Origin of the sequence: Rhodococcus sp. ARC_M5 (genome assembly GCF_022810405.1) — a bacterium.
GTDB classification, from domain to species: Bacteria; Actinomycetota; Actinomycetes; order Mycobacteriales; family Mycobacteriaceae; genus Rhodococcoides; species Rhodococcoides navarretei.
Window position 1 is genome coordinate 1 of sequence record NZ_JALGQE010000026.1, and the last position, 43,789, is coordinate 43,789.

Here is a 43,789-nt window from a genome sequence, read left to right on the forward strand (position 1 = left end):
GTGACCAGAACGCCATCCGAACCTGATGAGAGAAACCCGGGTGAACCATCGCAAACATCCCTAATGATCAGGCACGTTGCAACCACCGCTCGAATCCGCCCGTAGCCCACTACGAAGTTCCGCTCACATGCGGCGAAGCCGCTCTACAGCCCCAGATCCCGGCCGATGAGTTCCTTCATGATTTCGTTCGATCCGGCCCAGATCTTGGTCACGCGAGCGTCTTTCCAGGCGCGGGCGGCGCGGTATTCGTTCATGAATCCGTAGCCGCCGTGCAGCTGGACGCAGTGGTCGAGGATCTCGTTCTGTACCTGCGAGCTCCACCACTTCGCCTTGGCTGCGTCGATGGCCGTCAGTTCACCGATGCCGTGGGCGGCGATGCAATTGTCGATGTATGCCTGTGCCACATCGAGTTTCGTGACGAGCTCGGCGAGCAGGAACTTGTTCCACTGCAGCGAGCCGATCTGCTGCCCGAATGCCTTGCGGTCCTTGGCGTACTGCAGCGTCTCCTCGAGAATGGGGCGGACGTGTCCGAGGTTGGCCACCGAGCAGCTGATGCGTTCCTGGGGGAGCAGCTGCATCATGTGGATGAAGCCGCCGTCGAATTCGCCGATCATGTTCGAGCTCGGAACGCGTACGTTCTCGAAGAACAGCTCGGCCGTGTCGGATTCGGGCTGGCCGACCTTGTCCAGCTTGCGGCCACGGGAGAATCCTTCGGTGCCGTTCTCGACGGCGAAGAGCGTGATGCCCTTGGCCTTCTTCTCCGGCGTCGTGCGAGTGGCGACGATGACGAGGTCGGCGGAGTTGCCATTGGTGATGAAGGTTTTGGAGCCGTTGATGATGAAGTCGTCGCCGTCCTTGACTGCGGTGGTCTTCAGGGCGGCCAGGTCCGAGCCGCCGGACGGCTCGGTCATCGCGATCGCGGTGAGGATCTCGCCGCTGCAGAACCCGGGCAGCCAGCGCTTCTTCTGCTCCTCGGTGGTGAGCTTGACGAGGTAGGGCGCGACGATATCGACGTGAATACCGAAGCACGACGCCACCGCTGCACTCGAGCGGGCGAGTTCCTCGGCGAGGACGGCGTTGAATCGGTAGTCCTCGGCTCCGCTGCCGCCGTATTCCTCGGGTACTTCGAGGCCGAGGAACCCGTTGCGTCCGGCTTCGAGCCAGATGTCGCGGTCGATGTATCGCTGTTCGACGAGCTTCTCCTCGACCGGCGTGATGGTGCGGGTGACGAACTCGCGTACCGATGCGCGGAAGTCCTCGTGGTCGGACTCGAACAGGCTGCGCTTCATCTAGGTGTTCCTCTCGGTAACGTTCACTTTCCTGCGCACAATACTCGGTGGTAACAAGGTCCTCGGACGGGTGTGGCACTATGCGAACCATGGCTGACGCACCCACTTCGCTCGTTCGATCGACCACTGCGGCAGGCGCGGAGGTCGCCGTGCTCACCTTCGATCACGGTCCGCTCAATCTCTTCGATCAGGCCATGTTCGACGCGGTGGCCGCGAACGTTGCCGATCTCGTCGCGCGACCGCCTCGTGCGGTGCTGCTCCGCGCCGAGGGCAAGGTGAACTCGGCAGGCGTCGACGTGCATGTCTTCGAGGGCCTGTCCGCCGCGCAAGGTGCCGATCTGTGGCGTGGACTGTTCGCGCAGATTGCCCATCCACTCGAGGCGTTGCCCTGCCCGGTGATCTACGCCGCACACGGGTTGACGCTCACCGCGGCGTTCGAGATCTCGTTGGCCTGCGACATCATTCTCGCCGGTCCCAAGGCCAAGTTCGGTCTGGTCGAGACCGTCGTCGGTCTGACGCCGTCGATGGGTGGGCCGCAGCGTCTGGCCGAGCGGGCCGGTTCGGGTCGGGCTCGCGAGCTCGTCATGACCGGAGATCTGTACGACGCACAGACGTTGAAGGAGTGGGGCGTGGTCAACCAGATCCACGACGATGTCGACGCCGCGGCGCTCGCGCTGACGCATCGACTGGCCGACGGCCCCACCGTCGCGCATTCGGCAACGAAACAGATTGTGGCAGCGTGGCGTTCGGGTGGCGTTACGCACGCCGACGAGATCACCTCGGAGGTCTCCGGCGCGTTGTTCGAGACCGAGGATCTGCGGGGTGCGGTGAAGAGCTTCCTCGAGGTCGGTCCGGGGAAAGCGACGTACACGGGCAAGTAGAATCGAGCGAGTGAGTACTGATCAGCTGGCCGAACTGCACCTGCACATCGAAGGGTCGCTAGAGCCTCCGCTGATTTTCGAGCTCGCCGAGCGTAACGCATTGTCGTTGCCGTACAACGATATCGACGAACTGCGCGCGAAGTACGAGTTCACCGACCTGCAATCCTTCCTCGATCTGTACTACGCCAACATGGCCGTGTTGCAGACCGCCGAGGATTTCGCAGATCTGGCTCGGGCCTACTTCCGCCGCACCGCTCAGGCCGGTGTCACGCACGCGGAGATCTTCTTCGACCCGCAGGCGCACACCGAGCGCGGTGTCTCCCTCGATGCCGTCGTCGAGGGACTGGCCGACGCGTGCGCGACCAGTGAGCGCGAATTCGGTGTCACCAGTGGCTTGATCGCATCGATCCTGCGTGACAAGCCGGTGCTGCACGCCAATCAACTGCTCGACGACCTGTTGGCGATGCAGGCTCCGATCATCGGGCTCGGTCTCGATTCCGCCGAGGTCGGGTACCCGCCGTCGTTGTTCGTCGATGTGTTCGCCAAGGCGCGCGCCGAGGGTCTGCACGTCGTCGCCCACGCCGGTGAGGAAGGCCCGCCCGACTACATCTGGCAGGCACTGGACCTGCTGAAGGTCGAGCGCATCGATCACGGGGTGCGGTGCCTGGAAGACGAAGCGCTGGTGAATCGACTTGTCGAGGAACAGATTCCGCTCACCGTCTGTCCACTGTCCAACGTTCGCCTCAAGGTGATCGACAGCGTCGAGCAGCTGCCGTTGCGGCAGATGCTCGAGCGCGGCCTGTCGGTGTCGATCAATTCCGACGATCCGGCCTACTTCGGCGGCTACGTCGACGACAACTTTTCTGCCCTCGAAGCGGGAATGGGCCTCACCGCGGACGAGCGGCAGCAGTTGGCCGAGAACTCGATACGCGCGAGCTTCGGCACCGTCTAGATCAGCGCTACTGCCTGGATCAGTTCGCCGTCACCGAGATTTTCGGGTAGCCGGTGGCTCCGTCGGGAACGGTGTCGGCGGTCTTGTTGGTCTGCAGTTCTCCGGCGGAATTGGTGGCCCGCGCACGGATCGAATGCTGGCCCGCAGGCAGGTCGAGCTCGACTGTCCACTGCCGCCAGGTGTCCTTGGAGTACTCCTCCGAGAGTGTGGCCGGCATCCAATTGCCCTCGTCCACTTGCACTTCCACGCCGTCGATGCCGGTGTGCTGGTCCCAGGCGACGCCGGCGATCACCGTCCGACCGGCCGGCGTGGAGCTGCCCGAACGCGGGGTGTCGATCCGCGAGGCCGTCTTGATCGGTCCGAGAGCGCCCCAGCCACGATCGGTCCAGTACGCCGTCGCGCGGTCGAATCGGGTGATCTCGATGTCGGTGACCCATTTGGTCGCCGAGACGTATCCGTACAGACCGGGGACGACGAGCCGCGCCGGGTAGCCGTGCTCGACGGGGAGCGGCGCGCCGTTCATGCCGACCGCGAGCAGGGCGTCGCGGCCGTCGAGCAGTACCTCGAGGGGAGTGCCCGCGGTGAAGGCGTCGCTGCTCGACGACAGCGCCATGTCGGCGTCCGGTGAAATGCCTGCTTCTTCGAGAATGTCCTTGAGCGGGTAGCCGATCCACGTTGCGTTGCCCACGAGGTCCCCGCCGACGATGTTGGACACGCAGGTCAGGGTGACCGTTTTCTCGACTGCCTGGCGCTCGGCGAGGTCGGCGAACGTCAGCTCGATCTCGCGGTCCACCATGCCGTGGATCCGCAACGACCACGTATCCGACGCCACCCGCGGCACGACCAGCGCGGTGTCGATGCGGTAGAAATCCTCGTTCGGGGTGATGTACGACGCGAGGCCGTCGATCTGCAGGTCTGCCCCGGTCGGTATCGGTGGTTGCGGAGTGGGCGTCGGAAGCATGAAGCCGAGTCGATCCGCGGTGACTGCGCGCGCCGAGGTCAGCATTCGTCCGGCTGTTCCGGCCACGACGCCGAGTACCGCGGCACCGGCTGCGAGGGTCAGGAAGCTGCGTCGGTTGATGCCCTCGGTCGCAGGTGCCGCGGCACCGATGAGGGCGTGCAGCACGACGATGCCCACGATGACACCGCCGATGGTGGGGACTGCGTACAGGGCCGTCGCGTCCGGTCGGGTCACTGCGGCGAGTACGCCCACAGCGCCCAGGGCGGCGAACACGACTGCACCGATCGGCTTGCGGGCGATTCCTGCTGCCGCGGCGATGGCTCCGATCACCACGGCCATGCCGACGAACAGGGCGAGCTTGTCGGACGTGCCGAACGTATCGATGGCCCATTCGCGGATCGGGGCCGGACTGTAGTCGACGGCCGAGGATCCGACGGCCGTCAGCGGTGACGAGTTGGATCCGATGGGGACGGCGATCAATTGACCGACACCGAGGACGACTCCGGCGGCGACGATGCCGGACAGCGCGCGTTTTCCTGTGCTCACTCGCTCCAATGTAAGCGAATGGGTCGTGCGCGGTATTTCGTAGCAGTCTGCGAACTACCGCTCACGACAGCAGACGCTCGAGGTACTCGCTGCCAAACAACTTTCCCGGGTCCATCGAATCGCGGATGCGCAGGAAGTTGTCGAAGTGTTCGTAAGTATCGCGCAGCTCGTCGCCGCCGAGGGAATGCAGTTTGCCCCAGTGTGGCCGGCCGCCGACGCTGCGACAGATGGCTTCGACGGCGTCGAAGTACTCGCGGTGATCGCGGCGGTGGTACTGGTGGACAGCGATGTAGGCCGTCGGGCGTCCGTACGCGGTGGACAGCCAGATGTCGTCGGCCGCGGCGAACCGGACCTCCACGGGGAACGCGATCGAGATGGCAGATCGCTCGAGCCAGCGATCGACCTCGCCCAGCACCCAGCCGATGTCGGCGACCGGTACCGCGTATTCCATCTCGACGAACCGGACGGTGCGGGAGGACGCGAACACCCGGTACGAGCGGTCGGTGTACTCGCGGGCCGACAGTGCCTGGGCAGAGACCGCGTTGAGGCGAGGAATCAGGGCCGGCACCCGCGTCACCAGGCGGTTGAGCCCCTCGAAGACCGTGTTGGACAGTAGTTCATCGTCGAGGTACGAGCGCACCTTTCCCAGCGGGCGCAGCACGGCGTCGCCCGGCAGGCGGGTGTTGCGTTTGGTCAGCACTCGGTCGGTATGTGGAAACCAATAGAACTCGAAGTGGTCGACGGCAGCGACGGTGACATCGAGCTCGGCGAGCGTTGCCGTCAGCGTCGACGGTTTCTCGACGGCCCGTAGAGCGAACGCCGGAACGCACTCGAGCGTGACTCGGGTGATGACGCCGAGCGCACCGATACTGACACGGGCCGCGTCGAATAGTTCCGCATTCTCATCGCGAGAGCATCGAACGAACCGGCCGTCCGCGGTCATCAGCTCCAGCGCGTTCACCTGAGTCGCGATGCCGCCGAAGCGGGCCCCGGTTCCGTGGGTACCCGTGGAGATGGCTCCGGCGACGGATTGTTCGTCGATGTCGCCGAGGTTGGTCATGGCCAGGCCGAGTTCCCACAGCTGGGCGGTCAGCTCCCGCAGCCGGGTGCCGGCGAGCACCGTCACCTGGGCGGAACCGTCGTCGTTACGGACGACCGATTCGATCCCACGCAACGAATCCAGGCTGATCTGCACGCCGTCGGTGACGGCGATCGGGGTAAAGGAATGACCGGCCCCGACGCATCGCACCGTACGAGATCGCTCGACGGCACCCGCCAGCACGACGCGCAGTTCGTCGGCCGACGTCGGCTCGGCGCGGTCCGACGGGAACGCGTGTTGATTGCCCGCCCAGTTCTGCCACGACCGCTCGATCATCGAATCACTATCCCGCAGCGCGCTCCCCTGGGGCAATCCAAGGCACAGAACTCGCCCGCACCCTAGTATCGGGTCATGCAATCGAGGCTGCCCGCGGATGTGCGACGCGCACAACTGGTGCAGTCGGCCATCGACGTTGCCGAGCGGGTGGGCATCGAGTCCCTGACCGTGCGTGCACTCTCGGAGCACGGCGACGTCACCAAGGGCATCGTGCAGTACTACTTCGAGACCAAGCAGGATCTGGTGATCGCGATGGGGGAGCACCTCATCGTCGACGTCACCGAGATTCTGCATGCCGCGTTGAACAGTGCCGTGGGCACGCGAGAACTCCCGGGTGTCCGTGGTCTGCGAGAGCTGGTGCACGGCGGTCTGAGCGCGGTGTGGTTGCTGATCGAGAAGTCACCGGACCGACAGTTGCTCGCCTACGAGATCAAGACCTACCTGCTGCGCCATCGGGCGCTCGGATCGGCCACGGCCGCCGAGATCGCCAGTGGACAGTATCGAATTCGCGACTCCGAGGCGCGGTTGTTCTTCGAGCAATGTTCTGCCCATACGGGAACGCGATGGCTCGAGCCGGTGGCGTCGATCGCGCGATTCGGCATGGCGACCCTCGACGGTCTGGTGCTGCGGTGGTTGGTCGACGGCGACGATCTCGAAGTGCTGGCGCAGATCGACGACCTGTCGGGCTTGATCGCGAGCAAGGCCGTCGATCGCTGAAAGACCGGCCTCGCCGATGCTCACCGGGACTTCTCGGCCGCAGAGTGTTTGACTGTGTAGGCCCGGCAACGACGACGAAGGAATGTTCCCTATGAGCTCGATCGCCGGTGTCGCGACCACCGACACGACACCACTGTCCCGTATCGCAGCTGCCACCGAGGGGCTCGAATCACCCTTGGCTGCAGTCGATTCGGCCGCTCTCGATGCCAATGCCGCGGCGTTGCGGGCGCGAGCGGACGGAGTGCCGATCAGGATCGCGAGCAAGTCCGTTCGGTGCCGGGCAGTGCTGGATCGGGTGCTCGCGGCCGACGGGGTGAACGGCGTCATGGCCTACTCCCTGCGTGAGGCGATCTGGTTGGCGCGCCACGGCGTGGAGGACATCCTGATGGGGTACCCGACGGTGGATCGCACCGCCCTCGCCGAGGTCGTCAACGATCGGGTGCTGTCGGGTCGCATCACGCTGATGGTCGACGACGTCGCACAGTTGGACATCGTGCGCGACGCCACCGCGAGCGATCTTCTCAAGCCACGTATCTGTATCGATGTCGATGCCTCGCTGCGGATCGGTCCGCTGCACATCGGCGTCAGGCGCTCTCCGTTGCGCGAACCCGAGCAGGTCGCTGCCTTCGCGCGGGTGGCGCAGGCGCGAGGGTTCCGGGTGGTCGGGCTGATGTTCTACGAGGCACAGATCGCCGGTGTGCCCGATTCCAACGTCGCGGTGGAATGGATGAAGTCCCTGTCATCCCGCGAGATCTCCACGCGCAGAACAGCAGTGGTCGAGGCCGTGACCGCGGCGGTCGGGCGGATCGAAATCGTCAACAGTGGCGGCACCGGGTCGATCGATTTCTCGGCGGCCGATCCGGTCGTCACCGAGGTCACCGCGGGATCGGGCTTGTTCGCGCCGACGCTCTTCGATCGGTATCGCGCATTCTCGGCCGAGCCCTCGCTGTTCTTCGCGCTGCCCGCGGTGCGCAAGCCGACACCGCAGATCGCGACGCTGTTCGGCGGTGGCTACATCGCGTCGGGTCCGGCGTCGACGTCGCGATCCCCGCGGCCGATCGCGTGGTCGAGGAAGGCCAGGGGAGTGGTGACGTCCGGTCTGAAGTTGCTGCGCAACGAGGGTGCGGGCGAGGTCCAGACTCCGGTGAGCGGAGCAGACGAGGTGCGGATCGGCGATCGAGTCTGGTTTCGTCATGCCAAGGCGGGCGAGTTGTGCGAGCGATTCGAGACCCTGCATCTGGTGCACGCCGACGGGTCCGTCGAGGCGGTCCCCACCTACCGCGGCGAGGGCATGGCGTTCGGCTGAACCGCGTTCTCGCACAGACTCATGAAGGTGCCGAGGGTGACCAGTCCGGCCGGAGTCGACGGTAGGTACTGCGTCAGTGCTCGTGACCGGATCAGTATCGCCGCCCATTGACCACGCGAGACCGCGACATTGAGTCTGTTGCGGGACAACAGAAATCCCATGCCGCGTGGAACGTCCTCGATCGCGGACGCCGCCATCGAGATCAGCACCACCGGGGCCTGTCGACCCTGGAACTTGTCGACGGTTCCCACCGCAACTTCGTCGAGTCCGGCCGCTGCGAGGCGCTCGACGATGACGGCCACCTGCGCGTTGTAGGCCGCGACGACCAGGAAGTCGCCCTGATGCATCGGCCGCGTTCCCTCGAACGATTGCGGGTTGCTCCAGAGCCGGCCGAGGAGACCCTGGACTCGCGCGACGATCTCGTCGGCCTCTTCCACCGAGTCCGTGGAGTTGCCGTGATGGTCCAGGTAGGCGACGTGCAGGCCGGGCTCCAGCCCCGACAGGGAACGTGCCTGTGTCACAGCACTGTTGGACTCGAGTTTGCCCTCGTACGACAGCGCGGAGACCGGCGCACACAGATCGGGATGCATCCGCCACGTCGTCGCCAGAAAGTACCCGCGATCGGCGGGCAGCGTCGGGTGCCCGTTCATGATCGCGCCCAGAGCCGACTCGTCGACGGGTTCGGGGTGGGTGCCCTGGCTGACCTGCGGCAGCTGTGCCGGGTCGCCGAGCAGGAGCAGATTGCGCGCGGACACCGAGACGGCGATGGTGTTGGCCAGCGAGAACTGCCCGGCCTCGTCGACGACCAGGAGATCGAGCGATCGGGGTGGGATTCGGCCCGGGTTGGAGAAGTCCCATGCGGTGCCGCCGACCACGCATCCCTCGTCGGCGTCGGTGACGAAGCGGGAATAGTCCGTCGGATCCAGAACGGTGTGCGCAGTCGGTGCTTTCTTGCCTACCCGGCTCGGATCCACCCCGGCCGCCACGACGGTGTCCAGCAGATTGTTCACCACGTGATGCGACTGGCCCACCACACCGATCCGCCAGCGATGTACATCGACCAATTCGGCGATCACCCGCGCTGCGGTGTACGTCTTTCCGGTCCCGGGCGGACCTTGCACGGCGAGATAGGAGTCGTTCAGATCGAGCAGGGCGGCCGTGACGGCTGTCGCGTAGTCACCGGCGCGCACCTCGGGAAGTCCGGTGCCGGAACGGGTTCGGGGCGGCGACAACGTCAGCAGATCGGCGACGGCTGTGCTCGGAAGGTGTGGCAGGGCGGCGCTGACCTCGGTGGCGACGGCGACGATGGCCTGCTCGAGGTGCTTGGTTGCAGGAGGCGCTTCGGGCGCGGTGGCCACCGGGAAGTCGAGGTACTCGTCCACGCTCTTGCGGAGGTTCTCCTGCACCACGACCATGTCGAGGGTGCCCTCGTAGCCGGTCTCCACGATCTCGACCGTCGTGGTCGCGCGATGGGTCGGCTGCTGCTTCGGCAACCCCTCCGGGGCCGGGTCGTCGTAGAGCAGTTTGACCTTCGCGCCGGACAGGGCCCCGCCCGTCAGGTGCCCCAGAAGCTTGATCTGCCGTCGTAGAACCCGTTGCTGTGGTGCAGTTTTCATCCAGTCGTGCACCAGCTCGGCCCGCTCGACCTTCAACACGTCCGCGGCGTCCGCCCACTCGTCCATCGGATGAGTCAGTCGATCGAAGTGGGCCCACCAGAACGGCTTTCGCTCGCGCCGGTGGTACCCGATGGAGCCGGAGAACAATGCGACGGCCTGCTGCGTCGAGGTGCGCTGCCACGGTAGGCCCGCGTAGTCGGCGAGTTCGAGTTCCAGCGGGCTTGCGGTGTCGACGGCACTGTCGTCGAGTTCCAGTTGCTGCGTCGCCCGTGGCTGGACACCGGCATCCGACGCGCGCCCGAGCAACCAATCCCTCAGTCGCAGAGTCGATTCGCAATCGGTGCGGTTGTACTCGGCGATGTCGGCGAGGAGAGCTGCGGCCTCGGCGTCCTTGCCCTGATCTCGCAGATCGCACCAGTTCGCGTATTCGACGATCGACGCGGCAGCGTCGGTGACATCTCCGTCGCGGGTGGCGGGCATGTACAGCGGTTCGAGTTTCTTGATGCTGTAGGACCTGGCTCCGATGCGCACCGCAGACCGTACGACGGGATAGAGATCGACCAGCACGTCGTGCCGCAGCAGGTCGTCGACGGCGTCCTCACCGACCCCGTACCGGCCGGCGAGGCGCAGCAGTGCGGTCTTCTCGTACGGCGCGTAGTGGTAGACGTGCATGTTCGGGTGGACGGCGCGACGGGCCGAGACATAGTCGAGGAAGTCGATCAGGGCACGGCGTTCCTGCGCGCGATCGTGCGCCCAGAACGGGAGGAAGTCACCGTCGGCGGTGTAGACCCCGAAGAGGTACTCGAGTCCCCATTCGGCACTGCCGGCCTCGGCCCACAGTGGGTCGCCCTCGAAGTCGAAGAAGATGTCTCCCGGATCGGGCTCGGGAATCACCCCGAGCGCCTCGGCGTCGAAGATCTCGAACTCGGCGTCGCCGGTGCGTTCCTGGCGAACCTGCAGCGCGGCCTGAGCGCGCAGATTCGTCACCGTGCGCGACGACATGCCGTCCACGCCGCCGGTCGATGCAGCGAGTTCGTCGACCGTCGAGATGCCGGCGTCGAGCAGTCTGTCCCTGGTGCTCGCGCGCATGCCTGCCACGAGCACCAGATCGCGGTGCTGTTCCACCTCGACCGTGCAGGCCTCGCACTGTCCGCAGCCGGAGTAGCGCGAGTCGAACCAATCGACGACGGTTCCCTCGGCGTGGTGCTCGTCGAGTATGTGTTGCAGATGATCTCGGGACTGCCGATAGACCGGAAGAATCTCGGTGAGCGAGTGAGCGGAGTCGCTGCCGTCGCCGAGCATCAGGTGCACCTCGTCGCTCGGTTGGATTCCTCCCGTCCGCAGCGCGTCGGCGTAGGCCGCCAACTGCAGCAGGGCCGGTACCTTCGCGTGCCGCGAGAGCTTGGTGTCGTACACGGCGTACCGAGCGCGCTCGGCCACCAGGAAGTCGCAGAACCCCAGAAATCGTCCGTCGAAGAAGGTCGCCTGATAGACCACGGGCGTGCGGGAGGTGAGGGCGGTGAACGTGGCCCAGGCCGCGTCGGCCAGCTCCTGCGCCGTCCGTCCTGGTCGGTCCATCGTCAGAACTCCGCCGGGAAAGCGCTGTCGGAAGGCCTCGAGCTGACGGCGTTCGTGCTCGAATCCGAGTGCGGACGTGCGGTCGAGCATCGGATCGGGGTCGGCCACCGTGCGCGGGATCAGACCGGTCAGCCCGTCGAGTCGGCGCAGCAGTCCGAATTCGCAGGACGCCGCCGCAGCGAGGTCGCTGGCGCTGTAGATGACACGATCGCCGAGGAGGAACACGCGCCCACCCTAGCCATCACCGCGAGCGGTACCGGTCACGTTGCGCGCGGATGCAGTCGCGAGGAGGCAAAATGATCGAATGCCTTTTTTCGACGGAGCCACCGGTGCTGTCCACTATCGAAACTGGACCGTTCCCGATGCTCGTTTCGGTCTCGTCTTTCTGCACGGTCTCGGCCAGAACAGTGGCCACTACCACCGCTTCGCTCGGGTCCTCAACGGGCGCGGAGTCGATGTGTGGGCGGTCGATCACGTGGGTCACGGGCTCACCGAGGGCGAGCTCACCGACGCCGCTCAGATTCCCGGTCTTGCCCAGAATGCCCTGCAGTTGCTCGATATCGCCGAGGCCGAGCACCCCGAGTTGTCGTTCGCGCTGATGGGCCATTCGCTCGGCGCAGCCACGGCCATCGCAGCTCTGGGCGCGCATCCGGACGCGGTGCGGTGCGCCGTCCTGTGCGGAACGCCGAAGTCCGTGACCGGCTCGGCCACGGATCTGGCCGACAACGTGATTCCGATTCTCGCCGTGCACGGCGTCGACGATCGCCTGGCTCCGATCGATGCGGTACGCGAGTGGATCGGCGGTGTGCCCGACGCGTCCCTGAGCGAGTTCGAGGACGGCGGCCACGACCTCCTGCACGAGAAGATCCACCTGCAGGTGACGTCGGCGGTGGCGGAGTTTCTCGACGACCACATGTCCTGACACGAGAAAAGGGCCCGGCGCGAAGATCGCGTCGGGCCCCTTTTCTCGTGCGGTCGATCTACGAGTAGATGGCCTCGATGTCGTTGCCACGCTCGGCGTGAATGATGTTGCGCTTGAGCTTCATCGTCGGGGTCAGCTCACCGGTCTCGACGGTGAAGTCGTTCTCGAGGATCGTGTACTTCTTGATCTGCTCGGGGCTGGAGACCTTCTTGTTGGCCTCGGCGACGGCCTTGTCGAGCTCGGCGACCAGATCGGCGTTCTTCGACAGTTCCGAGAACGGGATGTCCGCGGACAGGTTGTGCCGCTCGAGCCAACCCGGCAGAGCCTCCGGATCGAGGGTGATGAGCGCACCGATGAACGGCTTGGCGTCGCCCACGACGAGGCACTGGCTGATGATCGCGTTGGCGCGCAGGGCGTCCTCGAGCACCGCGGGGGCGACGTTCTTACCGCCGGCGGTGACGATGATTTCCTTCTTGCGGCCGGTGATCGAGACGTAGCCTTCCTGGTCGATCGCGCCGAGGTCTCCGGTGTGGAACCAGCCGTCGACGATGGCCTCGGCCGTGGCCTTCTCGTTGTGCCAGTAGCCACTGAACACCACGGGTCCCTTGAGCAGCAGTTCCCCGTCCTCGGCAACCTTCACCGAGTGGCCGTCGATGGGCTTGCCGACGGTGCCGACGCGCTGGTCCTTGGTGGTGTTGACGGTGATGGCCGCGCTGGTCTCGGTCAGTCCGTAGCCCTCGTAGACCGGGACGCCCGCACCGCGGAAGAAGTGGCCGAGGCGGGCACCGAGAGGTCCGCCGCCGGACACCGCGCGGGTGCAGTTGCCACCGAGCGCTGCGCGAAGCTTGGAGTAGACCAGCTTGTCGAACACGGTGTGCTTGAGGTTCAGAACCAGCCCGGCTCCGCCCTTCTCCTGGGCCTCGCTCCACTCGATGGCCGTCGCGGCGGCCTTGTCGAAGATGGAACCCTTGCCGCCGTCGTGGGCCTTCTGCTTGGCGGAGTTGTAGACCTTCTCGAACACGCGCGGCACCGAGAGGATGAAGTCCGGCTTGAACACGGCGAACTGATCCACCAGCGTCGTCACGTCCGAGGTGTGGCCGACGGTGACCTTGGACTCGAACGAGCCGAACGACACGGCGCGGGCGAACACGTGCGCCATCGGGAGGAACATCAGCGTGCGATTGCCCTCCTTCATCGAGTCGTGCAGCGCGATCTGGGTGGCCTGAACCTCGGCGTAGAAGTTCGCGTGCGTCAGCTGGACGCCCTTGGGTCGGCCGGTGGTGCCCGAGGTGTAGATCAGGGTCGCGGGTGATGCTGCGGTGACCTGGTGGCGTCGGGCATGCAGATCCTCGTCGCTGACCCCGGCACCGCGGGTGGTCAGTTCTTCGATCGCTCCGCCGTCGATCTGCAGAACCTCACGCAGATCCTTGGCACCTTCGGTGACCTCTTTGAGGTTCGAGGCGTGCGCTGCGGTCTCGACGACGAGCAGCTTGGTAGCGGAGTCCTCGAGGATCCACTGCGCCTGGTCGGCGGAGGAGGTCTCGTAGATCGCGACGGTGCAGCCGCCTGCGGACCAGATGGCGTAATCGAGGACGACCCACTCGTAGCGCGTCGCGCTGAGGATGGCGACACGGTCGCCGAGTTCGATACCGGAGGCGATCAGTCCTTTGGCCGCTGCCGCTACCTCTTTCGCGAACCGATCGGCGGTGACATCGGTCCAGTTGCCGTTCACCAGACGTTGGAACGGTACGAAGCTCGGCGATTCCTTCTCGTACCTGTAGACGGTGTCGGCCATGGATGCGTCGTCAGGAATGGTGAACGACGCCGGCACAGAATATTCGCGCACTGCTGGACCCCTTACGGAAAAATAGCGTGGTAGTTGTGCATTTCATCACATTCGAGGCCGTGGCGCACCATCCGGGGTGTCCGGTTTGTCGACTTTGCCGCGAGTTCGAGGGGGTTGAGTGTGACTCGGGGTACAACTTAACCGTCCGCGGTCACGTTCGGCGGTCGGGTCGCCGGTGTGAGGGCGCTCGCACCGCGGGCGGTCTGGGCCGTTTTCGTCACCTGATCAGCGTAGAAGGGTTCGCAGGGTCCGGGCAGGTACTAAACTCGCTCCATATATGAGCACTTCAGAAACTGATCAGGATGCCGCCGTGACGTCTGACGAGACGAATTCGCCCCTTCAGGACTCCGCCTCCGTTCCGGTCCGAGCGACCGAGTCGGCCTCGGGGACGGGCGAGGACATCACATTCGCCGATCTCGGGATCGACGAGCGGGTCCTGAAGGCCCTGCACGACGTCGGTTACGAGAGCCCGTCGCCCATTCAGGCGGCCACCATCCCGCCGCTGATGGCAGGGAACGACGTCGTCGGCCTCGCGCAGACCGGAACGGGCAAGACGGCCGCGTTCGCGGTGCCGATTCTGTCCCGTCTCGACGTGTCGCGTCGGACGCCGCAGGCGCTGGTGCTGGCACCGACGCGCGAGCTGGCGCTCCAGGTGGCCGAGGCGTTCGGTAAGTACGCCACCCACATTCCGGGTCTGCACATCCTGCCCATCTACGGTGGCCAGGCGTACGGCATCCAGCTCTCCGGCCTGCGCAAGGGTGCACAGATCATCGTCGGCACCCCCGGCCGCGTCATCGATCACCTGGAGAAGGGCACCCTCGACCTGTCCGGTCTCGAGTACTTGGTGCTCGACGAGGCCGACGAGATGCTCAAGATGGGTTTCCAGGAGGACGTCGAGCGCATCCTCTCCGATACCCCGGAGTACAAGCAGGTGGCGTTGTTCTCGGCCACGATGCCGGCCGCGATCCGAAAGATCTCCAAGCAGTACCTGCACGATCCAGTGGAGATCACCGTCAAGACCAAGACGTCGACGGCACCGAACATCACCCAGCGCTACGTGCAGGTGGCCCATCAGCGCAAGCTCGAGGCACTCACTCGAATCTTCGAGGTCGAAGAGTTCGAGGCGATGATCATGTTCGTGCGCACCAAGCAGGCCACCGAGGAACTCGCCGAGAAACTGCGCGCACGGGGCTTCTCGGCCGCGGCGATCAACGGCGACATCGTGCAGGCTCAGCGTGAGCGCACCATCGGTCAGCTCAAGAACGGTCAGATCGATATCCTGGTGGCCACCGATGTCGCGGCTCGCGGTCTCGACGTCGACCGCATCTCGCACGTCATCAACTACGACATCCCGCACGACACCGAGTCCTACGTGCACCGCATCGGTCGTACCGGACGCGCGGGCCGCGCCGGTCAGGCTCTGCTGTTCGTGGCACCTCGCGAGCGGCACCTGCTCAAGGCCATCGAGCGGGCGACGCGTCAGCCGATCACCGAGATGCAGTTGCCCAGCGTCGACGACGTCAACGCGCAGCGCGTGACGAAGTTCAAGGACTCCATCACCGAGAGCCTCGGCAACGAGAATCTGGCGTTGTTCCGTCGTCTCATCGAGGACTACGAGCGCGAGCACGACGTCCCGTTGGTCGACATCGCGGCAGCCCTGGCCATCCAGTCTCGCGACGGTGAAGCGTTCCTGCTGAAGCCGGAGCCGCCTGCCCCGCCGCGGGCACCGCGCGAGCCTCGTGAGCCGCGTCCGCCGCGCACGTTCGACGAGGATGCGGCCAGTTCGCATCACCGCAAGACCGGTCAGGAGATGGCGACGTACCGCATCAGCGTCGGCAAGCGGCATCGCGTCGCTCCCGGTGCCATCGTCGGTGCGATCGCCAACGAGGGTGGTCTGCGTCGAAGCGACTTCGGGCACATCAGCATTCGCCCCGATCATTCGTTGGTGGAGCTGCCGGCCGACCTCGCCGACGAGACGGTGGAGGCGTTGCGCCGCACCCGCATCAGTGGTGTGTTGATTCAACTGCAACCCGATTCCGGCCCGCCCGGACGCAGCGGCGGCGGGAAGTACAAAGGTAAGCGCTAGCGCGCACGTGCACGGCAATTCGTAGCCCACTACGAAGTTCCGCGCACGACCCCGGGTTCGAGCGTTTGGTGGACCAAGCCTCGGGTATCCGGCCGTGCATGACCAACGTCACTCTCCGTGTCAACGGAACGAATCGCGAGTTCGAGTGCGATACCCGAACCACCCTGCTCGACGCACTGCGGGAGAATCTCGACCTGATCGGTGCGAAGAAGGGGTGTGACCACGGGCAGTGCGGTGCCTGCACGGTGCTGGTCGACGGGCGGCGGATCAACAGCTGCCTGACGTTCGCGGTCGCGCAACAGGATCGCGACATCACCACGGTCGAGGGATTGTCCGATGGCGACACATTGCATCCCGTGCAGCAGGCCTTCGTGGACCGTGATGCGTTTCAGTGCGGGTACTGCACGTCCGGGCAGATCTGCTCCGCGGTGGCGGTGATCGAAGAGGCGAAACAGGGTTGGCCCAGCGCGGTCACCGACGACCTCGAGGCCACCGATGTCGAACTCGATTCCGGTGAAGTGCGAGAACGTATGAGCGGCAACCTCTGTCGATGCGGTGCCTACGCCAATATCGTTCCGGCCGTGCAGGACGCGTCGTGAGAACCTTCGCGTACGACGCAGCCACCGCCGTCGACGACGCCGTGGCCCGCCTCGCCGAGGACGAGAACGCGATGCTGCTCGGTGGCGGCACCAACCTCGTCGACCTGATGAAGCTCGGTGTCGTCGGCCCGACGACGTTGATCGACGTGACGCGACTTCCGTTGCACGACATCGACGTATCCGACGACGGCTCGCTGCGTGTCGGTTCCGGTGTGACCAACAGTGATCTCGCGGTGCACCCGGTGGTGCGTCAGCGGTATCCGGTGCTCTCGCGGGCGTTGCTCTCCGGTGCCTCGGGCCAGTTGCGCAACATGGCCACCACCGGCGGAAACCTGTTCCAGCGCACCCGGTGCGTGTACTTCATGGACGCATCGAAGCCGTGCAACAAACGGCAGCCGGGCTCGGGCTGCCCGGCCCGGGAGGGTGAGCACCGTAACCTTGCCATCCTCGGTGCCTCCCCGGCGTGTGTGGCGACGCATCCCTCCGACATGGCGGTCGCGTTGACCGCCCTCGACGCCCGCGTGGTCGTTCGCGGTGTCAACGGAGAGCGCACCCTCGCGATCGACGACTTCTATCGGCTCCCCGATGACGAGCCCGAGCGCGACAACACGGTCGCGCGGGACGAACTCGTCACGGCCATCGAGATACCGGCACCGGCGGACGGCACCGTCTCCACCTACCGCAAGGTGCGGGACCGCCAGTCCTACGCGTTCGCGGTCGCGTCGGTCGCCGCCACTCTCGACGTCGAGGACGGCATCGTCCGCGGGGTGTCGATCGCGCTGGGTGGCGTCGCGCACAAGCCGTGGCGGGCCCGCACGGCCGAGCACGCGCTGCTCGGCGGGGCCGCCGACGAGGCGTCGTTCCGGCGGGCGATCGCCCTCGAACTCGACGCCGCAGACCCGTTGCGCGACAATGCGTTCAAAATTCCGCTGGTGACCAACCTCGTCGCCCGCACCCTGGTGGAACTCACAGCTTCGGGAGACCGGTCATGACTGCATCGATCGGACAACCGATTCAGCGCACCGAATCGATCGCCAAGGTCACCGGCCGGGCGCGGTACGCCGCCGAGCAATCGCCGGCGGTCGGACAGCTCTATGCCTGGTACGTGCCTGCGACGGTTCCCGCCGGGACGGTCGAACACGTCGAGCTGGAGAAAGACCCCGCAGTGCATGCCGTCCTCTGGCACGGCAACGCCGAGAAGCTGGGTGAGGTCGAGGACGCCGAACTGCACGTGTTGCAGTCCGATACCGTCTCCTATCGCGGTCAGATCGTGGCGGTCGTCGTGGCCGACACTCTCCAGAACGCTCGCGCCGCCGCAGCCCGGGTGCAGGTGCAGTACACCGGCGTCCGCGCTCCGGACAACACTCTGACCGCCGATCACCGCTCGCTGTACGCACCCGAGTCCGTCAACGCCGGGTTTCCCACCGATGTCACCGTCGGCGATCCCGACGCGGCGCTGGCGTCGGCCGAGCACGTCGTCGACAACTGGTACTCCACCGCGCCGATGCACAACAGTCCGATGGAACCGCATGCCACCACAGCGCAGTGGTCCGACGGCGTTCTGACACTCTGGGATTCGACGCAGGCACCGTCCGGTGTGCAGGGGGACCTGGCGACGGCATTCGATCTGGAACCCGAGAACGTTCGCGTGATCGCCGAGAACGTCGGCGGCGGCTTCGGAGCCAAGGGCAGTACTCGGCCCAATGCGGTCCTCGCCGCGATGGCGGCGCGAGCAACCGGAAAGACCGTCAAGCTGGTCCTGCCGAGACAGGCCCTGTTCGATGTCGTCGGCTACCGAACCCCGACGCTCAATCACGTTCGGCTGGGCGCTGATTCGACCGGTACGCTGCAGTCGATCGCGCACGATTCGTTCCAGCAGACCAGCACGATCTTCGAGTTCTGTGAGCAGACCTCGGAATCCACTCGACACATCTACGCGGCCCCGAACCGTCGCACCACCCACCGACTCGCACAGCTGGACGTCGGAACGCCGCGGTGGATGCGAGCCCCGGGAGAGGCTCCGGGCATGTTCGCCGTCGAGACGGCCATCGACGAATTGGCCACGGCCACCGGTATCGATCCGATCGAACTGCGTATCCGCAACGAACCGGACGTCGATCCCGCCAGCGGCAACCCGTTCAGCTCACGCAGCGTGGTGCAGTGCCTCCGCGAGGGGGCAGAGAAGTTCGGGTGGGACCGCCGCGATTCCACGCCCGGTCAGCGTCGAGAGGGCAACACCCTGGTCGGCATGGGCGTCGCGACGGCCAGCTACCCGGTGCTGATCTCGCCGAGTACCGCCTCGGCATGCGTGGAGCAGGACGGCACGATCACGGTGTCCGTCGCCGCGTCGGACATCGGTACCGGCGCGCGCACCGTGCTGCGTCAGATTGCGGCCGACGCTCTCGAGGTGGATGCAGATACCGTCACACTCGAACTCGGCGACAGCGCTCTGCCGAAAGCACCTGGTGCCGGCGGCTCCTCGGGTACCTCGTCGTGGGGTTGGGCCGTCACCAAGGTCTGCCATTCGTTGAAGGCTCAGGGATCGTACGAGCCGGGACATTCGGCCGAGGCCGACACCACCGACGACGTCGAGGGTCAGAAAGAGTTGGCGCGCATGGCGTTCGGTGCGCAGTTCGCCGAGGTCGCGGTCGACATCGACACCGGTGAGGTCCGGGTGCGACGGATGCTCGGGGTGTTCGGCATCGGCGCGGTGATGAATCCGCGGCTGGCCAGGTCTCAGCTCATCGGCGGCATGACGTTCGGGCTCGGCATGGCCCTGATGGAGAGTGGCGTCGTCGATCACGAATTCGGCGGGTTCGCCAATCACGACCTCGCCGAGTACCACATCCCGGTGTGTGCGGACGTGACCGACATCGAGGCCGTCTGGGTCGAGGAGGTCGACACCGATCTCGCGCCGATGGGCGGCAAGGGAATCGGTGAGATCGGTGCCGTCGGATCTTCCGCGGCCATCGGCAACGCGGTGTTCAACGCTACCGGCGTCCGAGTCCGCGACCTGCCGATCACCCTGGACAAGGTGCTGCCGCACCTCTAGAGCGGCTTCGCCGCATGTGCACGAAACTTCGTACCCCACTACGAACTTCTACTCACATGCCTCGACTAATTCGTTCCGACAGGCTCCACTCACATGGGGCGCAGCCCCTCTACGCCAATATCCGCTGCAGGAACTGGCGCGTACGAGGCTCGGTCGGGCTCACCAGCACCTGCTCCGGTGTGCCTCGTTCGAGGACGACGCCGTTCTCGATGAACAGCACTTGATCGGCGACCTGCTGGGCGAAGCGGATTTCATGGGTGACGATCACCATCGTCCAGCCCTCGGCGGCAAGGCCTTTGATGACGCCGAGTACTTCGCCGACGAGTTCGGGATCGAGTGCCGAGGTGGGCTCGTCGAACAGCATCAGCTTGGGGCGGAGAGCAAGAGCTCGGGCGATTCCGACGCGTTGTTGCTGGCCTCCCGACAGCTGGAACGGGTACTGGTCGGACTTGGCGTCGAGACCGATCTGATCGAGGATTGCGTGCGCGTCGCGGATGGCGTCGTCCTTTGCGCGCTTCTGCACGATCACCGGTCCCTCGATGATGTTCTGCAGCACCGTCTTGTGGGGGAACAGGTTGTGGCTCTGGAACACCATGCCGCTCTGGGCCCGGAAGTGACGTAGCTGCGGCGCACCGACGGGCTGTCCGAAGTCGACCGATACGTCACCGATACCGATGACGCCTGCGTCGGCCTGGTCGAGTGCGTTCAGGGCGCGCAGAATCGTGGTCTTGCCGGATCCGGACGGTCCGATGATGACGGTCACGGTGCCGGACGGCACGGTGAACGAGACGTCCTTCAACACCTCCAGTGGACCGAACGACTTCTTCAGCGCGGATACTGTCAGCAGGTCTGTCATTTCGCCACGTACCTGTCGAGTCGGACTTCGAGTTTGCCTTGGAAGAAGGAGAGGACGATGCAGATCACCCAGTAGTACAGCGCGGCAACGGTGTACAGGGTGAAGAAGTCGAAGGTCGGTGCCGCTGCGAGTTGTGCGACGCGCAGCAGTTCGGTGACCAGGATGGTCGACGCGAGCGAGGTGTCCTTGACCAACGAGATCAGCGTGTTCGACAACGGTGGAACGGCGGTGCGCAACGCCTGCGGAAGCACGATGCGCTGCAACGTGGTTCGGTATCCCATCCCGATGGTCTGCGCGGCTTCCCACTGCCCCTTGGGCACGCTGAGGATCGCTGCGCGAATGACTTCGGCTGCATAGCCGCCCACGTTCAACGAGAACGCGACGACCGCGGCCGGGAAGGGTGAGATCACGATGCCGAACTGCGGTAGGCCGTAGAAGATGATGAACAGCTGTAGCAGCAGGGGAGTGCCGCGAATGATCGAGACGTAGAACCGGGCGACTGCAGCGAGCGGTGTGATCGACGAGATCCGGGCCAGCGCAACGGCGAGAGCGATGACGAGTCCGGTCACGAAGCTGATGGCGGTCAGCGGAATCGTCATCGTGACAGTCGCTTTGAGCATCGGCCACAGATTGTCGAGAACCAACTGCATCTTCGACGGCGCCGTCGACGATGCGTCGTCGCTCTCCGGCACCACGGTGTCGGCGGTCGGTGCGGCGACGTCGCTTCCGAAGTATTTGTTCGAGATCTCGGCGATGGTGCCGTTCTCGCGCAGGGTGTCGATGGCGGTGTCGACCTCGTCCATCAGCCCACTGTTCTTGCGGGCCACGAAGGATTGCAGGGTCGTGTCTCCGGTCTCGCCGGCGATCTTCACTCCGGTGTCGCCGGTCTGCTGCAGGTATTCGGCGATGGCGAGGGAGTCGTTGACGGTGGCGTCGACGCGGCCGTCCTTGACGAGAGTGACCGCCTGAACGAATCCCTCGACGGCTTCGACGTTCGCGCCGGCGTCCGCCGCGACCTCTGCCCAGTTGCTCGTCGAGGATTGGGCGGTGGTCTTACCGGTCAGGTCGGCGAGCGAGGTGATGGTGGAGTCGTCTGCGGCGGTGAGGATCTGGCCTTGCGACACCGTGTAGGGCGTGGACAGGTCGTAGGCCGACTGGCGCGCGGGGGTGATCGAGACCTGGTTGGCGATCAGGTCGAAGCGTTGGGATTGCAGACCGGCGAAGATCGAGTCGAACGGGGTCTGCACGAAGTCGACGCGTACCCCCAGCTCGTTTCCGACGGCGTTGATGACGTCGATGTCGTAGCCGGTGAGCTGTCCGTCGCCGCCCTGATAGCTGAACGGGCTGTAGGTGCCCTCGGTGCCGACGACGAGAACGCCCTCGTCTTTCACCCGGTCCAGCAACGACTGCGAGGACGCACTGCAGCCGGACAACCCGAGAATTCCGATGAGGATCGCGACCAGGGCAAGGGTCGATCTGCGCACCATCCGCGCCTGCTTTCGCCGTATGTACGAGTGGAGCAAAACCTACCCGTCGATCTCCAACTCCGCTGACACCACCACGGAGTTGTTCATCGGCAGCGCGGCCACCCCGAGCGCGGTGCGGGCGTGCGCACCGATCTCGGGACCGAAGATGGCGAGCACCAGATCGGAGAAGCCGTTGACGACCGTGGTGGTCTGAGTGAAGCCGTGATCGGCATTGACCGACCCGGTCACGGTCAGCCACGCGCTGATTCGATCGAGGTCGCCGACCGCGCGCGCGACGCCACCGAGCAGTGCCAGTGCGGTGTCGCGCGCGGCGTCGGTGGCGGCGTCGAGACCGACTTCGGACGGAACCGCGCCGAACGGTCCTGCCAGTGTGCCGTCGGGGGCCAGCGGCGAATGGCCCGAGGCGAACACCCGGTTGCCGCGCACCCGCACCCACTCGAACGAGAACTCGAAACCAGGTGGGGCGGTCGGTTCACCGGGCAACGTGAAGCCCAGTTCGGTGATGCGCCGTTCGATCTCCATGAACGAAAACTCTGTCAGACCGCGACGCTGTTGATGGTGCGAACGGTCCAGCGAGAACCGTCGTGCTCGAGGGTCGAAACGCCCGCGTTGAGGATGCGCGGGGAGTGGCGGCGTCGAATCGCATCGAAGATCGCCCGGATGACGCCGCCGTGCGCCACGGCGATCACCGCGGAGTCCGGATAGCGCGAGGCGATCTCGTCGACGGCTCGCACACCGCGCACGATCAGGTTCGAACGCGGCTCCAAGCCCGGGTACCGGCCGTCCGGCCAGTGCGAGTACGCGTCCCAGTCGGTGAATCCTTCGGCGTCGCCGAAGTGTCGTTCGGCCAGATCGGGAAATTCGACGGTGCGGGTCAGGCCCAGGTGAGCGCCGATGATGTCCGCGGTTTCCGAGGCCCGGATCAGCGGCGAACTGATCAGGTGATCCCACGTACGGAACTCCAATTGGTAGCCGGCCTCACGGGCCTGAGCACGGCCGGTGTCGTTGAGAGGAATGTCCGAAGAGCCCTGTAGACGCCCGTGCAGATTCCAGTTCGTTTCACCGTGCCGAACCAGTGCCAGAAAAGTCATAGTGAGCGGAGAATATCCCAGAGTTACCAGGGAGTACGGTCGATACCGAGATAAGCGAACGAGCACGGAGGATTGTCGATGAATCTTGCCCTGACAGAAGAAGAGGCCGCGTTCCGCGACGAGATGCGGACGTTCTTCACCACGAAGATCCCCGCCGAGATTCGCGAGAAGAACGCGACGGGTCAGGAGTTGAGCAAGGACGAGGTGGTTACGACCATGCGAATCCTGAACGAGAACGGCCTGGCTGTGCCGCACTGGCCTGCTGAGTTCGGCGGGCGCGACTGGACCGCTGTCCAGCGGCACATCTGGCTCGACGAAATGCAGCTGGCCTCGGTACCCGAGCCGCTGGCGTTCAACGCCTCGATGGTCGGCCCGGTCATTGCGACCTTCGGCTCGCAGGAGATCAAGGAGAAGTTCCTGCCCAAGACGGCGAACCTCGACATCTGGTGGTGTCAGGGGTTCTCCGAGCCCGAGGCCGGATCCGACCTGGCGTCGTTGCGCACCACTGCCATCCGCGACGGTGACGACTACATCGTCAACGGACAGAAGACGTGGACCACGCTCGGCCAGTACGCCGACTGGATCTTCGCACTCGTGCGGACCAACCCGGACGCGCCCAAGAAGCAGGCCGGAATCTCTTTCCTGCTCATCGACCTGAACACCCCCGGCATCGAGATGCGCCCCATCAAGCTGGTCGACGGCAGCGTCGAGGTCAACGAGGTCTTCTTCGACAACGTCCGCGTTCCGGCGGAGAACCTCGTCGGCGAGGAGAATCAGGGGTGGAGCTACGCCAAGTTCCTGCTCGGTAACGAGCGGACCGGCGTCGCCCGCGCAGGGCACACCAAAGTGCACCTGGGACAGGCGAAGAAGCACGCAGCGCAGACGAAGGTCGGAAGCGGCACGCTGCTCGAGGATCCCCTGTTCGCGGCCAAGATGGCCGAGGTCGAAAACGAACTGCTCGCCCTGGAGCTGACTCAGCTGCGCATGGTGTCCAGCTCGGACGACGGCAAGCCGAACCCGGCGTCGTCCATCCTCAAACTGCGGGGATCGGAATTGCAGCAGGCCACAACCGAATTGCTGATGGATGTCGCCGGACCGGACTCACTGCCCTACGAGGCGGGCGAGGACATCGAGAGCGAGGGCTGGGCGCAGCGCTCGGTACCGGGATACCTCAACTACCGCAAGGTGTCGATCTACGGCGGCTCGAACGAGGTTCAGCGCACCATCATCGCCTCTGCGATTCTCGGACTGTAAGGGAGCATCTGAAGACATGGATTTCGAACTCAACGAAGAGCAGAAGCTGCTGCGCGACACCACTCGTGAGGTCCTCTCGCGGGCCTACGACACCGAGAAGCGCAACAAGATCGTTGCCGGTGACCTGGGCTGGAGCACCGACGTCTGGAAGCAGTTGGCCGAGGTCGGCCTGCTGGGTCTGACGTTCGCCGAGGAAGACGGCGGTATGGACGCCGGTCCCGTGGAGATCATGGCTGTGATGACCGAGGTCGGACGACGGCTCGCGCCGGAGCCGATTCTCGACGCCGTGCTCGTCCCCGGCGGGTTGATCTCCGAGCTCGGCAGCGCCGAGCAGCGCGCGCGGCTTCTGCCGCCAGTGGCCGAGGGATCGTCGATGTTGGCGTTCGCGCACAACGAATCCGGCACCCGCTGGCCCAACATCGAGGTCGGCACCACCGCCACCGAGGACGGTGGATCGTGGTCGATCAACGGCGTCAAGAACCCGGTACCGCACGGCGGAAGCGCAGACGTGATCGTCGTCAGTGCAACGCTGCCTGCCGGCGGAACAGGACTGTTCGTCGTCGACGCCGACGCGACCGGTGTGACGCGAAAGTCCTACGCCACCCACGACGGCCAGCGCGCCGCGCAGATCGAATTCGTCGACGTCGCCGCCGAACCGCTCGGTACCGCTGAGAACGCGGCCGCGGCGATCACCGGAGCGGAGGTGCGAGCGCAGGCCGCGCTGTGCGCCGAGGCGATCGGTGCGATGGAGGAGGCGCTGCGGCTGACCACCGATTACCTCAAGGCGCGCAAGCAGTTCGGGGTTCCGCTGGCCAAGTTCCAGGCGCTCACCTTCCGCGCCGCCGACATGTACGTGCTGCTCGAACTCGCCCGCAGCATGAGTCTGTACGCCACGATGTCGTTGGCGGACGGCAACGTCGACCCGACCATCGCGTCGCGCGCCAAGCTGCAGATCTCGCGGTCCGGTCGCAAGATCGGCCAGGAGGCCATTCAGTTGCACGGCGGAATCGGCGTCACCGCCGAATATCCGGTCGGGCACTACACCAGTCGACTGGTGGCCATCGAGCACACTCTCGGTGGTGCCGACGAGCACCTGCGCATCCTGGCGTCGAAGGTCGCCGATCACGACCTCATCGGGATCTGACTGTCGTCGCAGACGCCTCGGGCCCGGCCACCTGGACAGGTGACCGGGCCCGAGGTCGTTTCGTGAGGGGTGTCAGCTGCCCGCATCCGCGGCGGCGACGAGGTCGGCCACGGCACCGGGGTTCGACACCAGGATGGCGTGCGAGCCCGGTACCTCGGTCACCTGAGCGCCGGCCCGCTGCGCCATGAACCGTTCGGCCGAGGCCGGAATGATCTGATCCTGCTGGGGGATCAACGCCCACGACGGGGTGTTCGCCCAGGACGGGGGACCGCTCGGCTCGAGCAGTGCGCCTGCGGCAATCGTCTTCTGGTGCGCAGCCATGCGCGCGGCCTGCTCCTCGGTGACGTCCGGGGCGAAGAAGGGTCGGAACAGGGCGGGCGTGATGTACGAGTCGACGTTCTTACCGATGATGTTCGACGCGTCGTCGACGATCGACAGGCCGATCACCGGCGGTACCAGCGCGGTCACCGGGAATCGGATGGGGTCGAGTTCGAGGGCGACGGGTTCGCCTTCGACGGGCATGAACGCGGCGACGTAGACCAGGGCCTCCACGTTGTCGGCATGGACGTTGCTGATCACCTTGCCGCCGTACGAGTGGCCCACCAGCACCACCGGTCCGTCGATGCTCTCGACCACATCGGTGACCGAAGCCGCGTCGACCGACGGCCCACGCAGCGAGTTGTCCGCCGTCACCACCGGGTAGCCGCGGCCGCGGAGGTTCTCGGCGACGCCGTCCCAGCTGGTGTTGTCCGCGAACGCACCGTGCACCAGCACGACGGTCGGGAGCTCCTGCGCGGCTGCGGGTGCGACGCCGATTCCGACCATCGATCCCACGGTCAGCCCCGCGGTCGCGAGGAGTGTGGTCAACTTCGGTTTCGTCATGCCCACAACCTGTCACACGCCAGAAGTTCGTGCGGTGTTCACCGCCGAGATTCGACCAGCTTTTTCTCAGTGAACGCTCGTATGCTTGGCTTGCAGCAGTGGCGTTCGTCCGACCCGGGCGATCGTAAAACGGTAGGTCCGATCGTGAGCGAGAGTTCGATGAAGTCTCGGATGGCCGAGTACCCACGCCCCCATCACTGCTTGTTGCACGTCAGCGACACCCATCTCGTCGATGGTGGTGGTCGGTTGTACGGCGGCGTGGACAGTGAGCTGCGGCTCGAGCAGGTGATGACCGACGTACGAAACTCTGGTGTGCGGCCCGACGCGTTGGTGTTCACCGGAGACCTGACAGACAAAGGCGAGCCCGGTGCGTACGAGAAACTGCGGGCGTTGGTCGAGCCGGTGGCCGAGGAACTCGGCGCGCAGATCGTCTGGGCGATGGGCAATCACGACGACCGCGCGACGTTCCGCCAGAAGCTGCTCGACGCCGAACCGACGGGGCAGTCCATCGATCGTGTGCACGACGTCGACGGTCTTCGTGTCGTGACTCTCGACACGACGGTTCCCGGACGCCATCACGGCGAACTCGGTGACGAGCAATTGGCCTGGCTCGCAGACACGCTCGCCACCCCCGCAGAATTCGGCACGATTCTCGCGATGCATCATCCGCCGGTGCCGACGGTGCTCGATCTTGCGGTACTGGTCGAACTGCTCGATCAACCGCGCCTGGCGGACGTACTGCGCGGAACCGATGTGCGCTCCATTCTTGCCGGGCACCTGCACTATTCGACGACGGCCACGTTCGCGGGCATTCCCGTCTCGGTGGCGTCGGCCACGTGCTACACCCAGGATCTGAACGTGCCCGCAGGCGGACTACGGGGCCGCGACGGTGCCCAGGGATACAACCTCGTCCACGTCTACGAGGACACCGTCGTGCACTCGGTGGTGCCGACGGGCTCGTACGACACTGTGGGAGAACCTGTCTCGGCTCAGGAGACCGCGCGCAGGCTGAGCGAGGCGGGAGTCACCATCGCAGACAGTGCTCGGCGAAAGACGTTCAGCGACGCCTAGCGCTGTTCGCGTTCCCAGGGCGCGACGATGGGGAAGTACTTGTCCAGGAACTGTGTGACGGTACGGGTGCGTAGATCCAGGTCGACTTCGGGGAAGCTGCCGTCGTTGAGGCAGAAGAAGTCCACGGATCGCTTCGGGAGCAGCTTCTCCATCAGTTCGAGGCCTGCAACCGACGTGGTGTCGATGTACCTGACCTTCGCATCCTTCTGGACCACCGCGCGGCCGCTCATCAATGCGTAGTAGTGGTACAGCGAGTTCGTCACCGAGATGTTGGTACTCGCGCGGAACGCACTCGCGGCCGTGGACGCGAACTCGTCCGGAAACTCGTTCTCCATTTCCTGCATCACGCTGCGCCGCAACGGGGTTGCCGCATGTTCGAGGTGCCGGGTGGTGGTCATCCCGAAGCGGTTCTGGAGGATTCGCCGGTTCACGCGCGCCGCGTTCTCGAAGCCGCTGCGGTCGGCGTCGCTGTAGCCCAACCCGATTCGCGTGGTCGCCTCGATGAACATGCTGATTCCGCCTGGGGAGAAGAACATCGACGGACTGACCGGTCTACCGAAGAACATGTCGTCGTTCGAGTACAGGAAGTGCTCGGACAAGCCGGGGATGTGGTGCAGCTGGCTTTCGACGGCCTGCGAATTGTGGGTCGGCAGAACGGAGGTGTCGACGAAGAAGGCCTCGCTCGGCACGAACGTCACCTTGGGATGGTCGGCGAGCCACGCCGGCCTCGGCGAGTCGGTGGCCACGAAGATGCGCCTGATCCACGGTGCGTAGAGGTGGATCGACCGCAGCGCGTACTTCAGTTCGTCGATCTGCCGATAGCGAGCCGCCGAGTCGTCACCCTCACCGACGACGTAGTTCGCCATCTGCCGCGCCCGCTGCGCCTGAAATTCCGCCGAGGAGCCGTCGACCCAGGAGAAGACGATGTCGATGTCGAAATTGATGTCCGACGCGTGGTCGGCGAACATGTTCTCGATGGTCGGCCACGTTCTGCCGAAGCGTTCGACTGTACCGCGGACGGCCTCGTCGGGCCGAATGTTGCGCCTGGTCAGAGAGTTCTCGATCGGCAGCACGATCTCGGACGGGGAGAACGACCACAGTTCGATCTGCACCGCCGTCGACGCGCCGTAGTACAGGCCGCTGAACGGCTCGACGCGTGGGCGGTACAGGCGCACGATGCGTGCGTTCGCGGACGGCGAGAGCGTGCCGTCGGCCACCAGAACTGCTTTTCCGCGGGCGTCGACGGTCTTGGAGTAGAACGGCTCGGCGCGGCAGGCGTGTACCAGTGCGGTGGTCAGCGCGTCGCGGGCACCCAGTTCGATGGCGATGACGGGCCGTTCGTCGTTGCCGCGAACGAGTAGGTACTTGATGCGTGCGGCGTCGAGCACGGCGCGCACGAACAGCAGATCCTCGACCATCGCCTGGTGCGGGGTGGTGGAGGTGATGGTCAGTGCGTAGCGGCCGTCGTGGCTGACCACGTCGGAGCGTTCGCTCAGTCGTGCTGCGGATGCTGCTGATTCTCGGGTGACGGCATCGTTGGTCTCGTGCTCCGGTGGAACGAGGTAGATATCGTGCGGGGCAGAAGACGAGGTGATGGCGTTCCTTCCGGAGTGTGCGCGCTGGCCGAGGAAACCCGGTGCTCGGTCAGTCTAATGCAGGTCCGGGGCATTCTTGACGCGCTGCGGTAGAACCCAGCTCGCCGCGATCAGGCCCACCGCAACTCCGGCAGCGTCGGCGAGAGCGTCGGCGACCGATCCGGAGCGTCCCAGAGGCAGGATCGCCTGCAGGAACTCCGACACCACCGCGAACGCCGACACCCACAGTACGGTCCTGACCCAGTCGATTCCGGCGAGTCGGGACGTATACGCGAGAGCCGCGAACAGGATGCAGTGAATGATCTTGTCGCTGTGCTCGAATCCCGAGGGCACACCGGACGCAGGCGTGAAGAGCACGATCAGCGCGACGACGAAGGTGACGGCCAGGGGAATTCGATACGTCGTCGGCGAGAACACCGCCCGAGTTTACCGGCGCTGCAGCACCACGACCGTGTCGATGCGCTCATCGCCGTCGGGCGTCATGCGGGTGCGATGCTCGGCGTGGATCACCTCGAACCCGTCGCCGGCCGCAGCGACGACCGGTTCCGGAGCGAACAGCCGGTGTTTGGCCGGGTGCTGCGAGGCGTGGCTGTCACTGGGACTGTGCCCGACGATCAACAGGCGTCCCTTCGGTGCAACCGCTGCGGCGAACCTGCGGGTGGTCAACTCGAGCTCGTCCGGTGGCACCTGCAGGAAGTGCACCGACACCAGATCGAACGCACCGGCCGGGGGTGTCCAGTCCAGAACGTCTTCCTGTTGCCAGTTCACCGTCGGTGTCTGCGGCTCGAGTGCCTGTTGTGCTGCGCGAGCGCGACCGAGGGCGACATCGGAGATGTCGACGCCGGTCACGTTCCATCCTTCACCGGCGAGCCACAGGGAGTCGGCACCTTCGCCGCAGCCGATATCCAGGGCGCGGCCCGGAGTCAGCGTGGACGCTTCCTGAACCAACACGGCGTTGGGATTTCCGCTCCAGACGGTGGTGCGTTGGTTGTAGAGGTTGTCCCAGAATGCTTCGTCGAAGGCACCGTTCTCGAAATCCGGCTCCGCGGGGGTCCGGTCGGCGGCGTGCGTGTGGTCGGCCATGGTCCGAGAATGCCCGCTCGCAGCCGGGTACGCAAACATATTTGCTCGATTGGCAAAATTGGGGATGAGTAAAGTTGTGCGTCATGACCGAACAGGAACGTGAAGTACTGACGTGGGCGACGTTCGGGGATGCCTCGCGCGAACTCACCGAGCTGATCGTCGACGACGGGTTCGTGCCGGACATCGTCATCGCGATCGCTCGCGGTGGACTCATTCCCGCCGGTGCCATCTCCTACGCGATGGGCGTCAAGGCTGCGGGCACTCTCAACGTCGAGTTCTACTCCGACATCGAGGAGACCCTGCCCGATCCCGTTGTTCTCGAACCACTTCTGGACACCGACGCGATCGTCGGCAAGAAATTGCTCGTGGTCGACGACGTCGCCGATTCCGGCCGCACACTGGCTCTGGTCATCGATCTACTGAAGGCTCACACCGCCGACGTGCGGTCAGCCGTGATCTACACCAAGCCCAGAACCATTGTGCAGCCGGACTACTCGTGGCGTGAAACCGACAAGTGGATCAATTTCCCATGGTCCACGTTGCCGGTCATCACTTGAGTCGTTCGTTCGAGACGATTCGGCCGCCGGGGTCGGGGCCGGAAACGCCCGAGTTTTCCAACACGAAAGGTCCTCGAGCTATGACCACCAGTAGGGGGCGAGTGAGTCGATACGCGGTCGAAGAAGGCTGGGGAATCATCGACTCGGATGATACGCCCGGCGGATGCCTCATTCAGGCCCTCAATATTCACACGCCATCCGGAACCCTCAACGCTGGAGACGAAGTCGACTTCGAGTGGGAACCGCTGCCTGCGGGAGTCGAAGAAGAGCTGTTCCGGTCCGCTGCACTCTCCGTACGCCGAGCCGGGGCTGCCAAAGAGCCTCCTCCTGCTCTCGATGATGATCGACCCAAGTTCATCGGCGGAGCGTGGACCTGGAAGACGTAGTCCGCAGGCCAGGTCATCTGTGTTCGTCTGCTCTGCAGAGAGTTTCGCGATCCGCCAGTGCCCGCTGGTCTGTGTGCGGGCTTTTCCGATTTCACGCCGATTGCGGTACTGGGTTGTGTCCCAGCGTTTCCGCGGTTGCGAGCACTAAGAGTGGGCCGGTTGACGGAACCCGGAAACGCCGCCGAGCGACCATCGCTATCACCGCGACGTTTCCCACCGACGAAGCAGACGACCCCCAATTCAGATATCCCGGCGCTGAGGGGGTCGGCCTGGACCTGACCGGTTGCGATCCTGCTCCCGCAGGTAAGTGACCGACTCGCCGAACAACGCGGAGGATCGGCAGAGGACTACTCCGACACGGTGTCGATCACTCCCACCGATGACAGCAATGCGCATTGGGCCGTCGCGGCGCAGACCCACGGCGAGGACGAGGCCGTCGAGTTGGCGAATCAGGCCGCCGCAATTGTGGTCGACCTGTTCAACAGCATGCCCAGCGGGCCAGAAGACGTCGTCTTCCGAGCCAACGTCGCCGAACCCGCACGCTGACGTGTCACCTGGGGTGACGTCCTTACCGGGTGAGGTCCACGACGCACGCGTCGACGGCCTGCACGTCGGGGTCGCCGGGGGAGATATTTAACTCGGAGCTGGCTCGCGGCCAGCTCGTGGTGTTTCGTGCTCCTCCGGTCGAGGAGTAAACGGTGCCGTTTGCGATGACCCAGACATCGGATCTGTTCTCGACCCGACCGGTGGTGTCGACGGTAGTTCCGCCGATGTAGGTGTAGTCGCCGCCGTCGATGACGGTGCCGTTGGTCAGGGTCAGCCCGGATTCGGAAAAGCCGGAGGCGACCAGATCCACGAGCGACTGATTCGCTGGGGCACATCGGGGATCGGATGTATACGTCGCGGGAGCCGGGGGAGGGGCGGCCACAGCTGAGGTGGTCGTGGTCGGCGGGACGGTGGTGGTGGAAGGGGCGGGCGTCGACGTCCGTTGCGCTGCAGCGCTCGACGTCGTGGACGGTGCAGCGGCCTGAGAGTCGTCGGCGGGCTCGTCGTCGCCGAAGACGGCACCGAGCACGCCGATCACGACGAACGCGCAGACGACGCCGCCGATGATCTTGACCGAACGGGGGACGCCTGACCGGTCGGGCTGGCCGGGTTCATCGGGACCGGTGGGAGCTGGTTCCTCTGCTGTCGGCCCGGCGGCGGGTTGTGTGTGTTCGGTCCATTGGGTTCCGTCCCAGTATCTGATCAGTCCTGGTTCGCTCGGGTCTGGGTGCCATCCGGGCGGGGGTGTGGGGCTGGTCATCGGTGTCCGTTCTTCGCGCTCAATGATGTTCGTCGGATCGCCTGTTGAAGACGCTCGCAACCCTAAGCGTCGATGTCGTGCGATTTCGGCGCCGCCGGAGAACCGCGTCGCGCGGTCGTGCTCACACACTAAGCAAAGAACCTTTGTGCAACAGAGGTATTTGTGGCGAGAGACCGGCAAGTGGATCAACTTCCCGTGGTCCAACTTGCCGCTCACCACCTGAGTCTGCCCGGCTTACTGATCGCTGACGTCGATCAACACCTTGCCGACGGTTCCGTTCTCGACGGCGTCGTGTGCTGCTGCGGTTTCGCTCAGCGAGTAGCGGTGCAGCGGTAGGCCGGTGGCCTCACCCACCTCCAGCACACCCGCGGCTGCCGCCGCACTGACGTCCGCCTCGGCGTTACGCAGAGCCTCGTCGCCCACGGTGTAGAGCAGCACGAACTGGTATCGGGTGTTGAGCACCATGTTCGGCCGAACGTCGAGGGTGACGGTGTCGCCGCCGTTGTTGGCGTACACCGCGATCGATGCGCGGTTCGCTCCCACGGCAGCGTTGAGTGCGGCGTTCTGTGCGGGAGCAACCTCGACGATCAGATCGATTCCGTCTTGAACCAACTCGCGGATTTCCGCTGCGGCGTCGCCGGTCTTGTAGTTCACCACGTGATGCGCACCCGCGGCGGTGGCCAGTGCGCCCTTTTCCGGTCCGCTGACCGTCGTCACCACCGTCGCACCAGCCCAGCGGGCCAATTGGATCGCAGCATGGCCGACGGCACCGGCACCACCGGCGACGAGTACCGACTTGCCGTCCAGAGCGCCCGGGTGCAGCCGCGTGGGTCCGTCTTCGGAGACGGTCAGTGCGCGGTGCGCCGTCATCGCGGGCACGCCGAGGCTTGCGCCCACGTCGAACCCGACGCCATCAGGCAGCGGAACCACTCGGGAGGCAGGCAGGATTGCGAAAGACTGGGCCGTACCGGTCGGGCGCTGGTGCTGGGCCAGGTACACCCAGACCCGATCGCCAACGGAGACGCCGTCGACGTCGGGGCCGACCGCGTCGATCACTCCGGCACCGTCCTGGTTCGGTACCACCTCGTCGAATGCCGGCTTCTCACCCGGCCCGGAGCCGGTCCTGTTCTTCCAGTCCGTCGGATTGACGCCCGAGACCACGATGCGAACACGCACTTCGCCTGCGGCGGGCTCGGTCACCTCGCGATCCTTCAGCTCGAGGACGGACGAGTCGCCGGTGCGGGTGTACACAATTGCTGGAGCAGTCATATCCGGTCCAACGCGCTCGGGCCGCCCCGATGTTCCCTGCCGCCACATCGGGGTAAGCATGAGTGGTCATCAGTGCTGTCAGAGAAGAAACGGATCGCATGAATCACAACGAACTGCTCACCGACGCGTTCGGCCGAATTAAGGAACTCGTCCACTCGGTATTGGACGACATCCCCGCCGCCGCTTTGACGTATCGACCCGATGCCGACGCCAACAGCATCGCGTGGTTGCTGTGGCACCTGACGCGGGTGCAGGACGACCACATCGCGGGTGTGGCCGGGAGCGAACAGGTATGGACGTCGGACTCGTGGTTCGAAAGCTTCGGACTTCCGTTCGACAAGTCCGACATCGGGTACGGCCAATCGTCCTCCGACGTCGCTCAGGTCACTTCGAGCGCCGATCTGCTGCGTGACTACCACGACGCCGTGCACTCGAAAACTGTTGCGTACCTGAGCAGTATCTCGACCGACGATCTGGATCGGATCGTCGACGAGAACTGGGATCCGCCGGTCACTCTGGGTGCGCGGCTGGTGTCGGTGGTGTCCGACGACCTCCAGCACGCGGGGCAGGCGTCCTACGTTCTCGGCCTGTATACCCGGCAGGCTCGAGATCAGGCGTAGACCTTCTGCAGGTTCTCCAGCGTCTTGCGAATGTTGCGACGCTGGAACTGCGGGAACGTCTTACCGCTGGTGACGATCTTGTCGAACACGAGAGCCAGCGCGTCGGGCCACTTCGTCCGGTCGTCGGTCCAGGTCTCGGTCACTTTTGTGCCACCCGCGACCGGTTCGAAGTCGTAACGCCAGGTTGCGTTCGCACCCTTGATCTTCGGAGCGCTCTTGCCGATGGCGTGGACTCGGAACTCGAAGGTCTTGCCAGGCTCGGCCGCGGTGACGGTGCAGCGAGTGACCCACTTCGCTCGGCCGCGCTTGTTGGTTCCGTCGAACACCATTCCCACGTAGGCACTCTCGCGGGGTTCGTGGACGGTGGCACCTCTGTTTTCCGGGCTCCATTCACCCATCCGCGTGGGGTCGCTGATCGCGGCGTACAGCGTGTTCGGATCGGAAGCGACGACGATGCTGTCCGAGACGGTGAGTTCGCGGCTCATGACGAGGCTCCCTTGCGGGCGTTCTTGCCCAGGCCGGGGTGAATGCGAGTGAGCATGGGCACCAACACCGTTCGCGGGGTGATCTGCGCGAAGATGGACCCGATGCGGTTGGCCGCTCCCGGAATCGACACCATGCGCCCCTTGGCCATGTCGTCGACGGCGGTCCTGGCCACCGTTTCCGCGTCCACCCACATGATCGGTGGAAGTGCCTTCTCTGCTTCGTCTTTCGGGAAGCCTGCGGCCTCACCGAACCCGGTGTGTACCGGTCCGGGGCACAGCGCGGTGGCGGTGACACCGGTTCCACGCAGTTCACCGGTCAGAGACTGTGTGTACGAGAGCACGAATGCCTTGCATGCGCCGTAGCCGGCCTGCCCGGGCAAGGGCTGGAACGCGGCGGTCGAGGCGACGTTGAGCAGTGCGCCGCGTCGTCGTTCGATCATGCCGGGGAGGAAGCGGGTGCAGAGGTCCGCGACGGCGACGACGTCGACCTCGATCATATTCATCTCGGCGTCCGGATCCGATTCTGCGACCGGTCCGAGGGTGGAGAGTCCGGCGTTGTTGATCAGGATGTCCGGGATCAGGCCGAGATCGGTGATGCGGCCGAGCAGTTCGGCGCGCACAGTGCGGTCGGAGAGGTCGGCAGCGAGCACTTCGGCTCGAACTCCCCGTGCTCGGATCTCCTGTGCCAACTCGTCGAGCTTGTCGGCACGCCGAGCGACGAGAGTGACGCCGTGGCCTCGGGATGCGAGCACGCGGGCGATCGCGGCTCCGATTCCCGAGGACGCTCCGGTTACGACGGCTGTCCGATCAGGGACAGGACGAGGAAGGCTCATGGCTCCCACCGTAGCGAACGCCCGCTGTGCAGTGCATTCGAACCGCGCTTGTAGGTTAGCCTTGACTTACTCTTAACCCGCTGATCCGTCGAGAGGTATCCATGTTCTCTGCTCCAACGGCCGGTGAACGCTTCACTCGCCGTGCGTCCCTGCTGTCCGCGCTCGCTGTGTCGGCCCTGGTGGTCGGTGGATGTTCGTCTGCCGACACGGCTGAGCCAGAACAGGCCGGGGGCGGCGACTTTGCCGCCGTCACCATCGATTCGGCCCTGGGGCAGGCGGTCATCACCGAGAAGCCTGAGCGCATCGTGACGCTCGGGCAGGGTTCGGCCGAGACGGCGATCGCGCTGGGGACGGTCCCGGTCGGCGTCGAGGAGTACTCGTGGGGTGCCGACGAATCGGGATATCTGCCGTGGGTTCACGACGCAGTCACCGAGTTGGGTGCCGAACTTCCCGAACAATTCACCGGTGGAACCGAACTCAACATCGAAGCTGTTGCTGCTCTCGAGCCGGATCTGATCCTGGCACCGTGGTCGGGCGTCACGCAGGATCAGTTCGACAAGCTCAGTGCCTTTGCCCCGGTGGTTGCGTACGAGGAGCAGCCGTGGACAACGACCTGGGAAGACCAGATCACCGTGATCGGCAAGGCCATGGGTGAGGAGCAGAAGGCTGCGGAGGAGATCGACAAGATCGAGAGCCGCTTCGCCGACGCCGCCGCTCAGCACCCCGAGTATGCGGACGTGAGCTTTTCGTACATTTACAACACCGGTCCCGGGACGCTGGGCGTGTTCCTGGCCGACGAGCAGCGCGTCGCGATGGTCCGCGGCCTCGGGCTGCAGGTCGATCCGGTGGTGAACACGCTCGACGAGACCGAGGGCACCGACTCGTCGGTGATCGGGTTGGAAAATGCGAATCTGCTGAACGACTCGGACTTGATCTTCACCTTCTACTCGGATCCGCAGAACCGCACCGACACCGAGAATCAGCCTGCTTACCAGCAGATTCCGGCTGTGTCCCGCGGTTCGGTCGTTGCGCCGACGGATCAGTCGTTCGTCACCGGGTCGTCCATCATCAATCCGCTGACGGTGCCGTGGGCACTCGAGCGATACGTGCCGATGATCGACGAGGCTGTCGCGAAGCTCGATACGAAGTAGGTCACCGGTCGGTCGATCGGAGCGGAGACGAACAGAATCGGCTCATGCGCGTCGTGTAATACGCTGAGCGTTTGATCGAAACATCACGCTCAACAATCTCTTTCAGCCCCGCACCGTGTTCTCGGTGCGGGGCTGGAGTCTTTCTTCGGGCTTATGCGATGTGGGGGCCTGCTCGGGCGTGGGATTGTCGCGGTTGTCGGTAGGGGTCGACGGTGGCGGGTGGTACGAACCAGGGGTGGTTGTCGTTGCCGATGAACACTTCCCAGTCACTGTGGTGCATGAGTCGGTGGTGGAATCCGCAGAGTAGGACGAGGTTGTTCATGTCGGTGGGGCCGCCGTCGGCCCAGTGCCAGATGTGATGTCCTTCGGTCCAGGCGGCGGGTTTTCCGCAGCCGGGGAATGCGCAGCCGTGATCGCGGGCGGTGAGGGCTTTGCGTTGTTTGGCGGAGACGGTGCGGGCGGTGCGGGCGAGGTTGAGTGGGTTGCCGTGTTCGTCCATGACGATGGCGGTGAGAACGCAGTCGCAGGCGAGTTGGCGGGAGGTGTTGCGGGAGAGTGGTCCCATCCACGGCAGCCAGCCGACTGACGTGCCGTCGCCGAACAGGTCGCGATAGGTGCCGCGATCGGTCGCACAGCGGTAATCTTCACTGCCACTGGCGGTGTCACTGCCACTGCCGCTGCCGTTTTCGTGGTCCTGCTCGGTTGCTGCGTGAGTGTCGATGGGGTTGCCGGTGTTGATGTCGACCGGATCGACAGTGTCGGATTCGGTTGCTGCGCGTGCGGTTTCGTCGTCTGCGATGTCGGCGTCGGCGGTGTCGGCGCTGTCGCGGAGGTCGGTGAGGTCGCGCAGGTTGATGTGCAGGTTCAGGTGCGGGCGTTCACCGCCTTCGATGGGGCGATTGCTCGAGGCGAGGTATTGGTCGAGGATGTGCCCGAAGGCGTCGGCTCTGCGTTTGGCGGGGCTGCGGTCGTCTGGGGTGCCGTCTGCGGCGGGGCGGGGTTCGGTCAGGGGTGAGAGTGCGGTGAGGAGTTTTTCTCCGGTGACGGCGTCGAAATCCATCTTCGCCACCAGACGTCCGTTCAAGGTTGTCGACGCGAAGAGTTCGTTGCGGTCGGTGTTCTCGGGTGGTGGGGTCTTGCCGCCGAACTCGTCCTCGAGTTTGGTGATCGCTGCTCGGATCCGGCCGGTGCGTGCTTCGGGCCCGGTCGCGGCGGCGATCATCGCGGTGCGGGCCATGACGCGGCCCTCTTCCGGGAGGTCCTTCGGTGGTGTTTCGGCGAAGGTGAGGATGAGCGCGGCGTGATCGACGGACATGACGCCGGTGTTCACGGCGTCGGCGATATCGGGAAAATTCTTCAACCCGCGGGCGAGGGCGACGATCTTGGTGGCCTTGGACGGCGAGAGCAGGGTGGTGGAGGTCAGCCAGCCGGCGGGTCCGGGGAATCCGAGTTTCTCACGGGAGACGCGGGTGTCGATCTCGGCGACGAGGGCGATGCGTCGGGCCTCCAACAACTGAATCTCATGGGAAACCGTGGCGGCGTCGGCGAGGAGTTCGCTCTCGCTCAGTTGCCAGATCTCCGTGGTCATGGAAGCAAGTGTATCGAACGTGCGTTCGACTGGCAACCATCGTTGAATCGAAAACTGTTGCCCTACTTAACTATTCGAGACTCAGAACCTGTCGGTGGGTCGTGGTAAGGGACCGTCGACTCTCGAAGTCTCCCGGGACGGCGTCGTCAGCCACGCCGAACCTGCGCGCCATTGATCTGCCAATTCGGCTGACGGTTCGAGAACCCAACGCGTCAGTAGACCTCGCGTTGCCGTTCCTGTTCCAGCACCTGCTCGAGGTCGCTCAATCGGTTCATCGACGACACCTGCCTCGCCGTACGGTGATTGAGCGCCAACATCTCGCGGTGCCGGTGGACGAATGCCCAGTAGCCGGCGGTGAAGGGGCAGGCGTCGTCGCCCAGTCGCTTTTTCGGGTTGAACTCGCACGGCTTGCAGTAGTCGGTCATGCGGTTCAGGTAAGCCCCGCCCGAGGCGTAGGGCTTGGTGGCGATCACTCCGCCGTCCGCGTGTTGACTCATGCCGATCACGTTCACCGGCATCACCCAGGCGAACCCGTCGACGAAAGCTGTTGCGAACCAGTCGGTCAACGCTCGTGGGTCCCACGCATGTTGCAGCGCAAAGTTTCCCAGGATCATCAGTCGGGGAATGTGGTGCACCCAGCCGCGGTCGCGCACGCCGTCGACGGTGCTGGACAGGCACTTCGCCACCACGGCGTCGCCGTCCAACTCCGTCAGCCAATCCGGCAGTGGCTCATGGGCTTCGAGCTTGTTGCGCCGAGGTACTCCGGCCCCAGATGCCAGTACAGGTGCCACACGTATTCGCGCCAGCCGAGGATCTGCCGAACGAAACCCTCCACGCTCGCCAGCGGGGTGCCGTCTCGGTGGGCGTCCTCGGCTGCGTGTGCGACGTCCAACGGTTGCAGCAGGCCGAGATTGAGCGGGACCGAAAGCAGTGAGTGGGACATCGTCCAGTCGTCGGCCATCACCGCGTCCTCGTACTTACCGAAGTCGTCCAAGCGGTAATTGATGAAGTGCGACAACGCCTCCGACGCCTCGGCCGCGGTCACTGCGAACACGCGAGGCCCATCGACTCCGACGGTATCGAGGTCCCACGAGTCGAGATCTGCACGAACCGCGTCGTCGATGGCATCCTCGGTCGGCCACCACGGTTCTTCCACACCCAGGGTCAGGCGTCCCTTCGGTGGTGGCGACTGGTTCTCGGCATCGAGGTTCCATTTACCCGAGACCGGGTCGGCACCGTCCATCAACACATCGAACTTCTTGCGTTGCTCGCGGTAGAACGTCTCCATGCGGAAGGTCCCGCGTTCGGCCGCCCACTCGGCGAACTCGGCCCGGGGAAGCGCGAACATCGGCGTCGGCAGAATCTCCGAGACCAGTCCCTCCTCGTGCAGCGCGGCGACGAACTTCTCCGCCGCGTGTGACGTCGGCTCGAACACCACCACGGGTTTGCCGTACTCGGCCAACCCTTCGCGATACGTCTCGGTCTGCAGGTAGGTGACGCGATCACCCAGCTCGTCGGCCAGATGACGCATCCCCGACAACACGAGATGGAGCTTCTGCCGGTGGTATCGCCGACGCCGGAACACGCGTCGGGACTCGATCATCAGCACATCTCGGTCGGCGTGCTCGTCCACCGAGTGAAAGTGTTGGCCGAGCTGATCACCGAACAACCACAGAGCGTCCATTCTCGGAGTGTTCTCCCGCAGCGACGACGGCAAACCAGCGTCCGGCGCATGGCCAGCTGGTGAACAATGCGGCCGACCCAGGCGCGCCTTACTTGACCACCGACCATCCATCGCATGGACTGACCCGATGCACGCTGAGTCTGCGCTTTCCAGAAGGACGTTTCTTCGCTCGTCGTCGGTGGCCGTCGCGGTGGTCGGAGTGGCCACGACACTGCCGGCGACCGCATTCGCTCAGGGCAGCGACCGCGGCTTTCTGCACGGGGTGGCATCGGGAGATCCGTTGCCCGACGCGATCGTCCTCTGGACTCGGCTCACCCCCACTCCCGACGCCACCCCGGGCTCCGGCGTCGGCCCGCAGGTGTCGGTGACGTGGCGGATTTCCCGCAGTGCAGACATGGGTGACGTCGTCTCCTCCGGAACCGTCGCAACCGGCCCCGACACCGACCACACCGTCAAAGTCGACGTCGACGGCCTCAGCGCAGACACCACGTACTTCTACGATTTCCGGACGAAGGATGCGGCATCGGCCGTCGGAATCACGCGCACCGCCCCGGCCAATAACGCCGACATCGACGCGATGCGTTTCGGAGTCGTCTCGTGCTCCAACTGGGAGTCGGGCTACTTCGGCGCGTACCGGCATCTGGCCGCCCGCGGCGACCTGGACGCCATCGTCCATCTCGGCGACTACATCTACGAATACGAGACGGGCGGATTCCCGGGCCGCGACGGGGTGATTCGCCAGCATTCGCCCACCCACGAGATCGTCACGCTCGCCGACTACCGGCAGCGTCACGGCCAGTACAAGTCCGATCCCGATCTGCAGGCCGCGCACGTCGGGGTGCCGTGGATCTGCACGTGGGACGACCACGAATCCGCCAACGATGCCTACGACACCGGCGCGCAGAACCACACTCCGGGCACCGAGGGCGATTGGTCCACCCGCAAGGCCCATTCCGAGCAGGCGTACTACGAGTGGATGCCGGTACGAGCGGCAGGCACCGCGACCAACCGTCACCTCTATCGCAGGCTGCGGTTCGGAAACCTCCTCGAGCTCTCGATGCTGGACCTGCGCACCTACCGCTCGCAGCAGGTGCTGCCGTTCAACGGGCCCGAGGTGGATTCGCCCAACCGGACCATCACCGGCGCGGAGCAAATGCAGTGGCTCACCGACGGCATCGTCTCGTCGCCGACGCAGTGGAAGATCGTCGGCAACCCGGTGATGATCACGCCCACTCTCATCCCGCCGCTCGATCGCGATGCCGCCAGGGCGGTCACGTCGCTGCTCGGGATCCCGGAGGGCGGTCTGCCGTACAACGCCGACCCGTGGGACGGCTACACCGCCGACCGCCGCAAGCTGCTCGGTGCCATCGTGGACGCAGGCGTCGACAACACGGTGTTCATCACCGGCGACATCCACTCGGCCTGGGCCTGCGAGGTACCCCTCGATGCGGCCCAGTACGCCACCACCGAACCTGCCGCCACCGAGCTGGTCGTCACCTCGGTGAGCTCGGCCAACATTGACGACCTGACGCGTACTCCGCCGCACACACTGGGCCGGGTCGCCGAGGAGGCATTCAAGGCTCTCAACCAGCACGTGAAGTTCGTCGACCTCGACAGTCACGGTTTCGGCGTCTTCGAGGTCACCCGAACGGCCGCGAGGATGGACCACTGGTTCCTCACCGCCAAGGAGGATCCGCAGACCGGCGTCTACTGGGGAGCGGGCTTCACCGTGGACTCCGGCACCCAGCGCGTCCGGGCGGCGGCACCACCTGCCTGACAACGCGCCATACTGGTCGGCGTGGCTGTACCGAAAATCGTCCTGTTCTACGTGTTCACTCCGCTGCCCGATCCCGACGCGATCAGGCTGTGGCAACAGACGCTGGCCGCGTCCAACAACCTGACCGGACGCATCCTGATCTCCGAGCACGGCATCAACGCGACAGTCGGCGGTGACGTCGACGACGTCAAGAGGTACGTCCGCGGCACCCGCAGCTATCCGGCGTTCAAGTCGGCCGACATCAAGTGGTCCGATGGACTCGGCAACGATTTCCCGCGCCTGAGTGTGCGGGTGCGCGACGAGATCGTCACGTTCGGTGCGCCAGGCGAGTTGAAGGTCGATGCCGACGGTGTTGTCGGCGGTGGCACTCATCTGAGCCCGCAGCAGGTGCACGAGCTCGTCGATTCCCGTGGCGACGACGTCGTCTTCTTCGATGGCCGCAACGCCTTCGAGGCCGAGATCGGAAAATTCAAGAACGCGGTAGTGCCCGACGTCGAGACGACCAGAGACTTCGTCTCGCAGCTCGATTCCGGTGCCTACGACCACCTGAAGCAGTCCCCGGTGGTCACGTACTGCACCGGGGGAGTGCGGTGCGAGGTGCTCTCGTCTTTGATGGTGGCCCGTGGGTTCGAAGAGGTGTATCAGCTCGACGGCGGAATCGTCCGGTACGCAGAGACTTTCGGTGACGACGCGCTGTGGGAGGGTTCGCTGTTCGTCTTCGACAAGCGGATGGCGCAGAACTTCTCCGATCACACCGCCGTCATCGGTCGCTGCAGTGCCTGCGGTAATCCGACGTCGCGGTACCAGGACTTCGACGGCGACGCCGGACGTGGTCTGCGGTTGATCTGTCGAGACTGCGCGTAGACAATGCTGCCCTTCCGGGACGGTCTCGCTCCGCTGAGACTGCTGTTGCCGCATGGTGATTCGGCCACCACCATCGTGGAGTACCTCGAACGTGAGCTGCCCGATGACGACTGGCGACGGGCCATGCACGACGCCGAAGTGGTGGACGAGAAGAGCAGGCCCATCTCCGACGCCACGCGGTACCGAGCCGGAAGTCAGGTGTACTTCTATCGCGTTCCAGCGCAGGAGATTCCGGTCCCCTTCGAGATCGGAATGCTGCACGAGGACGATGACCTGTTGGTGGTCGACAAGCCGCACTTCCTCGCCACCATCCCGCGTGGTCGGCACGTCACCGAAACGGCGACGGTACGGCTCCGACAGCAGTTCGATTGCCCCGACCTCACGCCCGCGCACCGACTGGATCGCGCCACCGCCGGGGTGTTGCTCTTCACCAAGACCAAGCATGCCCGACGGCCGTATCAGGAACTCTTCTCCTCCCGGAACGTCACCAAGGAGTACGAGGCCGTCGCGGGATTCGATGCAGCACTGGAGTTTCCGCGCGTCGTGCGTAGCAGGATCCTCAAGGAACACGGTGTCATGACGGCGTACGAGGAGCCGGGGGAGCCGAACAGTGAGACCCTGATCGAACTGATCGACATTTTGGGTACTTCCGCCCGATATCGACTCTTTCCCAAGACGGGCAAGACCCATCAGCTGCGGATCCACTTGTCCTCGTTGGGTATTCCCATCGTGAACGACCCGTACTATCCGGAGTTCACCTCTGTGCCGGCAGACGACTTCACCCGGCCGTTGCAGCTTCTCGCTCGGTCGCTGAACTTCACGGACCCGCTTACCGGTCAGCCCAGGCGCTTCGTCAGTGCCCGGGAACTCGACGCCTGAGCCGACACCCCCCAAGCGACAAACGCGCGCGCATTCGCCAGACGCTCGCGGAATAGGTAACCATTCCGCTCGCACCCTCTTTGCCAAGCTTCTGGTGAGTCATTCGAGAAGCTATGGAGGGTTACCGCATGTTGAGTGCTGAATTCACAGGGGAGCAGATCCGGGAGATGGTGTTCGAGTACTGCCGGTTGCCGTATGGGA

Annotated in this window: 38 protein-coding genes and 1 pseudogene; 20 read left to right on the top strand and 19 right to left on the bottom strand. The window is 65.0% G+C overall.

All coding sequences use genetic code 11. From position 1 onward, the window contains the following. Positions 1-143 precede the first annotated feature (143 nt). Positions 144-1,289 carry an acyl-CoA dehydrogenase family protein gene (locus MTX34_RS24060; protein WP_243596884.1) on the bottom strand — a complete coding sequence of 382 codons (1,146 nt, stop codon included), beginning with the start codon at positions 1,287-1,289 and terminating at the stop codon, positions 144-146. Positions 1,290-1,378: 89 nt separating this feature from the next. Here MTX34_RS24060 and MTX34_RS24065 point away from each other — a divergent pair, with 89 nt between their 5' ends. Further along, a complete protein-coding gene (locus tag MTX34_RS24065; RefSeq protein WP_243611059.1) occupies positions 1,379-2,170 on the top strand; it encodes an enoyl-CoA hydratase/isomerase family protein in 792 nt (263 codons plus the stop codon). Between the two features lie 10 nt (positions 2,171-2,180). Beyond that, positions 2,181-3,122, top strand: a complete 942-nt coding sequence (locus MTX34_RS24070) for an adenosine deaminase (RefSeq protein WP_243611060.1) — start codon at positions 2,181-2,183, stop codon at positions 3,120-3,122. A 19-nt stretch (positions 3,123-3,141) separates the two neighbouring features. Here the strand turns inward: MTX34_RS24070 and MTX34_RS24075 are convergent, their stop codons facing one another. Beyond that, positions 3,142-4,629, bottom strand: a complete 1,488-nt coding sequence (locus MTX34_RS24075; protein WP_243611061.1) for a molybdopterin-dependent oxidoreductase — start codon at positions 4,627-4,629, stop codon at positions 3,142-3,144. Between the two features lie 61 nt (positions 4,630-4,690). After that, positions 4,691-6,004, bottom strand: coding sequence for a D-arabinono-1,4-lactone oxidase (locus tag MTX34_RS24080; RefSeq protein ID WP_243611062.1), 1,314 nt, complete (start codon positions 6,002-6,004; stop codon positions 4,691-4,693). 75 nt (positions 6,005-6,079) lie between these two features. Here MTX34_RS24080 and MTX34_RS24085 point away from each other — a divergent pair, with 75 nt between their 5' ends. Together MTX34_RS24085 and MTX34_RS24090 are read left to right on the top strand one after the other, a co-directional pair. Beyond that, the gene (locus MTX34_RS24085; RefSeq protein WP_243611063.1) at positions 6,080-6,721 is read left to right on the top strand and encodes a TetR/AcrR family transcriptional regulator; all 642 of its coding nucleotides are present in this window, start codon (positions 6,080-6,082) and stop codon (positions 6,719-6,721) included. A gap of 91 nt (positions 6,722-6,812) precedes the next feature. Beyond that, on the top strand, positions 6,813-8,027 hold the full coding sequence (locus MTX34_RS24090) for an alanine racemase (RefSeq protein ID WP_243611064.1): 1,215 nt from the start codon (positions 6,813-6,815) through the stop codon (positions 8,025-8,027). Here MTX34_RS24090 and MTX34_RS24095 read toward each other — a convergent pair. Further along, the gene (locus tag MTX34_RS24095) at positions 7,997-11,446 is read right to left on the bottom strand and encodes a bifunctional RecB family nuclease/DEAD/DEAH box helicase (protein ID WP_243611065.1); all 3,450 of its coding nucleotides are present in this window, start codon (positions 11,444-11,446) and stop codon (positions 7,997-7,999) included. The genes MTX34_RS24090 and MTX34_RS24095 overlap by 31 nt on opposite strands. A 79-nt stretch (positions 11,447-11,525) precedes the next feature. On the opposite strand from MTX34_RS24095, the gene MTX34_RS24100 reads away from it, so the two are divergent. Further along, positions 11,526-12,143 (top strand): alpha/beta hydrolase, encoded by a 618-nt coding sequence (locus MTX34_RS24100; protein WP_243611066.1) that lies wholly within the window; start codon positions 11,526-11,528, stop codon positions 12,141-12,143. Between the two features lie 58 nt (positions 12,144-12,201). On the opposite strand, the gene MTX34_RS24105 is transcribed toward MTX34_RS24100, so the two are convergent. Beyond that, a complete protein-coding gene (locus MTX34_RS24105; RefSeq protein WP_243596893.1) occupies positions 12,202-13,989 on the bottom strand; it encodes a long-chain fatty acid--CoA ligase in 1,788 nt (595 codons plus the stop codon). Between the two features lie 310 nt (positions 13,990-14,299). Here MTX34_RS24105 and MTX34_RS24110 point away from each other — a divergent pair, with 310 nt between their 5' ends. The 4 genes from MTX34_RS24110 (at position 14,300) to MTX34_RS24125 (ending at position 19,726) form a co-directional block, all read left to right on the top strand. Then, on the top strand, positions 14,300-16,075 hold the full coding sequence (locus MTX34_RS24110; protein WP_243611067.1) for a DEAD/DEAH box helicase: 1,776 nt from the start codon (positions 14,300-14,302) through the stop codon (positions 16,073-16,075). 98 nt (positions 16,076-16,173) lie between these two features. After that, positions 16,174-16,674 carry a 2Fe-2S iron-sulfur cluster-binding protein gene (locus MTX34_RS24115; protein ID WP_243611068.1) on the top strand — a complete coding sequence of 167 codons (501 nt, stop codon included), beginning with the start codon at positions 16,174-16,176 and terminating at the stop codon, positions 16,672-16,674. Then, positions 16,671-17,666, top strand: coding sequence for a xanthine dehydrogenase family protein subunit M (locus MTX34_RS24120; RefSeq protein WP_243611069.1), 996 nt, complete (start codon positions 16,671-16,673; stop codon positions 17,664-17,666). The genes MTX34_RS24115 and MTX34_RS24120 overlap by 4 nt, the downstream gene beginning before the upstream one ends. Further along, positions 17,663-19,726 carry a xanthine dehydrogenase family protein molybdopterin-binding subunit gene (locus MTX34_RS24125; RefSeq protein ID WP_243611070.1) on the top strand — a complete coding sequence of 688 codons (2,064 nt, stop codon included), beginning with the start codon at positions 17,663-17,665 and terminating at the stop codon, positions 19,724-19,726. Before MTX34_RS24120 ends, MTX34_RS24125 begins: the two co-directional genes overlap by 4 nt. Positions 19,727-19,835: 109 nt before the next feature. On the opposite strand, the gene MTX34_RS24130 is transcribed toward MTX34_RS24125, so the two are convergent. Genes MTX34_RS24130 through MTX34_RS24145 form a run of 4 tightly spaced genes read right to left on the bottom strand, consistent with a single transcriptional unit; the run spans position 19,836 to position 23,160 of the window. Further along, a complete protein-coding gene (locus MTX34_RS24130) occupies positions 19,836-20,582 on the bottom strand; it encodes an amino acid ABC transporter ATP-binding protein (RefSeq protein WP_243611071.1) in 747 nt (248 codons plus the stop codon). Then, positions 20,579-22,069 carry an ABC transporter permease subunit gene (locus MTX34_RS24135; protein WP_243611072.1) on the bottom strand — a complete coding sequence of 497 codons (1,491 nt, stop codon included), beginning with the start codon at positions 22,067-22,069 and terminating at the stop codon, positions 20,579-20,581. Before MTX34_RS24135 ends, MTX34_RS24130 begins: the two co-directional genes overlap by 4 nt. A gap of 39 nt (positions 22,070-22,108) precedes the next feature. Next, positions 22,109-22,591, bottom strand: a complete 483-nt coding sequence (locus tag MTX34_RS24140) for a RidA family protein (RefSeq protein ID WP_243611073.1) — start codon at positions 22,589-22,591, stop codon at positions 22,109-22,111. A gap of 14 nt (positions 22,592-22,605) precedes the next feature. Beyond that, on the bottom strand, positions 22,606-23,160 hold the full coding sequence (locus MTX34_RS24145; RefSeq protein ID WP_243611074.1) for a histidine phosphatase family protein: 555 nt from the start codon (positions 23,158-23,160) through the stop codon (positions 22,606-22,608). A 78-nt stretch (positions 23,161-23,238) separates the two neighbouring features. Here MTX34_RS24145 and MTX34_RS24150 point away from each other — a divergent pair, with 78 nt between their 5' ends. Continuing rightward, a complete protein-coding gene (locus tag MTX34_RS24150; protein ID WP_243596902.1) occupies positions 23,239-24,414 on the top strand; it encodes an acyl-CoA dehydrogenase family protein in 1,176 nt (391 codons plus the stop codon). 16 nt (positions 24,415-24,430) lie between these two features. Further along, positions 24,431-25,558, top strand: coding sequence for an acyl-CoA dehydrogenase family protein (locus MTX34_RS24155; RefSeq protein WP_243611075.1), 1,128 nt, complete (start codon positions 24,431-24,433; stop codon positions 25,556-25,558). A gap of 72 nt (positions 25,559-25,630) precedes the next feature. On the opposite strand, the gene MTX34_RS24160 is transcribed toward MTX34_RS24155, so the two are convergent. Then, positions 25,631-26,440, bottom strand: coding sequence for an alpha/beta hydrolase (locus MTX34_RS24160; protein WP_243611076.1), 810 nt, complete (start codon positions 26,438-26,440; stop codon positions 25,631-25,633). 159 nt (positions 26,441-26,599) lie between these two features. Between MTX34_RS24160 and MTX34_RS24165 the strand changes: the two genes are divergently transcribed. Further along, positions 26,600-27,511 (top strand): phosphodiesterase, encoded by a 912-nt coding sequence (locus tag MTX34_RS24165; protein WP_243611092.1) that lies wholly within the window; start codon positions 26,600-26,602, stop codon positions 27,509-27,511. Here MTX34_RS24165 and MTX34_RS24170 read toward each other — a convergent pair. The 3 genes from MTX34_RS24170 to MTX34_RS24180 form a co-directional block, all read right to left on the bottom strand. After that, complete coding sequence (locus tag MTX34_RS24170; protein WP_243611093.1) at positions 27,508-29,007, bottom strand: stealth family protein; 1,500 nt, start codon at positions 29,005-29,007, stop codon at positions 27,508-27,510. The two genes, MTX34_RS24165 and MTX34_RS24170, sit on opposite strands and share 4 nt — an antisense overlap. A gap of 153 nt (positions 29,008-29,160) precedes the next feature. Continuing rightward, positions 29,161-29,523 (bottom strand): VanZ family protein, encoded by a 363-nt coding sequence (locus MTX34_RS24175; RefSeq protein WP_243611077.1) that lies wholly within the window; start codon positions 29,521-29,523, stop codon positions 29,161-29,163. Between the two features lie 9 nt (positions 29,524-29,532). Continuing rightward, complete coding sequence (locus MTX34_RS24180) at positions 29,533-30,189, bottom strand: bifunctional 2-polyprenyl-6-hydroxyphenol methylase/3-demethylubiquinol 3-O-methyltransferase UbiG (RefSeq protein WP_243611078.1); 657 nt, start codon at positions 30,187-30,189, stop codon at positions 29,533-29,535. A gap of 83 nt (positions 30,190-30,272) precedes the next feature. Here MTX34_RS24180 and MTX34_RS24185 point away from each other — a divergent pair, with 83 nt between their 5' ends. The 3 genes from MTX34_RS24185 to MTX34_RS24195 all read left to right on the top strand — a co-directional run bounded on the left by MTX34_RS24185 (position 30,273) and on the right by MTX34_RS24195 (position 31,678). Then, positions 30,273-30,746: a phosphoribosyltransferase gene (locus MTX34_RS24185; protein WP_243611079.1), complete on the top strand. Its 474-nt coding sequence runs from the start codon at positions 30,273-30,275 to the stop codon at positions 30,744-30,746. Between the two features lie 80 nt (positions 30,747-30,826). Beyond that, the gene (locus MTX34_RS24190) at positions 30,827-31,132 is read left to right on the top strand and encodes a hypothetical protein (RefSeq protein ID WP_243611080.1); all 306 of its coding nucleotides are present in this window, start codon (positions 30,827-30,829) and stop codon (positions 31,130-31,132) included. A 360-nt stretch (positions 31,133-31,492) separates the two neighbouring features. After that, positions 31,493-31,678, top strand: a complete 186-nt coding sequence (locus tag MTX34_RS24195) for a hypothetical protein (RefSeq protein WP_243611081.1) — start codon at positions 31,493-31,495, stop codon at positions 31,676-31,678. Between the two features lie 22 nt (positions 31,679-31,700). Here the strand turns inward: MTX34_RS24195 and MTX34_RS24200 are convergent, their stop codons facing one another. Both MTX34_RS24200 and MTX34_RS24205 read right to left on the bottom strand, forming a co-directional pair. Beyond that, complete coding sequence (locus tag MTX34_RS24200) at positions 31,701-32,438, bottom strand: DUF2510 domain-containing protein (RefSeq protein ID WP_243611082.1); 738 nt, start codon at positions 32,436-32,438, stop codon at positions 31,701-31,703. A gap of 234 nt (positions 32,439-32,672) precedes the next feature. Then, positions 32,673-33,707, bottom strand: a complete 1,035-nt coding sequence (locus MTX34_RS24205) for an NADPH:quinone reductase (protein ID WP_243611083.1) — start codon at positions 33,705-33,707, stop codon at positions 32,673-32,675. Positions 33,708-33,805: 98 nt separating this feature from the next. Here MTX34_RS24205 and MTX34_RS24210 point away from each other — a divergent pair, with 98 nt between their 5' ends. Next, positions 33,806-34,327, top strand: a complete 522-nt coding sequence (locus MTX34_RS24210; protein WP_243611084.1) for a DinB family protein — start codon at positions 33,806-33,808, stop codon at positions 34,325-34,327. On the opposite strand, the gene MTX34_RS24215 is transcribed toward MTX34_RS24210, so the two are convergent. Both MTX34_RS24215 and MTX34_RS24220 read right to left on the bottom strand, forming a co-directional pair. Then, entirely contained in the window at positions 34,318-34,812 is a 495-nt protein-coding gene (locus MTX34_RS24215; RefSeq protein ID WP_243611085.1) for an SRPBCC family protein, read from the bottom strand. The two genes, MTX34_RS24210 and MTX34_RS24215, sit on opposite strands and share 10 nt — an antisense overlap. Then, positions 34,809-35,645: an SDR family oxidoreductase gene (locus MTX34_RS24220; RefSeq protein WP_243611086.1), complete on the bottom strand. Its 837-nt coding sequence runs from the start codon at positions 35,643-35,645 to the stop codon at positions 34,809-34,811. The genes MTX34_RS24215 and MTX34_RS24220 overlap by 4 nt, the downstream gene beginning before the upstream one ends. Before the next feature lie 101 nt (positions 35,646-35,746). Between MTX34_RS24220 and MTX34_RS24225 the strand changes: the two genes are divergently transcribed. Continuing rightward, positions 35,747-36,796, top strand: a complete 1,050-nt coding sequence (locus MTX34_RS24225; RefSeq protein ID WP_243611087.1) for an iron-siderophore ABC transporter substrate-binding protein — start codon at positions 35,747-35,749, stop codon at positions 36,794-36,796. A gap of 151 nt (positions 36,797-36,947) precedes the next feature. On the opposite strand, the gene MTX34_RS24230 is transcribed toward MTX34_RS24225, so the two are convergent. After that, entirely contained in the window at positions 36,948-38,384 is a 1,437-nt protein-coding gene (locus MTX34_RS24230; RefSeq protein WP_243611088.1) for an HNH endonuclease signature motif containing protein, read from the bottom strand. A 212-nt stretch (positions 38,385-38,596) separates the two neighbouring features. Beyond that, positions 38,597-40,068, bottom strand: a pseudogene (locus tag MTX34_RS24235) (cryptochrome/photolyase family protein). A gap of 127 nt (positions 40,069-40,195) precedes the next feature. Here MTX34_RS24235 and MTX34_RS24240 point away from each other — a divergent pair. From MTX34_RS24240 to MTX34_RS24250, 3 genes are read left to right on the top strand one after another with little or no spacing between them, the layout of a single operon-like run. Further along, positions 40,196-41,845 (top strand): alkaline phosphatase, encoded by a 1,650-nt coding sequence (locus tag MTX34_RS24240; RefSeq protein WP_243611089.1) that lies wholly within the window; start codon positions 40,196-40,198, stop codon positions 41,843-41,845. Between the two features lie 21 nt (positions 41,846-41,866). Next, positions 41,867-42,709 carry a rhodanese-related sulfurtransferase gene (locus tag MTX34_RS24245; RefSeq protein ID WP_243611090.1) on the top strand — a complete coding sequence of 281 codons (843 nt, stop codon included), beginning with the start codon at positions 41,867-41,869 and terminating at the stop codon, positions 42,707-42,709. A gap of 3 nt (positions 42,710-42,712) precedes the next feature. After that, complete coding sequence (locus MTX34_RS24250; RefSeq protein WP_243611091.1) at positions 42,713-43,588, top strand: pseudouridine synthase; 876 nt, start codon at positions 42,713-42,715, stop codon at positions 43,586-43,588. Positions 43,589-43,789 lie beyond the last annotated feature (201 nt).

Bases quoted from the DNA above. Each gene is read 5' to 3' on its own strand.
- MTX34_RS24060 (WP_243596884.1), bottom strand. From the start codon at position 1,289: ATGAAGCGCAGCCTGTTCGAGTCCGACCACGAGGACTTCCGCGCATCG.
- MTX34_RS24065 (WP_243611059.1), top strand. From the start codon at position 1,379: ATGGCTGACGCACCCACTTCGCTCGTTCGATCGACCACTGCGGCAGGC.
- MTX34_RS24080 (WP_243611062.1), bottom strand. From the start codon at position 6,004: ATGATCGAGCGGTCGTGGCAGAACTGGGCGGGCAATCAACACGCGTTC.
- MTX34_RS24085 (WP_243611063.1), top strand. From the start codon at position 6,080: ATGCAATCGAGGCTGCCCGCGGATGTGCGACGCGCACAACTGGTGCAG.
- MTX34_RS24090 (WP_243611064.1), top strand. From the start codon at position 6,813: ATGAGCTCGATCGCCGGTGTCGCGACCACCGACACGACACCACTGTCC.
- MTX34_RS24100 (WP_243611066.1), top strand. From the start codon at position 11,526: ATGCCTTTTTTCGACGGAGCCACCGGTGCTGTCCACTATCGAAACTGG.
- MTX34_RS24115 (WP_243611068.1), top strand. From the start codon at position 16,174: ATGACCAACGTCACTCTCCGTGTCAACGGAACGAATCGCGAGTTCGAG.
- MTX34_RS24125 (WP_243611070.1), top strand. From the start codon at position 17,663: ATGACTGCATCGATCGGACAACCGATTCAGCGCACCGAATCGATCGCC.
- MTX34_RS24130 (WP_243611071.1), bottom strand. From the start codon at position 20,582: ATGACAGACCTGCTGACAGTATCCGCGCTGAAGAAGTCGTTCGGTCCA.
- MTX34_RS24135 (WP_243611072.1), bottom strand. From the start codon at position 22,069: ATGGTGCGCAGATCGACCCTTGCCCTGGTCGCGATCCTCATCGGAATT.
- MTX34_RS24140 (WP_243611073.1), bottom strand. From the start codon at position 22,591: ATGGAGATCGAACGGCGCATCACCGAACTGGGCTTCACGTTGCCCGGT.
- MTX34_RS24145 (WP_243611074.1), bottom strand. From the start codon at position 23,160: ATGACTTTTCTGGCACTGGTTCGGCACGGTGAAACGAACTGGAATCTG.
- MTX34_RS24150 (WP_243596902.1), top strand. From the start codon at position 23,239: ATGAATCTTGCCCTGACAGAAGAAGAGGCCGCGTTCCGCGACGAGATG.
- MTX34_RS24155 (WP_243611075.1), top strand. From the start codon at position 24,431: ATGGATTTCGAACTCAACGAAGAGCAGAAGCTGCTGCGCGACACCACT.
- MTX34_RS24160 (WP_243611076.1), bottom strand. From the start codon at position 26,440: ATGACGAAACCGAAGTTGACCACACTCCTCGCGACCGCGGGGCTGACC.
- MTX34_RS24165 (WP_243611092.1), top strand. From the start codon at position 26,600: ATGAAGTCTCGGATGGCCGAGTACCCACGCCCCCATCACTGCTTGTTG.
- MTX34_RS24180 (WP_243611078.1), bottom strand. From the start codon at position 30,189: ATGGCCGACCACACGCACGCCGCCGACCGGACCCCCGCGGAGCCGGAT.
- MTX34_RS24185 (WP_243611079.1), top strand. From the start codon at position 30,273: ATGACCGAACAGGAACGTGAAGTACTGACGTGGGCGACGTTCGGGGAT.
- MTX34_RS24190 (WP_243611080.1), top strand. From the start codon at position 30,827: ATGACCACCAGTAGGGGGCGAGTGAGTCGATACGCGGTCGAAGAAGGC.
- MTX34_RS24200 (WP_243611082.1), bottom strand. From the start codon at position 32,438: ATGACCAGCCCCACACCCCCGCCCGGATGGCACCCAGACCCGAGCGAA.
- MTX34_RS24205 (WP_243611083.1), bottom strand. From the start codon at position 33,707: ATGACTGCTCCAGCAATTGTGTACACCCGCACCGGCGACTCGTCCGTC.
- MTX34_RS24210 (WP_243611084.1), top strand. From the start codon at position 33,806: ATGAATCACAACGAACTGCTCACCGACGCGTTCGGCCGAATTAAGGAA.
- MTX34_RS24215 (WP_243611085.1), bottom strand. From the start codon at position 34,812: ATGAGCCGCGAACTCACCGTCTCGGACAGCATCGTCGTCGCTTCCGAT.
- MTX34_RS24220 (WP_243611086.1), bottom strand. From the start codon at position 35,645: ATGAGCCTTCCTCGTCCTGTCCCTGATCGGACAGCCGTCGTAACCGGA.
- MTX34_RS24225 (WP_243611087.1), top strand. From the start codon at position 35,747: ATGTTCTCTGCTCCAACGGCCGGTGAACGCTTCACTCGCCGTGCGTCC.
- MTX34_RS24230 (WP_243611088.1), bottom strand. From the start codon at position 38,384: ATGACCACGGAGATCTGGCAACTGAGCGAGAGCGAACTCCTCGCCGAC.
- MTX34_RS24240 (WP_243611089.1), top strand. From the start codon at position 40,196: ATGCACGCTGAGTCTGCGCTTTCCAGAAGGACGTTTCTTCGCTCGTCG.
- MTX34_RS24250 (WP_243611091.1), top strand. From the start codon at position 42,713: ATGCTGCCCTTCCGGGACGGTCTCGCTCCGCTGAGACTGCTGTTGCCG.